This window comes from Chryseobacterium sp. DZ-32, assembly GCF_059587025.1.
Genome location: NZ_JCAIOM010000009.1, coordinates 150,042 through 207,075 on the forward strand (window position 1 = coordinate 150,042; position 57,034 = coordinate 207,075).

Genomic DNA, 57,034 nt, shown 5'->3' on the forward strand with positions numbered 1-57,034 from the left:
AAGCCTTCGAAACACCAAATCACAAAATATTAATATGAAAAATTAATTTATAAAGCTGTTGCAGTATACGTTACTGTCTGCGTATAAGTTCCGGCCGGCTTACCTAAAATATCAGAAGATGATGATTTTGCCGCTGGAATAGTGTAATCCAGATTCAATGTTAAGGCACTTCCAAGAGGAGCGTTAGTAACTAAATTCTGATCCGTTGCAGATAAAACTACAGTATTTTTTGTTCCGCCCATGGTTCCGGCTGCTGTAGCGGCTTTGATTGTCAGAACATTGACAGGGATTAAATTCGTTCCGTTCATGAAATTAGCGCCTCCTGCTTTTACTTTAACATTAAAATTCTTTGTGGAAGTAACTTTTAAAGAGTTGGCTTTAGTAATTGTCTGATCAGAGTTATAGTCTGCTGCAGTAACATAGTTAAAATCTACCGTATTACCAATGGCTGTACTTCCTGCATCGATAGAGATCACATCGTTCAGGGTGATGTTTACGGTTGTAGTTGCGGTTGTATTTTGAGCTTGAACATTATTAGTTCCAAATAGGATTGCTCCAAAAGTTAAGGCTGTGATTGTAATTAGTTTTGTCATGGCAGTAATATTTTATTGTTATTTTTATTTAATTATTATCTTTTGTATACTGCAAATTTATAGTGGTGCTAAAATTTTCTTTGTAGTGGAAAAAGGAAGTTCGTGTAGTAAAATCACTACAAGGTTTATTCATATGATAAATGAAAAAGCCCTCAAAACTTAGAAAATGTTGAGGGCATATATAAATTACTGCTATTTCTATTATAAAGCTGTCGTAATATAAATTACCGGATTTTGAACTTTAGCTATCTCGGTTCAATACATACCAAATCAAAGGCCCCCTGAGGAAGCCTTCGAAACACCAAATCACAAAATATTAATATGAAAAATTAATTTATAAAGCTGTTGCAGTATACGTTACTGTTTGAGTATAAGTTCCGGCCGGCTTACCTAAAATATCAGAAGATGATGATTTTGCCGCTGGAATAGTATAGTCCAGGTTCAATGTTAAGGCACTTCCAAGAGGAGCGTTGGTAACTAAATTCTGATCCGTTGCAGATAAAACTACAGTATTTTTTGTTCCGCCCATGGTTCCGGCTGCTGTAGCTGCTTTGATTGTCAGAACATTGACAGGGATTAAATTCGTTCCATTCATAAAATTAGCCCCTCCTGCTTTTACTTTAACATTAAAATTCTTTGTGGAAGTAACTTTTAAAGAGTTGGCTTTAGTAATTGTCTGATCAGAGTTATAGTCTGCTGCAGTAACATAGTTAAAATCTACCGTATTACCAATGGCTGTACTTCCTGCGTCGATAGAGATCACATCATTCAGGGTGATGTTTACGGTTGTAGTTGCGGTTGTATTCTGAGCTTGAACATTATTAGTTCCCAGTATCATTGCTCCAAAAGTTAAGGCTGTGATTACGATTTGCTTTTTCATGATGGTAATATTTTATTGTTATTTTTTACTTAATTGTTATCTTTTGTATACTGCAAATTTATAGTGGTACTAAAAGTTTCTTTGTAGTGGAAAAAGGAAGTTCATGTAGTAAAATCACTACAAGGTTTATTCATATGATAAATGAGAAAGCCCTCGATACTTTTGTAGTATCGAGGGCTTTTCTATTTAAAATTGGTATTGACTTACAATGCAGTGGCAGTATAAGTTATTTTTTGTGTGTAAGTTCCCTGTGGTTTTCCTAAAAGTACCTTGGATGCATTTTCCGCAGAAATAGAGTAAGCAATATTTAAAGACTGTTTGGTACCTAAACCTGCATTACTCACCAGCACCTGATCATTTGGAGATAAAGTGACCTCATTCAGGGTTCCCACCATACTTCCGCCTGGTATTGCTTTTACCTGTAATATATCTACAGGAATGACATTTGCGCCACTTACAAAGTGTGCACCTTCAGATTTTACTTTTACATCAAAATTTTTAGAGGAAATAATGACTAAACTATTGGGAACGGTCACATTTTTTGATGAATTATAATCTTTTGTGTTCCCATAATTAAAATCTACAGCGCCTTCTGAAGCAGCAGAGCCAATATCCATTGCAATAACATCTGATAAAATAATATTGACTGATGTACTCACATGCTCTGAATGTTGTGCCATAACCCGGTGGGTTCCTAAGGCGGTTGTTCCCAGAGACAACGCAACGATAAAGATTTGCTTTTTCATGATTAATAAATTTAGTGAGGTGTAATAATATTGTCATTCGGAATTCATTATAAAGCTAATAACATTATATGACATTACCAAGACTTTTTTCATTGTTGAGTGTATTATATAAAGAATCTGCCATCTTAAAGCAGTATAAATAATTGATTATAAACTGCAAGTATACAAGACAAACATCAATTAATTTAATTAACAATAAGTGATTTTAAATTCGATTAAACACGTCAAAAAATAGAAAAGTCGGAAGATTTTTCTTCCGACCATCATTACCATAAAAGGACTCCTTATTTAATCTTTAGTACCTATTTGTTAACCAATCTGTTTGTTATAAAACATTTTATATTAAAAAACTCTTTTTCCATTTGGTTACTGTGTTTGGGCTTAATTTAAAGTGAATGGCGAGTTGAGTGTTATTAAGTTTATTTTTTTTCTGATAATCAAGCATTTTAAGTATATCCTTTTTCATAAATGAACGATGCTTCTGACTGGCAGCAAAAGTTTCCTTATCCGGAATCCCAAAAATTTTTTCATTAAGTTCCATAATATCCATAACGGATAAACTTTCTTTCTCTAATAATCGTTGACAGGAATCTCTTTTTTCCGGAAACTCTTTTACGATGATGTCATTATAAATTCTTTTATAATCGGGAACTATTTTTTCCATAAAATGTTGTATTTAATTTATTTCGCTTTTATACTTATATATCCATTTATACAAAGTTGTTTTAGGAATTTTATAATGCTCTATTACTGCAGCCTTTGACATTTCTCCTGATTCTATCTGTCTCAGAATAAAATCAATGATTTCCCTTGTGTAAATATTTTTACGAAACTGAGGTAAGCCTGGCTTTTTATTCTGTCTATTTTCTATGCTTTTACCTGCTATTGATGGGGCATACAATATCAAATGCTGAGAATACAGCCTGAAAAAATCATATTCTAATAATTTACTCCATTTCAACAGATTTTCTGTTTCTATACTTGAAGATTTGTACATTCCTTTTATTTCCTGTTCAGTACATTTCATAAAGCTACAGATACGGGATAGTTCTATCCCGCTTTCTGCAACTTCTTTTTCAATCAATGTCCCTATTGGAATCTCTTTAAAATTCATTAGTCCGTGTTTTTAGAATCTTATAATTGAAGGGTATTTATAAACCGACAGACGGAATTCATCTGCCGGATACAATGAATTTAAGGTGAGCTCATCCGTTCTATTTTATCATTTCATATCAATAGGATGACATTCTTTGTGCTGTCATAAAGACACGTCGGATATTATTGCTGGGATCAGTATCATTTAAATTATCTACAGAAACAAAAACGATTACTCTATACCAGATTCCGTCAACAATTACATCTACCGTTTCTATCTCCTGAGAATTATCACTGGAGTTTGTAGCTGTTACAGGAGTAGAACTGCTATTCATATTGTCTCCCCAGTTAAGATAAATTCCATTATCCGTTTCCATATAACCTCCAGGCGCTAATAAAACGTTCGAGCGGCGGAAGCGGTCTACGCTCGATAATGCCGAATACCATACTTTAATATTAGAACTGGAGGCATTTACCAAACGTGGATTGTAGGTAACGGCTCCTGAACCCTGATTGGAACTTGCATTAAAATCAAGATCCAATTTTAACTTTCCTCCTAAAATAGCATCATAAGTACCGCCAACCTGTGTGCTCAGCAATCCTATATACGTCGCCGGTAATGTATAAGTAAAGAACTGATACTCTCCAGGTGCAAGTACTTTCCCAACACCTACTGTTGCACTACAGCTCTGCCCTCCTATCGAAATGGGAAATGTTGTTGTATTGGGGCTGGATACTGTTGGTATTCCGGAAACAGTATAATTTAAAGTACCTGATCCTTGCGCAAAATTACCCTGAGGAAGTGTTGCGGTAAGACCATTGACAGGTCCTATTGTTTGTGGACCATATATTCCTGCATTGCCTCCTGAATAAGGAATCGACATGGTACCCTGATAAGGAGTTCCGGCGGTATAGGTAAGCGGGCTTAGTGTTACGTCAGTACATCTCAAACCGCTTATCGTTCCCGACTGTAACGAGCGCCCATCCAAAGGTCTCCATTGGGTTCCGTCCCAATAAACATATCCCTTAAAGGTAAAAGTAGACTGAGTTCCCAGATTGTAAACCAATAAGCCAACTGCAGGATTAGGTATTGTAGACGCATCATTATATACTGTTAAAGCTACTCGTGGACCTAAAAACCCTTTTTGGCTGCCCGATGCAAGCTGACTTACATTAAGCTCCAGAATAGCAGATGCGTCGGGAATTGCACCAATACCTGTAGATCCTGAATTGGTTACAATAAAATCATTGGCTAATTGTGCGGCCGTTGGAGTTCCTGTTACAGCATTATTTTTACCACCATCGATATTGAATATCCCTTGTGGATTTTGCGTATTGATGCCTACTTGAGCGAAAGCTAATGTGCCAAACGCTAAGGCAAGAATTGTATAAAATTTATTTTTCATTTTGTTTGATAATTTGGAAAACGGAAAAGAGTCTTATGAGTACTCTTTTCCATAGTACTATATTTTGAATTTGTGTTCCTGTTATTTTGCTATAAAATGATTTTGAAAGAGGGAGGAGACCGAATTTGTAGTCCTGCCAGAAAAGCCCTTTCGTACACATCGGTTTTAAGAGATTGCTCTGGACAAAACTGTTTTTCGTACAGGATAAATATCTTATGATTTCTATGTAATATTCCTTGTTTTTCTTTCAACGTGTTGGTTATAATAATAGCAATATCTTCTGATTTTCCATAAAAAATGATAGTAGACTTACCATTTTCAGCTCTGGAGATTTTCTGTTCAGAAATCAATTTTAAAACTCTTTTTTCTTCTTGCTTTTTTTTAGCTTTTTTTATAGTATTACTAAAAGAACTCTGCTGTGTTTTTGGTAAGTAAGAAGAAGAAGAAAGTACAACAATCTTGATATTGGACATTTGCTGCAGGTTATGCACTTTAGTATTGGCTTTAATATATAATGAAACCAGACTATCTTTTCTCTCTAACAAAGAAATAATAATACTGTCTTTAATATAGAGATCACAACTTTTTCCAATATATAATTGAGCATATATCTTACAAAAAGAGCAAAGCAAAAGAAGCATACCTGATGCCTTTGTCATATTGTAACTCTTATTCTTAAAATACATTTTCACCTCATTGGAATTGAGCTGTAAAATTGATCTTATTTTAAGCTTAAATAAAGAAATACCATACGCTACAGATACCTTATCAACACGGTAAAATATACGGCATAGATACCACCAAAAGAACAAAACACACTTAATTTTCTAATTTTCAATACATTACAATAAACAATAATAGATCATTTAATTAACAGCATTAAAAACCAGAAATTCCTGTGCTACGCAAATGGAAATCTGATAATATTCAATTACCATTAACCTTGTATGAAGTTCTGAGAACCAAAAAAACAACACAATGACAAACCATTTTCAAAACCTGATGCAGATAAAAAAACAGAAAACCAATAGTCTAAAAAATCCGTTGAGGATAAAATATAAATGAAATTGTGTGGGGTGTCTACAAAAATATGACTATGACTTTTATTATGGTATTAAAAATGGCAGATGATATAGTTTACCTTTTTGTAGTAAAAAACATTCAGAGCATTTAAAACTACAATTTCTGACCTACTAATTTCAGTATTATGTACAGGCCGCTATAAAGATTTAACATTACTTAATCACTTGGTATATTTTAGCTTACATTTTTATGGAAAATTAATTTTACAGAAATAATTTTCAACTACAAATAAGTAGTATCTTTTAACAAATATTTATGACCAATGTTACGTAAAATTTGGAATTATATACAGAATCTGCATATTGATCCCACTGCTGACAGATTTGAACGTCTAGATGCCCAAATATTAAATTTATTCGCATTTTCTATAGGAATAGTTTTACTTGTAAGCGGATTCAGAGATTTGCTGTTTGGGTTTGAGGGCTATTTTTTGTTATTGTTTGTGCTAGGCAGTATTTTTCTTATTCTGTTCTTTTTTACTAAGGCCCGGCAAAATATCATGATATGCTTTATTGTTATAGAGCTTGCTATGCTATTGGTTTTCTTCTTTTCATCCACTTCAGGTTTTGAAAATGGCTTGTCATTATATTATTTTTTGCTGCTCATGACTTCCTTATTTATTTTTAACACAAAGAAAAAATTAAAGTATATTATAGCTGTTTTTGCTACGGCGTTTGTTTTATTTCTCATAAGCCATTATTATGATTTTAGAATATTCAGGATTAAAAATGCCGGAAATTTAGAATTTTCAAGAAATCAGAGACTTTTTACTTTTTTACAAGTATTTATATGGTTTGCAATTTTCGGATATTTTATTCTGCTAAAACATTTTACTGTTTTGGAGCTGTACAGAAAAGTCCTTCGTAGCCAGAATATAATTGCTAATATACGTACGAGGCTGGATAAGAAAGACGATATAGATTTAGAAAATCTTGTAAAAATGGCTATGAATGACGACATCGCGTTCATACCAAAAATAAAACAATCATTTCCCGGATTATATGAAAACCTCATGCATGTAAATCCGGAAATTACATCAGAAGAGTTTAAACTATGTGCTCTTCTCAAGCTGAATTTCACTACAAAAGATATTGCGGAATACAATCATATTTCAATACGTACAGTTCAGTCAAGGAAAAGCAGGCTGAGGAAATCATTTGGAATCTCTTCTGATACAGATCTTTACAAATGGATAGATACTTTCTAATTTCCCTTATTTTAGCAGTAGTTATTTATTAGAAATCAATAAAAGCTCAAAAAGAATTTTCTACACTTTTGAAAAAATTGGAATATGATGGCTTTCTCATATTGAGAATGAGTTCACCCAACAAAGATCGATGGAGCCTGATAGCTTAGAAATGGAATTGCAAAATCAGAAGATGCCAAGAAAAGACCTGGAAATAAAACATTGGGTTGAAAAAGTTTTAGAAGTGATACCGAATCCATCAAAGCTATACTCAGAAGGAAATAAAGAAACAAAACAGTCGATTTTAGCGGAAAAACTTGAGTTTGAAGAAAATGCGTTTCGGACACCAAATTAAATTTTGCACTACCCTACATCTTACATATAACAATAGTTTGCAAACAAAAAAAGACGGACAAAACATTAAAAAAAATGTTTCGTCCGTCTTTGTGACCGCAGAAGGATTCGAACCCTCACTGTCGGAGCCGAAATCCGAAGTTCTATCCATTAAACTATGCAGCCGTATTCATAAGTAATGAATGATAAGTAATGAGTAATGCTTGATTACCTATCATTTATACTTTAGAAAGTAATTTTCACGCCTCCCAGAATCTGCGCACCCAGGACTTTATATCCCTTGTACGTCTGGTATTTTGAGCTCAGAAGATTATTTCCGAGTGCGAAAATACTGAAATTTTTGTGAATTTTATACTCTGCGGAAAGATTTAAATCAGCATACCCTCCAACTTTATCATTTGTATTCTCTGTAGACTGGTAAATTATGTTAGGATCACCTATACCTTCTATCGCATAAGAGTTTGTAGTTCTGTCACTTGCAAAGATTCCTTTGAATCCAAGTAATAACTTCTTGTCAAGCATCGTATATTTTGCCCCGATGCTCGCATTGAACAAAGGAACGTTATAAATGTTGTCGTAAGCCTTAAGATCGTACTTGGTAAACCTCAATTCTCCGTCTAAAATAAGGTTAGCCAATGGGAAATACTGCACACTACCCTTAATATCGCTTACATTTCCGTCATCATACACTGCAGAGAATGTATTGGCAAAATTGTAGGCAGAACGATTAACAGAGTTGTTATCGAAAAGATCATTGGCCTTAAAGAACATAATATCTCTCATTTTTCCATAACCCGCAGAGAAGTCGTATTTCAGCGTTTCGTCAATGTCCCCTCTCAATCCTACATAAAAACGATATTTAGTCTCTGTGGGCTTTAAAAACTGGTCAGAAAGGATAAATGGATTCGTCTGTAACATATCTCCGTATGTATTCAGTTTCAAACCACCGTCTACCCCTCCGTAGAATTTAAATTCATTAGCAGCGGCAAACTGAAACTCTGCCTGTGGGAACCAATAGGTTTTATTATTTTTTTGCTGCTCTAGCTGATCGTTGGAATTTTTAGCATTCAGGAAAGAGAATGAAGATCCTAACGTCAAATAAGAGTCTCCTTTTCTGAAAGTTACTTTCGGAGTCAGGCTGGTATTGAAGAAGTTAGCAGAGTTTTTATCCCTGATGGCAAAATCTGTCTTTACCGCATCCAATCCTACTCCAAGGTCAGCATTCAGGTTGATTCCTGATTTACCTAATTCAACAGCATGTTTGGAGAAATTGGCAAGAATAGACACCTGATTTTCCTGAGCATCAAAATGATCCTTCAGGAATGATGATTTTACCCTTACATCATTTAAGATTTCGTTGGAATAAAAATCGTAATACCCGTTTACTTTAAACTGATTTACTTTTTGTTTCAGATCAAGCTCTCCGGTAGGCTGCATAGCGTAGATCCCATAATAATTATAGCTATCTAAGCCATATTCAGCATTAAGGTTGAACTTTCCTTTTTCACCGTAAGAGTTGAGGAAAGCGGCGATATTCGCTGAAGTCTGCCCGGATTTCCAGTCGTAATCTTTTTTAAGACCATTGGTGGAAAGAACATGAACATCTGCACCTACTTCAAGCTTATTTTCAAGAGTTTTTGAAACGTTTCCATCTACCAGGATTTTCCCGTAGTTACCCATTCCGAACTGGAAATAATTATTCTGAGCAGTTCCGTCAAATTTAGGTGCTACGTCCTCCCCCTGAATCGTTGAAGTTTTGAAATCTGAAACAGCAGGAACATCTGTGATGGTATATTTCACAGGTGTCTGCGATTTCTCTTCCGGCGGATAATTTTTAATGGTTTCCACAGAAGTTTTCTTCTTCTCGATCTTCTTCACTTCCGGCTCTCTTTTTTTGTTAAGAACCAGCTTTTCCTCCTTGATCTGGGAAAACGCCACCGACGAAACCCCTAAAAATAATATGGATAATAATTGAATTTTCTTGTTCATATTTTCTTTATTTGAAAAAAATATATAACGGGCTTTTATTTATTGGAAGCAATATAACTGCCTAATAAAGCTTTCCCCGACTGTTTTGAAAAAGTTCTCCCCAGTCTGAATATATTAAACAGCCAAAGGCTTTGATAAACTTGTAATTTGTATTGATAATTTTTTGTTGCACTATTCTCAGCTACATCATAACTGTAAACAATATCATAAGGAAATGCTGAAGGCAGTAACCCGACTGTAATCATACTTCCAATCATTGGGTTTCCGCAAGGAGGAGTATAGGTTTTCATCGGATGCAGTGTTATCTTAGATACATTGGTACTGTCTTCTACAATTTCATAAATATCAGAATGTTTTAAAATCTCAAATTCTTTCTTAAGATCCTTATTCACTACAAAAGCTTTCTGTTTTTGAAAGTCAGCTTTTGCGTGGTTATACTCTTTTGGATAGGCACTGTATGAAGGAATACAGCTCCAGAGTGAAGCAGAAATTAAAAAAGAATATATGGTAATTTTAAAAACCTTCATGTACTATTTCTTAATCTGTTTTTTAACTTCTTTTGCTTCTGCAACAATTTCAGGGAAATCCTTATAGTTTGCAATGATCTGATCACAGGTATAACTTGCCTGGTAGTTATCTTTCAGGCCGATATAGTTTTTAGCCATCAATACCAAAGCTTTTGCTCCCCAGAATTCTTCTGATGCATAATTATTGGCAAGCTTAAAGATCGTCTCATTAGAAGACTTGAAAGCTTTTCCTTTGTTCTGATAATAGGCTTTTGCATATAAAGCTTCCGCAGCTACCGAAGTATTCGATGATTTTTCAAGAGAAGAATAGGCAGCCTGTGCATCTTTGTCTTTTCCTGAGTTCATCAGGCTTCTTGCTTTAATCACTTTCGCAGTTTCAATAACGGCTGCAGAGTTTTTAGAATTGGCGATTACTGCATTGGCTAATTTTTCAGCTTCTGAGAAATTGTTTTCTTCCGCATACAGTTTCATCAATTCCACATTTGCATAGTTTTTAATGCTGATGTTGGAAGAATTTTTGATGCCTTCAAGGTACTTTTTAGCTTCAGCAGTATTCCCCTGTGCAAGGAAGATCTGAGCTAAACGAGTTTGCGCATCATCCTGGTAATCATTCTGAATTCCAGCAACTTCCTGAAGCACAAGTAAAGCTTTGGTTGAATTGTTAGTCTGATAATAACTTTCTCCTAATTCGTACTTAGCCTGGTACAATCCTTCCCCTGTCGGGTTCTGTGTCAGATACTTTTCGTAGTAAGAAATTGCATTCTTATAATCTTTCTTCGCGAACAACTGCTTCCCTGTAGATAAGTTGATCTCATCAATTTCAGCAGCATCTACATTTACTCCAATATTTCTTGCGAAAGTTTCATATCCTGAAACATCTCCGTTTTTCGTAAAGATAGGTTTTGCAGCCTGAACTACTTTCTGAGCATAGGCCGTATTTTTATACTGCTCACCCAAAGATTTCAATTCGGAAAGTGCTTTATCATTCTGGTTTTGATCGATGTAATTCTGCGCTCTATAGATAGAAGCATTCGCAATCAGATCTTTGTCGGAAGAACCTTTAATTACTTTTCCGAAATAATCATTAGAGTTGGCAAAATCATCCTGAGCAGCGTAGGCTGTTCCTATTTCGTACTGAGCATCATCATAATATTCGGAATCCGGATATTTTGATAAAAGATTTTTAAGGTTGTTAATCTTCGCCTGTGTATCTCCTTTGAATCCCAGAGCCATTGCTTTTTGATACAAAGTATAATCCGTAGCATCTTCGTTTTTATCATAGATAGCAATGGCTTCGTTCAGATCATTGTTGGCATAATGGATATCTGCAAGACGAAGTTCTGCATCATTTTTAAATTCCGGTTTCGGATTGGTAAGATACTGCTTAAAGTAAGTAGCCGCCTGATCAAATTTCTTAGATTTAAAATAGGCATATCCCAAATCATAAGGCAGCTGCTGCTTTTCAGGGAAGTTTTCCGTAAGAAGCTTTTCATAACGAACAATGGCAGATGGATAATTTCCTTTCTGATAATATACCTGTGCCAGCCAGTATAAAGCTCTGCTGTTGAATTCTTTATTGATATTAAAACCAAGACTTCTTAAGAAATATTTCTCGGCCTCATCATAATTTCCTTTGTTGAATTCTTCAGTCCCTAACAAATAAGAAACCTCCTGGTCTACTTTGTTGATCTCAGGAGTCGAACTCTGTAATCTGTCGATTGCGTTCAGCGTTTCTTTATAGTTTCCGGAATACAGATAGGATTTCACCAGTAATGACCTCATTTCTGTGGCATTGGCACCATCCTGATTTTCGTTGATATAACTTTGGATCACCGCTGAAGGACTTTCAAACGGGTTACCGATATCGTAACTTAGTTTAGCGTACTGCTCATGGGCCAGCTTTTTCACTTTTGCATCATAATCCATCTGATAAGAAGAACGGAATGCGGAAAGAGCTTCCTGTTTTTTATCTACAGCCAGATAAGCATTTCCCAGCTGGTAGTAAGCATTCTGGGCCAAAGCAGAATTGCTGTTGAGAAGCTGGTTGTAATAAGAAACCGCTTCATCATATTTTTTAAGCTGTGCTGCTACAAATCCCATCTCATACAAATCGTTTTCAGATGGATTCTGCTGTACATTCAGATAATCTTTCAAATGTGGATACGCAGAGGTGTAATCATTCTTCATGAAGTAACTCTCCCCGATGATCTTATGAACTTCCGCTTTATAAGAATCTGAAATATTTTCGTTCAACAAAGCTGTTCCTTCTGTAATAGCCTGATCATAGTTCTTATCATTGTAATACATCTGTACATAATAAGGACGTACCAGCTTTGAGAATTTATCCTGATCTTTTATCGAATCAAAATACTGGAAAGCTTTATCATTCTGTCTGTTGCTGTAATACAAATGCCCAAGCATATAAGCAATATCTCCTTTTTGGGACTGATCTGCTGATTTATAAGCTTCTTCAAGGGCATCAGTAGCTCCCTTAGAATCACCCGTCATGAATTTTGCATATCCAAGCTTCAGAATATACTCGGTATTCTCCTCTTTCGAAAGCTGATACTGGTTTACTTTTTTCAAAGTCTCCAGCGCTTTATCGAAATCTTTTTTTGCTAAATAGTAATCTGCCAGTGGAAGATTAGCCTGAGCAAAATAAGCAGAATTAGGATATTCTTTCATGAAAGCCGTTAACCCTTCTTCAGCATGATTTTTCTGAAGAATCACACCGATCACATTATCAAAAAACTGGGCGCCTTCCTTTTTCGAACGGGACAAATTCTGATTGTAGAAATATTGTCTTGCATATTCGTACTGGGAAGCGTTGTATATTTTGGTCTGATAAAGATTTTCGGCTAGATTGAACCTGTAATTTTCTTTCTGGGTAAAATATTGGGACTGTTGAGCATCGGAGATTCCGAAATAGATGACCGCAGCCGCTAAAAGTATTTTTTTTGATTTCATTCTTCTTGATATAAGAAAATTAGTCTAAATAAGTTAACGAAAATATTAAAAACTTATTGTTTAAGCAAGTTTTAACAGTGTTAATGACAGTTAATTCTTATTTGATAACAATGTAAATTTTCTCACCATCCAATGATAAAATTTACTACTTTCGTTTGATAAAATATAAACAATTTTAATAAACAGTTATCAAAAACATATTTTAATTTGATACTTTTTCAACAGCAGCTAAAAACATACCATAAACACACCATCTCATGAAATTTAAGATTCTTTTAGCATTAATTTTTGTAAACCTTCTGCAGGCACAAAAGTTTTATTTTCCCAAGACAGCTGTAAATGACTCTGTTATATTGGAAAAACAGATTCCAGGACTTGCGCAACAAGTGATTCCCCTCCTTCAGTCTGCAAAGTATAAACCTGAAAATACGGTTGACCTTATGGATAATCTTTTCCGCTTGCAGCTGGTGGCTCATGATTATAAAAATTCATTGGCCTCCCTTTTCGAAAACCGTAAGCTCTTTGCGGATCACAATATGGGAGACTACAGATACATCGGATTTGAACTGTATGCCCTTGCAAAAATGGAGCAAGAAGAAAACAATACCTCATTTTCCAATGCCCTTCAAAAAGTATTTAATCAAAAATACGAAAGCCTTCCGGAAAAACTGATTCCAAGACTGGAACTCGCTCTTAACGGAGATGTGAACGCATCCAGAAAACTGTTGAAGAATTTCCTTGATAAACAAAAAGATAAGGACAGCATCGATTACAAAACGGCACTGGCTCTATGTAAAAATTATCTGAATTATAAAACCTACTCCAGCATCAAACCTCAGGTCATGCAGCTGCTGGCTTCAAAAGACAAGGAAAGATTCATTATTGAAACGAAAGATCTTAAGATCAATGGAAATACCTTATCAGTCACTATTGTTCGCAGAAAGGAAAACACATTGCCACTTCCTGTTATTTTAACCAATAATATCTATGCAGGTCCCATTGATGATTTCTTTGGAAAGAGAGCCGCTACATACAATTACGTAGGGGTTGTTGTGAATACGAGAGGCAAGAGAAACAGCAATGATGTGAACAATCCTTTTGAGCATGAATCGCAAGATATTTATGAAGTGATAGACTGGGTCAGCAAACAGCCCTGGTGCAACGGGAAAGTAGGAATGATCGGAGGAAGTTATTTAGGCTTCAGCCAGTGGGCAGCCGTAAAAAAAGTGCATCCGGCATTAAAGACGATTGTTCCTCAGGTTGCCGTGGGAATCGGGATTGATTATCCGGCTCAGAATAATATCTTTATGAGCTATATGCTTCAGTGGATACAATATGTGACCAATAACAAATTTACAGATGAAGCAGATTTTACCAATGCTGTAAAATGGGATTCTATTTTTACAAAATGGTACAAAAGCGGGAAATCATTCAGGTCGTTAGATAAAATAAGCGGGAAACCCAGCAAAATATTCCAGCGATGGCTGGATCATCCGGGATATGATGAGTACTGGCAGAAAATGATTCCTTACAAAGAAGATTTTTCTAAAATTAACATTCCTGTTCTTACCACGACAGGATATTATGATGATGATCAGATTGGCGCACTGTATTATTTTAAACAGCATCATCAATACAATAAAAACGCAGATCATTATCTGGTAATAGGCCCTTATAACCACGGCGGTGCACAAAGTTTCGGATTTACTTACGTGAATGGCAGTCCTATTGATCCGGTGGCCAGAATAAGCATCGATGATCTTGCTTTCTCATGGTTTGATTATATTCTTAAAGGAGGAAAAAAACCTGAACTACTGAAAGACAGAATTAATTTTCAGGTCATGAATACGAATACATGGAAACATGTTGCTGATCTTGACAAAATGCATAATTCTTCTTTGAAATTCTACCTTCAGGACAAAAAAAATACGTCTTCAGTCTTTAATAAACCTGAAACCAGAAATTTTACAACTCAAATTATTGATTTTAAAAACAGGGATCAGAAAGACATTTATTACAAGGTCAGCAAAAAAGACAGTATCAAAATGACTAATTCTGTCGCTTTTGAAAGTGAAATTCTTGACAAGGATATGATCATGAGTGGAAACCTGTCAGGAGTTTTCAATGTTTCGATCAATAAAAAAGATTTTGATACGGATACCTATCTGTACCAGATTTCTCCTGATGGAAAAACCTATTTACTATCCACTCATATCGTGAGAGCCAGCTATGCAAAAAACAATCAAAAACGACAGCTTCTTGAACCGGGCAAGACAGAACAGATTCCCATTAACAACTCGTATGTTATGAGTAAAAAGATAGAGAAAGGAAGCAAACTCCTTTTGTTGGTCGGAGTCAATAAAAATCCTAACTGGCAGATTAATTATGGATCTGGCAAAGACGTAAGTGAAGAAACGATAAAGGATTCAGGGGAACCGCTGGAAATAAAATGGTACAATGACAGTTATGTGGAAGTCCCTGTTTATAAAGATTAAAAACCTTTTTAAACAAGTTTCAGCAGACTTCATGTGATAAAACAACAATAAATCATTTCATTCTTTACTGATAAAAATTCTTAATTTAGCCCGCTAAAAAAATAACCAATTGAGCAATACGATGATTAAGAACATTTTTTGATGTGATACTTTTTCATCAGAAGCTCAAAATACATCATTAATGAAATTTAAGATACTTTTAGCATTATGTTTTGTCAATATAATGCAGGCTCAGAAATTTTACTTTCCGAGGACAGCGGCAACAGATTCTACAATGTTGGAAAAACAAATCCCGGAACTGGCTTTAAAGGTGATTACTGAACATCAATCTCCTAAAAACAAACCGAAGTATACGCTCACGTTTTTAGACAATCAGTTTCGTTTACAGCTCGCGGCAAAAGATTACAAAAGCTCAATTGCAAGTGTAACCGCTTACCGTAAGGAATATGCAGATCATAACATGGCAGGGAACAAACATCTTGCTCATGAAATCTACAGTATAGCCAGGCTGATTGAAAAAGATAAAAATATTCTGTTTCCAGATGCTCTTCAAGCCGCCTTTACTACAAAATATGAAAGTTTATCCGAACCGCTGACCACCAAAGTAGGACTCACCCTGGATATTGATTCAGATGTAAAGGACCATAAAAAGAGATTGAATGCAACACTTGACAAACAAAAAGATAAGGACAGCATAGACTATGCTTCCGCTCTGGCTTTATGTAAGAACTATGTCAATTATAAGACTTACTCAAGCATCAAACCTCAGATTATGCAGCTGTTCAAAGTAAAGGAGCAGGAAAAATTCATCATTGAAACCAAAATCCTTACTTTAAAAAAAGGAACAAAACTTACCATTACGATTGTACGAAAAAAAGAAAACACTTCTCCTCTTCCCGTTATACTTACCAATAATATTTATGCCGGGGAATTTTTAGATGCAGCGATAGGGAAAAGAGCAGCAGTTTACAATTACGTAGGAGCCGTGGTTAACACCCGTGGAAAAAGAGACAGCAATGACCCCAATCATCCATTTGAAGACGAAGCTCAGGATCTTTATGAAGTCATAGACTGGGTCAGCAAGCAACCGTGGAGCAATGGTAAAGTAGGAATGATAGGCGGAAGTTATTTAGGATTCAGCCAATGGGCAGCTGCCAAAAAACTGCACCCGGCTTTGAAAACCATTGTACCTCAGGTTTCGGTAGGGATCGGAATAGATTATCCTTCTCAGAATAATGTCTTCAAGGGTTATATGCTCCAGTGGATTCACTATGTCACCAATAATAAGCTGACTGATGAAGCAAGCTTTAATAATGATACAAAATGGGACTCTATCAATACAGCATGGTACAAAAGCGGCAGATCATTCAGAGCCCTTGATTCTTTAAGCGGGAAGCCCAATACAATATTCCAAAGATGGCTGGATCATCCCGGTTATGATAAATACTGGCAAAACATGGTCCCTTACAAAAAAGAATTTGCCAAAATAAACATTCCTGTTTTAACAACTACAGGTTATTATGATGCTGATCAGATCGGAGCATTGTATTATTATAAAGAACATCACAAATACAACAAAAACCCTAACCATTATTTAGTGATAGGACCTTATGATCATGCAGCAGCTCAAAGTTATGGATACAATTATGTTTATGTTTTCGGTTATGGAAATCTACTCATAGATCCTGTAGCCAGAATAAGTATTGATCAACTTGCTTTTTCATGGTTTGATTATATTCTGAAGGATGGCAAAAAACCGGAACTTCTGAAAGATAAAGTCAATTTTCAGATCATGAACAGTAATACATGGAAACATGTTCCTACTCTTGATAAAATGCACTCATCTTCTCTTAAATTTTATCTTCAGGACCGTAAAAACGGTTCTTCAGTTTTTGAGAAACCCGGAACTGAACAATTTACCCAACAGACCATTGACTTTAAAGACAGAAATCCGAAATATCTTTATCATACAGTAAGCAAACAGGATAGTGTGTATGTAACCAATTCTATTTATTTTGAAAGTGAAATTCTGGAAAAGGATATTACAATAAGCGGAAATTTATCCGGAATATTCAACGTTTCCATCAACAAAAAGGATTTTGATCCCAAAACCCTATTATATCAGGTACAGCCTGATGGTAAGATATTTTTACTATCTACACACCTTACCCGAGCCAGCTATGCAAAAAACAATTCCAAACGTCATCTGCTTAAACCTGGCAAAAAGGAGCAGATCCCAATCAAAAACTCATTTTTCATCAGCAAAAAAATAGAAAAAGGAAGTAAACTGGTCTTACTGGTAGGAGTTAATAAAAATAAGAACTGGCAGGTCAATTATGGCACAGGAAAAAATGTAAGTGATGAAACTATAAAAGATGCAGGTGAGCCTTTGGAAATAAAATGGTACAACGACAGTTATGTGGAAATTCCCATTTATAAAGAGTAAATTCTTTTGTTTGCGCATTTTTCCCCAAATGTTTTTAACAACTGTTAACATCAAAATAAAAAATCATTACATTTGCTTTTTTTCAAATCAAATATAGTTATTGAATGAGTCAACTTTTTAGAAGAAAAATCTATTCAGATACAGATACATCAACAGGGCTTTTAAGAGTGCTGGGTGTATGGGACATTGTATTTTTTGGTATTGCGGCTATTATAGGAGCTGGGAGTTTCAGCAGTTTGGGAGAAGCCGTTTTCAGAGGCGGTCCCGGTGTAATACTACTCTATTTGATTTGTGGTTTTGCCTGTGGGTTTACCGCTTTATGCTACGCTGAATTTGCCAGCAGAATTCCTACGGCAGGTTCTGCATACACATATGCTTATGCCAGTTTTGGGGAATTGATTGCATGGGTTATCGGCTGGGCTCTGATCATGGAATATTCTTTCGGGAATATTTACGTAGCCTTTTCCTGGTCAGATTATTTCACCAGTTTCTTAGGACGTCTCGGAATGCATATCCCTGATTATCTTACCTGCAGCTATACCGAAGCCAGAAAAGCCGTTCAATATGGTTCAGAAAACAAGGAACTCTTAAATGCATGGAAGACCGCTCCATTAATCGGAAGTTTGAAATTCATTGTAGATATTCCAGCATTGGTTATTAACGGTTTGATTACATGGCTTTGTTATGTAGGAGTAAAAGAAAGTAAAAACTTTAATAACTCCCTGGTTATCTTAAAGCTTGGAGTAATTTTACTCGTTATTCTTGTTGGTTTTGCGTATATCAATACTGAAAACTGGACCCCAGTAAGCCCGACAACCGGAACACCATCCTTTATGCCAAATGGCTTTGCAGGGGTAATGAGTGCCGTATCCGGAGTATTCTTTGCTTATATCGGATTTGATGCTTTAAGTGTTCTTTCTGAAGAGACTAAAGACCCACAAAAGACTTTACCAAAAGGAATGATCATCTCTCTTGTGCTGTGTACTGTGATCTATATTGCATTAACGCTTGTATTGACAGGTATGGTAGATTACAAGAAATTTGACGGTGTGGGAGATCCTCTTTCTTTTATATTTGAAAAAACAAATGCTAATGTAGCATGGATGGAACTTGTAGTTTCTTTCGTTGCAATTGTTGCCATTACCACTGTATTATTGGTTTTCCAGATGGGACAGCCAAGAATCTGGTATGCCATGAGCCGTGACGGACTGATGCCTGCAAGATTTCAAAAAGTACATCCTAAGTATAAAACACCATCATACGCAACCATCGTTACTGGGATTGTGGTAGGTATTCCTATCCTGTTTACAGATAAAACTTTTATTCTTGACTTTACCAGTATCGGAACTATTTTCGCTTTTGTACTGGTATGTGCCGGAGTACTAATGCTTCCAGCTAAAGAAAAAATTAAAGGCAGATTCCACCTTCCTTACGTGAATGGTAAAATCATTTTCCCTGTTATTTTCATTGGTGGTTTGCTGGCTTTCTACCAGTGGCAGCCTGAGTTTTTTGATAATCTGATGAACTGGTCAGATCCTAATGAAGGAGAATTCAGAGCTTCTATTTTCTTTTTTATTATCATCAACCTGATTCTATGTGTCGTAGCTTTTATCAAGAATTTATCATTAATTCCATTGATTGGTTTAAGTTCATGTCTGTATCTTCTTACAGGAATGAGCCATGAGAACTGGTTCTGGTTCGGAATGTGGTTCCTGATCGGTATGGTTATTTATTTCTGCTACGGATATAAAAACAGTAAGCTTGGAAAAGAGTTAAAAGACAGCTAAATAAGCATTTAATAAAATTGCGAAAAGGCAAAATAGCAAAGAGGTTAATCCCGTTGGAAATACTGATTCGCTGTTTTGCCTTTTTCTTTTTCAGGCTCGTTTAAAAATCGGCAGCATTATTGCTTTGACTTCAACAGAATCAACAAACTATATCGCCATGGCCGAAAGAATCAAAACATATAGAGAGTTTTACCAGTTTTATCTTACTGAGCATAGTAAAACAGGCACACGCATTTTCCATTTTATCGGAACATTTTTAGTGTTTTTCGTAATATGGTATGTCATCAGTTCCGGAAAGGAGCGATTTCTATGGTACATCCCGATTGTAGGCTATGGATTTGCCTGGTTCAGTCATGCTGTGATCGAGAGAAATAAGCCGGCTACTTTTAAATATCCTTTATGGTCTTTAATCTCGGACTTCAGACTGTTTTTTGAGCTGCTGATCGGTAAGCAGAAATTCTTTACGTCCAATAACCAGCCTCAAAAGCAGGAATAGCCTTTAGTTTCTTTTCCTTTTTTAGTTTTGAAGACGTAAGAGCATTTCGACTTAGCACAATGTGAGATTTTCAGCAAATGATGATATTATTTTTCTCGCAGATTGTGGAAATTTCGCAGATTTTTTTTAATAATATCTGCCTGGTTTCCAAGAGCTGTAGAGGATATTAAAGTTTAGATTCCTTGCTTTGCCCGGAATGACAAAACAGAGTTTTGAAATTTTATCGGAGATAAAATCTTTGCGCCTTAAAAGCATTCCTTCTAATAATACTTGCGCCTTTGCGTTTTCCGACCTTTACTTTTAGATTGAGATTGCTTCACCTTCGGTTCGCAATGACTATATGTTGGTAGAATTCTGTTTATTCTGATGGAGTTTCTTCCCAATCAGATAACCCAATGAAGGCAGAATACATGACAATACAACCGGAACTATCAAAGCCAGACCTGATCCGTCAAGGATAATCGTTAAAGGAAAAAGATATCCGTTATAAACAAGTAGTGCCAATGTAAAAAGAAAACTGTCACTATTACCTGTAGAAAGAATATTAAAATCGCTTCCAAACTGATCAAACAAACCGGAGCAAACGAATAAGAAAACATTCACAAAAAACATCCATAGGACAGTTCTGTAGATCATCCCTTTTTTTGCATTCAGATATCCGGCGAAGATCAGAAATAAAGATAAAATTCCGGAAACGGTATAATCCAGTCCTGAAACATCAACTTCACTACCCATTCTTCCAAAGAAATACATCGCATACAATACCAGATTTCCGAGATAGATGACCGTTACATAATTCATACGTTAAAAATTTTGTGTTTACGGTTAGTATTGTTTTTCAAGTATATCGTAATGAACCGTGTTTACTATCTTCTCTGCAAGGATGTCACCATCTACTTTTTTCGGTTCAGGAATATAGCTTGAAAAGGTTATCGTATGATCTTTATTGATTGTTACTTCCACTTCTTCAAGGATATTTTTATCATCTACATAAAACTGGATCCTGTTTTCTACAACTCTCCAGAAAGAAAGTCTTGGTTCAGATGGACTGCAGTCACCCGACTTCCCTTCTACATAATTATAAATGGCAAAACCATCTTCCCTGATGGCATAATTTCTCATCAGGCGGCAGTTATCGAACTCTTTTATCACTTTCTTTTTACCTTCATAAAATCCTGCTTCCTTCAGTTTCCAGAATCCTGTAACGTTTTCTTTGGTTAATTTTTGGGCACTGACCAGAGAAACGGTCAGAAAAGAGGCAAGAAAAAATATCTTAGACATAATGAATTTGTGTTTTTTTGATTGTAAACGAATATAATAGTGAGTAAAGAATTACGGCGGGCGGCTTCGCCGCCCGCCGTAATTCTAAACCTTAAGCTTTGAACCTTTAACTTTGAACCTAAAGGATTCTATTTAAACTTCTTCTTAAAACTGAATTTAAGCATATTCATGAGTCCCGGTTCAATGATATCAATTCCCAGTCCGAAATTACTGTCAGCAACAGTATGATGATCTGTTCGGAACTTTTCAAACTCACTTTGCGGAATTTCAATATTGATCAGAGGATTGTATTCAATATAAACACTTGCCCCATTTTTGTTCACTTTTTTTCGACTTTTATAATCAAAATATGGGTTGGATATCGTACTTTCCTGAACTGTATATTTTTCTTCAACATCAATTTTCTGATCCGTCTGCAAATTGATTTCATATTTCTCACTATCGAAATTATGCCAGAAAGGTAAATCTTTGTGGATGAAATCTCTTGCACTCGCCTTCACTACATTTCTGTCAAAGTACATCAGAAAACGGTTTTTCTGCGGATCCACAAAATAAGGATTTTCAATGGTTGCGGTATACTGGATCTTAACTTCATTCAGTCTTTTGTCATCACTTACTACATCAATAGCAGCATCTTTGAATACGTTTCGGACATCTGTACCATTACGGTCACCTGAATAATTAAGCGCATAGAAAAGAAAGCTGTTCCAGCTGTCTATGATTTCTCTTTTATTGGTACTTTTAAAATACCTTCTCATAGCATTGGCTCTGTTTCCTTTATAAGTTGTTGATAAAGTAAGCTTTCCGATATTACCCTGTGCATTTAAATCTACTCTTTCATCAATGCAGAAATAAGGGAATTTATAAGATTTTCTTACCTGAAGCTCCTGATCTTTCTTCACTTCCAGATAATGCATAAAATAGATAAAGCCTCTGTTTTCAATCAGTCCGAATTCATCACGGATGGTTGCATCAATGAAATATTCTTCACCTTTATAATTCACTTTTACGACAACATGATTGAAACTTAACAGGGACGGTAGATAATATTTAATATAATAATCCGTATTAAAATTAACCAGCACTACAGAGGCGTCTACTCCTATATAATCAAGGATTACTTTCAATAAAACCGATTTTGCCTTACAATCGCCCTGTTTATTTTCATACGTTACTGATGGTTCCTGTGGCTTATGACCATTCATTTCATCTGCATTGAAAACATAATAGATATGATTTTGTACATATTCTATGGCAAACTGCAGTTTTTCGTCCTGATCAGCAATGGCATCGAGTTTTTCAACCAGATTGGGAGCAAAATCCTTTAACGAAGACTTGTTAAAAATCTCCTCATAGAACGGTACAATATAGTTGGAAAGATCTTTCCAGTTGCTTTCTGTAGCAAAATCTACATAAGGAAAAATTTCACGGCCTGAATCTACAGGGTTGATATAATTCTCTTCTTCAATGACAAATCTATCTCCTTTTTTCAGATAACTGATTTCCGGCTCAAGAACATTTCCCTGCTCATCTCTGAAGAATGTTTTTTTATAGGCAACAGTCTGTTCACGTTCGTTGATGAATGTAAATTTAAAACTTCCATAAGCCCAATAGTTATCAGGACTTACCCAGACATATTTAGAGAATTCCTTTCTTAAAAAATCACGGTCTGTAAATTCTTTGATCCTTGAATCTTCTAAGATCAGAACATCATAAAGCCTAAGATCTTTGATGGTAATATTGATTTTTTTATTACTGCTCAGAACTCCTCCACTGCTTTGGTTTTCACTGTCAAGAACCTTAATTTTTGTATCCGGAATTTTATCGATCAGCACTCCATCCCTCAACACACTGATTCTGTGAATCTGGTAGACTTCATTTTCCTCCACAATCACATCAGAAACAGAAGCTCTTTCCAGGTTTCCAGGTTCGTTCAGAGTATACGCCATGCAGACGTACTCACTGTTTTCCGTATTGCTTGTATAGTATTTTTTGTCTAAAAAATAGCAGTAATCACGACCTTCATCAATTTGTCTTCTGGCAAATTCGGAGTCTTTGATTCGGTTTTTTATTTCCTCATCCCCGATATTTCCTGCCCACATTTCAGGTTTTTGAATCCTGTAATTTTCAACTTGCATTTGATTATCCATATTTATTATAAGAATTATATTTTGGTTAGTGTTTAAGAAATTCAAATTAAACAATTAAAAAAGTAAAAAACAATAGCAGAAGTACTACAAATTCAGTATTTTTTTTCGGCACAGTAATTGCGAGGTATGGGGAAAATCAAGTTTATGAAAAGTATAGCAACAATTCTAAAAGGGGCAGCACCCGCATTAGCATTATTCGCAATGACGCAATGTACAACCACAGCCAATGCATCCGCAGGTGATGAAAAAACATTCATCGTAGGACCACAAACAGCAGATTGTACAGGAGTAGCTCCTATGAAATGTCTGCAGGTAAAAGAAAACGCTTCCGGAAACTGGACAAATTTCTACAGCAATATCGAAGGATTTACTTATGAACCGGGATATGAATATGTTTTAAAAGTAAAAACAGAAAAAATTGAAAATCCGCCAGCTGACGGATCTTCCATAAAATACACTTTGGTAAAGCAGGTTTCTAAAACGAAAAAAGCAGAACTGGCAGCCAATGAAAAAACAATTATCGTAGGGCCACAAACCGTAGAGTGTTCTGCCGGAGCTGGCCGTATGCAATGCATGCAGGTAAAAGAAAGTGCTTCTGCAGACTGGACGAATTTCTACAGCCCTATTGAAGGTTTCACTTATGAGCCGGGTTACGAATATGTTTTAAAAGTAAAAACAGAAAAAATCGCTAATCCTCCGGCAGATGCTTCTTCAATCAAATATACATTGGTAGAACAGGTTTCTAAAACGAAAAAATAATCAATAAAAAACCGCTTCTGAAAATTCAGAAGCGGTTTTTTATTGCTGGAAGCTGGAAGAACGAAGTCAGAAGTTGCTTTTGGACGATCCGAAAAAGTCAGCAAATAATCCATTTTTAAGTGTTTTATTTCTGTCTTTCTTTTTACTTCCTTTTTATCTTAAAACCCAGTCTCTTTTTGTGGTGGATCAGGATATTTTCCTTTCGTAGCCTCTCCCACTGTGTTGGCTGTTGTCATCGCCACTACAAGATCATTCAGCATTCCGCTGGCTGCAGTGGGTGAATTGGGAAGGAGTACAAGGTTACTTCTGTTGCTGGCGCCCACAGAATGTAAAGTATCATAATGTTGTGTTACTACAATCAGCGCTGAAGCCTCATGAGAATTGATATCCACATTATTCAGCATTCTTACAGATTCTTCCAGTCCTTTTGCAATTTCTCTTCTCTGGTCGGCAATTCCCTGCCCTTGTAATTTCTTGGATTCTGCTTCTGCTTTTGCCACCGCAACAATTCTGATTCTTTGTGCTTCAGATTCGTATTCAGCAGCCGTTTTTTCTCTTTCTGCTGCATTGATCCTGTTCATGGCATGTTTTACCTGCTCATCCGGATCAATATCTGTTACCAAAGCTTTGATAATATCATAACCATAACTGTTCATGGCATCCTGAAGCTCGCTTTTCACTGCAATGGCCACATCATCTTTTCTTACAAAAACATCATCAAGCTTCAACTTGGGAACTTCTGCTCTTACCACATCAAAAACAAAAGAAGTAATTTGATTTTCAGGATTTTCCAAACGATAGTAGGCATCTCCCACCTGACTTCTGATGACCTGATACTGAACAGAAATTTTCATTTTAATAAAAACATTGTCTAATGTTTTTGTATCAATCAGTACATCCAACTGCTGAATTCTCAGATTAAGTCTTTTGGCAATCTGATCTATGATGGGCAGCTTAAGGTGAAGACCTGAATGCTTTACCGCACGGAATTTCCCGAAACGCTCTATAATTGCTGCTGTTTCCTGCTTAACGACAAAAAACGAAGCGAATAAAATGATAAGCCCGAAGAAAATAACGGGTGCAAAATATATACTCATAGTTTTAATTTTTATTAATATGTCGTTACACCACCTGTTTTTGTTAAAAACATTTTTTGTAAGTAGCTGCTTAAATATAAGAAAAATAAATGTAAGATCCGGAATATAATCCCCGGGAAATCAGACTTTATGATATCATATTTTTTTAAAAACCAAAACTATTCTGAAAAAGACTTACTTTTGAATATTCATTACATCATGGTCAATTCAAAAGAAATATTAAAAGATCACATCTCTAAATTCACTTCAATTACTGAAGAACAATTGGATTATGTTTTCGGACATTTTAACCTGATCTCTTTAAAAAAAGGGCAAAGTCTTATTTCGGAAGGCGATTTTGTGAATCATGAATATTTTGTTCTGGAAGGCTGTCTGAAAGCATTTTATCTTAATGACAGCATGAAAATGTTTATCCTTCAGTTTGCCATGCCTACGTGGTGGGTGACAGATTTTGATGCACTTTACAATAAAACAAGAGCAACCATCAATGTAGACTGTATCACCAATGCCAGCATCCTTTCTATTTCCAACGAGGACAGGGAAAAGATCTGTAATGAAATTCATGAAGTTGAACATTTTTTCAGATGGAGAACCAATAAAGGGTATGTAGCCGCCCAGAAACGTTTGTTATCTTTTATGAATAATGATGCCAGATTCCGGTATGAAGAACTTCTATCCATGTATCCTCAATTGTACAATCTGGTTCCGAAACATCTGATTGCTTCTTATCTGGGAGTAACCAGAGAAACTTTGAGCAGGCTGCACCAGTAATCAACCTCTTTAAAACAATTAATCTCTTCCTCTATTTTGTGAGGTACATCACGTAATTTTTTCCTTCAGTCGGCTGAACTTTGTGTCAATATTTAAACCCAATAAAAATGGACACAAAAAATTTTAAAGTCAATACAGAAAACAGTACTATCGACTGGATCGGAAGAAAAGTAACCGGCGCTCACAATGGAACTATCGGTATAAAAGATGGAAACTTCACATTTGGAGAAGGAAGTTCTATGTCAGGAAAGTTTGTCATAGATACCCGTTCCATCAAAATCCTGGACATTGAAGATGCTGAAACCAATGCACAGTTTGCCAATCATCTGGCTTCTGATGATTTCTTTAATTCTGAGCATTTTCCTGAAGCTCATTTCGAAATCACGCATGCTGAACCGGGTGATGAAAATCTTTATTATGCAAAAGGAGATCTTACCATAAAAGGAATTACACATCCTATAGACACAAGCCTGCAGATTGTAAAAACAGATAATATGGCCGTTCTAAAAACCAAGATCATAGTAGACAGAACGAAATTCAACATCAGATTCAGATCTTCCAATTTCTTCACCAACCTTGGTGATACGCTGATCTACAACAATTTTGACTTAAACATCCATCTTGTAGCGGAAGCTTATTAATTCTATAACCTTAAAATTGACCATCATGCCATTCATCAAAGTAGATGTACTTCGCGAAGATCTTAACCGCGAAACAAAACAGCAATTAATCAGAAAAATAAGTGAAGCTGTCACCTCAGTTTTGAATAAGGATCCTCACTTAACCCATATTGTCATTAACGAGATTGAGGATGATAACTGGGGATATGCCGGAGAACAGGTTTCAGTATTAAAAGAACAGGGGTTTTCAACAGGAAAAAAATAATTCAGCAATGAAAAAACAAACCGTAATTATAACAGGAGCTTCTTCAGGAATAGGATTGGAAACGGCCCGTTATTTCCTGGACAGAGGTGATAATGTCATCATCAACTCACAAACGGCATCCAAATTAGAGGAAGTTTATCATGAATTGGGAGCAGGGGAAAATCTGGCAATGGTTGCCGGAAGTGTTTCTGACAAATCAACAGGGGAAGCATTGGTAAAAACAGCAGTTCAAAGATTCGGATCAATCGACGTTCTCGTCAATAATGCCGGAATTTACGAGAACAAGCCTTTCCTTGAAGTTACCGAAGATTATCTGGACCGTTTTTTAACAACGAATTTAAAAGGAACATTCTTCACTACACAGGCTGTTATTCCTCAGATGATCAGACAAAAAGACGGTGTGGTAATTAATGTAGGAACACCATTGGTATATCATGCCATTGCAGAGTCTCCTTCCACAGCACCTATTTCAAGTAAAGGAGCTATTCATGCACTGACTTTGCAGCTGGCGGCAGAGTTTGGGAAAGATAATATCAGAGTCAATACGGTGGCTCCCGGATTGATCAGAACTCCAATGCATGGTGCAGACCTTGACAATAATACAGGAATTCACCTCATTAATCGTATCGGAGAGCCGGAAGAAGTTGCTCAGATGATTCATGCGATTGCAAAGAACACATTAATTTCCGGGGCCATCATCAATGTTGATGGCGGAATGGGTGCCGGGCATCATTTATCATGAAACTATCATTAATTATAGCATGGCTGCTCAGCTTTCCGCTGAGTAACCTTGCACAAAATCTAAAGGATATGAAAACCAATCAGACCTCAGAAACTGAAATAAGAAATGTCATAGAGAATTATTATTTCAAAGGGATTTATGAAGGAAATACCGATATTCTTGCCAAAGCTTTTTATAAAGATGCTTTGCTTTTCGGAGACGTTAACGGAGTTCCCTATTTCAAAACTGCAGAGCAATATATTGAAGGCGTTGGAAATCGTATAAGTCCGCAGAAATCAGGAAAAGGTTTTAAAGCGAAAATTATTTCAATCGACATTATGAATTCAATTGCTGTTGCAAAATTAAATGTAAGGATGTATGATTTTAATTACTATAATTTCATAACTTTCAATTATATAGACGAGCAATGGATGATCGTTAACAAGACTTTGACCAATGTACAGCCTTAATTCAGATTTTTAATGAAAACCAATACAATCATGTGGAATAAAAATAGAATTACGGAATTACTGGGAATAGAATATCCTATTCTGCAGGGACCTTTCGGCGGAGGCCTTTCCACCGTTGAACTGACAACAACAGTGAGTAATCTCGGCGGATTGGGAGGTTTCGGAGTTTATACTTTGTCACCGCAGGAAATCTATGACGTTCACAGAGCCATACAATCCAAAACGGACAAACCTTATAATCTCAATCTCTGGGTAAGCGATCACGATATTATTGACGAAAAACACACAAAAGAACAATACCAAAAGGCTGTTGAGACTTTCCAACCTTATTTTGATCTTCTGCAGACGGATATTCCTTTACCACCACTCTCTTTTGAATCAAGATTTCAAAATCAGCTGGAGGTAGTTTTGGATATAAAGCCTAAAGTTTTCAGCTTTATGTTTGGACTGCTTGGTGAAAACCTCATCGAAGATCTTCATCGTCAGGGAACCGTTGTTTTGGGAAATGCAACAACACTTGATGAAGCGATTGCTTTGGAAAAAACAGGCGTGGATGTTATTGTGGCTTCCGGTTTTGAAAGCGGTGGTCACAGACCTTCATTTCTGGATAGTGCTGAGTTTTCTGTAACGGGCACTTTTGCTTTGATTCAATTGATTAAAGATAAGGTAAAAATTCCTGTGGTGGCTGCAGGAGGTATTGCCAACGGCCGTGGAATTGCGGGTGCTTTTAAGCTGGGAGCTGATGCTGTACAGATCGGAACGGCATTTCTGGCTACTGAAGAATCCGGAGCGTTACCGATACACAGAGAGTTTTTATTTTCCGAAGCTGCGAAATCCACTACTTTAACCAGAGCTTATACCGGAAGATTAGGACGTGGGATTACTACAAAAATCACAAGAGATGTATTGGCTGCAACAGAAAAAACATTACCGTTCCCATTGCAGACGCATTTTATGGGAGCATTGAGAAAAGCGGCTTTGGAACAGCAAAAAAATGATCTGGTTTTCTTCTGGTCCGGTCAGATTGCGCCGCTTTTAAAGCATAAAAAAGCCTCTGCTTTAATGAGATCACTAATTGAAGAGGCTTCTGAATTATTACAGTAAATAGAATTTATACGGTCATTCCGATGTCTATTCCTTTAATTTTTCTATATAAATCGGTAGCGTAATTATCTGTCATTCCGGAAACGAAATCAATAACCCCAAGAACTTTCTGATAATCGGTGCCGTCATTGTAAATGAATTGCTTTGGAATTAATTTCAAAGCTTTTTCATCATATGATTTTCTGTTATCTTTAGACTTCAGAATGGAAGGAATAAAGTGATCCAGCAATTCATACATTACATTGTAACCGGCATTTTCAATTTCAACAACAGCTTTATGATTGTAAATTTTTTCTACCGAGAAACTTTCGATATCCTGCAGTGCTTTATTTTCTTTTTTATAAATATCAAGTAATCCATTACTAAGATTTCCTTCAAGAATCGTTTCAAAGTTATGCTTATACATCTCAATCGATTTGTTGATTAATGCATTGATTACTTTTGCTCTTAAATAAGAAATCTGTTCATTTTCATTGGATATAGAACGTAACTTTGTTTCAATTCTCTGAACATCATCCGTCTCCGATTTTACCAGCTCGAAAAACAGGTTTTTGCAGTCTGCTGTGGAAACAATTCCCAATCTGTGGGCATCTTCCATATCAATGATGTTGTAACAGATATCGTCAGCCGCTTCTACCAGCCACACAAAAGGATGTCTTTTGAAAATATGAGGTTCCTCACTTTCAGAAATAAGCTGTGTTTCTTTAGCAATTTCCAGGAATATATCTTTCTCATTCTGGAAAAAACCGAATTTCTTTCTGTGAATGACTCCTTTTTTCTTTGCAACAGCCTCACATGGATATTTTGCAATACTTGCCAGTGTAGAAAATGTCAGCTGGATACCTCCTGCATCTTTTCCTTGTTGCTGCTGTGCCAATACTCTGATGGCGTTTGCATTTCCTTCAAAATTAACCAGATCTGCCCACTCCTTTTCATTGAATTTTGATTTCAGATCCTTTTCATTTCGTTCAAAATAGCTTGCAATGGCATCTTCCCCGGAATGTCCGAATGCAGGATTTCCCACATCATGGCATAAACATGCTGCGGCAATTACATTTCCTAAATTATAGAGATAAAAATTCTTTGAGTCTTCAGTGAGTTCATTTTTAAAATCTTCAGCAATAAATTCACCGATAATACTTCCTAAACTTCTTCCTACGGATGATACTTCCAGAGAATGCGTAAGTCTGTTATGCACAAAAACACTTCCCGGAAGAGGAAAAACCTGCGTTTTATTCTGCAGTCTTCTAAAGGCAGAAGAGAAGATAATTCTGTCGAAATCCCTTTGAAAATCAGTTCGTGAAGCTTTGGTCTGTGGATTGTTTCCTGTACGTTGATTGGTGAAAATCTGGTTTAAATTCATCATTTTTCAAAATTACTCCAAATTTTAATTGTACGGAATAGTATTTATATTTTTATTAGTGAGATCTTCCATTCAAAAAATCTATGATAGTAAACGTTTTTTAGGAATCGGAAAGCTTGAATAAATATTTTACATTTGATACAACCAATACAGTTGAAGAATCCCTATAATTCTTCTTTCAAATTTTAAATTATAACTATGACAGACAACACATGGCTCAACAGATGGGACGAAAGGTACAGCAGCGAAGAATTTGCGTATGGAACAGAACCCAACAATTATCTAAGAGAACAATTATCACAATTAACTCCAGGTAAAATACTTTTCCCCGCAGAAGGAGAAGGAAGAAATGCTGTTTTTGCAGCCACACAAGGATGGCTGGTTTCTGCTTTCGATATCAGTGCAAACGGAAGAGATAAAGCGTTACAATTGGCCGGGCAACAGCAGGTTATTATTGATTATCAGGTGGGAGAACTTTCCACTTTGGATTATCAGAAAGAGCAGTTTGATGCCATTGCGCTTATCTACGCTCATTTTCCGGGTGCGATCAAATCTTCTATTCATCAGATGTTAAATCAATATCTCCGTAAAGGTGGTTTTATTATTTTCGAAGCTTTCAGCAAAAATCATCTTGAATATATTGCAAAAAACGAAAAAGTAGGTGGTCCAAAAGATCTTGAGTCTTTATTCTCTATTGAAGAAATCAAAGCCGATTTTCCGGATTATGATATTATTGAATTAGCTGAAACAGAAATAGAGCTCAATGAGGGACTATTCCATAACGGGACAGGTTCCGTCATTCGTTTTGTAGGACAAAAACTGGCCTAAAAATATTTTAAACAGGTTTGTTTTGGGATAAAAATCAGGTTGTATGCAGCTATGGAATATTATTTGAATCTTTATCTCAAAACAAACGTATGCCTGAAGGTCCATCCATTATATTAATGAAAGAAACCTTGCAACCATTTGCAGGGCAGCAAGTGACAGAAGTTTCAGGGAATGCCCAATTTGAGAAAGATTCTTTCATTGGCCAGACTCTTCTCGAAATCCGTACTTTTGGAAAACAGACTTACCTAGTTTTTGAAAAGGCAGCTATCAGAATTCACTTATTAATGTTCGGTTCTTACAGTGTTGATGAGCAGACCAAACCGGATAAAAGTTTGCGTTTGGCCTTGTTTTTCTCTACCGGAAACATTTATTTTTACACCTGTTCCGTAAAATCCGTACCTATTGAATATCTTTCAACAATTGATTGGGAAGCTGATGTAATGAGCGACCAATGGAACCCCAAAAAAGCCGAAGAAAAATTAAAATCCAATCCAAAAATGATGGTTTGTGATGCATTGATGAATCAGGATATTTTTTCAGGTGTAGGCAATATTATTAAGAATGAGGTTCTTTTCAGAATTGGTGTGCAGCCTGAAAGTTTACTGGGTAATCTTCCTGCTAAAAAAAGAAAAGAGCTCATTGCTGAAGCCAGGAATTACAGTTTTGATTTTTTGAAATTGAAAAGAGAATTTGTTTTGAAAAAGCATTGGCTGGTTCATACAAAATCGGTATGTCCGGTTTGTGGACAAAAATTGGTTAAGAAACAAACCGGCGTAGGAAAAAGGAGAAGTTTTTATTGTGAAAAGGATCAGAAGCTTTATTGAATAAACCGCTATTCTTATGTTTTGGTTGAAGCCGTTGATTGTTTTTATTTATCTAATGGACTAAAGCCCGTTGCTATTGAATCATAATATTCTATTTTTCCCCACTGATTACACAAATTTTCTAATCATATGACCGATATTTATTATTGCTCATTACTCATTACTTATATATCAGTCTGAATTGAGAAGACCTCCTGCAAATCTTGTAAAAAACTCGGAGCGGTATACTTCTCCAAGAGGAATTTCGGAGTCTTCAATGTATATATTATGATTGTCGAATGAATCTATAAAATTCATATTCACCACGTAGGATTTGCTTACTCTGATAAAGGTTTCCCCGGAAATCTTCTGATGAATGGTTTTTAAATTCATTGCTGTGATCAGCTTTTGCTGCTTTGTATGAATAACTACATAATCTTTGAGCCCTTCAATAAATTTAATATCTGAAAAACTGATTTTATAGAATCTTCGTTCTGCTTTGATGAATAAAAAGTCTGCCGTATTGGATTCCACGGTATTTTTAACGGTATCTTTAGATAAAAGCTCTGTATAAAGTACCGCTTTATCAATTGCTTTTTCCAGTCTTTGCGGATCAACAGGCTTCAAAAGATAGTCTACGGCTTCCAGTTCATAGCTTTTCAATGCATATTGAGAATAGGCGGTAGTAAAAATAATCAGTGATTTTTTCGGAAGCATTTCTACAAATTCAAGACCTGTTACCATGGGCATTTCTATATCGAGGAAAATAAGATCTACCTCATTATCTTTAAGAAATTCGAGGGCAGACGGCGCATTGGAAAATTCCCCAAGGATATCAATACCGGAAATTTCAGTGATCAGCGATCTCATTTCGGATCTTGCCAGAGGTTCATCATCAATAATAATACAATTCATCACACGGGAATTTTTAAATTTACTATATATTCTTTCTTTCCGGGATCTGTCTTCAGATCAAAAGTATCACTATAAAGAAGTTCCAGTCTTCTTGTGATATTGGCGAGCCCAAGTCCACTGCTCTTTTTGTCCGAAGGAAGATAACCGGTACTTATTGAATTTACACATTTAAAATAAAGCTGCCTGTTATTGATATTGATTTCTATTTTCACATAGGATTCTCTTCCACTGAGATCTACACTATGTTTCACAGCATTTTCTACAAAAGTGGTAAACAGATTCGGAGGAATAAAGGTACTGCTTATTACTCTTTGATCAATATTGACCTGAATGTCAAAAGAAAAATTGTCCCGTCTTATTTTTTCAAGATTTAAAAAGTTAGACAGGAAATCAATCTCTGAAGTCAGCAACGTTTTTTCTTCGCTGTTTTCATACAGCTGATATCTGAGAAACTCGGAAAGTTTTACAATGACTACAGATGCTTTGGCCGGATCTGTTCTGATCAATGCTTTTACATTATTCAGCATGTTGAACAGAAAATGCGGATTGATCTGGTTTCTCAATTCATTCAGCTCCATATTCAGGGTAAGATTGCTCAGTTCATTGATTCTTTTATTATCACTGATCCATTTCTGCAGAAGTTTGATGGTTGTCGTCGTCAGGATGATCGGAATACACATCAGAACGCCCTCATAAATGCCTCCTCTTTCATTATCTTTCGGAATGTATTGTGTTCTGAAATCCTGAAAAAGATGTCTGAAACTGTACCCGATGAAATTAAGTCCCATCACACCCATAAGGACGAGCAGAACAAGATAAGTGACATATTTTGTTTTAAAGAAAAACCGAGGAACCAATACATATATATTAATGTAGACCATTGCGATCAGAATCACATACACAAAGAATAAAACATAGTACTGATATATTCCGGAATACCAATGCCAGAATCTTGCGCTGTACAGTAAAAAGAAAAAGAAGATCAGGAACAGGAGATGCCTTCGGAATCCATACTTCGCTTCCACCAGAAAATCCATCACAAAGGTTTCTTCAAATTTCCAGGGACTATATTTCATACGACAGACTCATTTTATCATTAACAAAAATAGACAATAACGGAAATTATATCAATTTTATTATACAAAACCGGTATTTTATTATACCAATGATCATGCTTCAGGATTTCGTATAAAATACCAGCCATTTTGTATAAAAACAAATTTGTATCCTTCTTTTCTCTATTCCTTTGTGCTGATAAATGAACACATATGGAATTAACAGCTTTTCAAGAACTCACTCAGGAAATATCAATAGAATGTTTTTTTATGACCGAATCTCAGCAGGAAGAAAAAGTAATACAGCTTATTGACCTTCACCATTTTGTAGAATGTTTCGATGCAAAAATGAAAATTGTTAGTTACCTGCATCATTCCATTAATATTGTAGTCCATGAAGGGGAGAAAAAAGGAATCCTGTTTTGTGATCTTAAACATTCTGCCGTTCCCGACAGCAATGCGTCTGAAGAGTTTAGAAGAAGACATAGACTTTCAGAACTCTGGTTTGTTTTTGTAGAGGAAACATTTGTTCCTGATACAGCCTGCTACACGGATGCAATTATTGAAAACAGCCTGGATATATTCTACGACAGGATTTTCACCTTCAATTTTTTCCAATCTATCATTCAACCCTTAAAAAAATAAAACTGATTGTACAATATCTGAACTTATTTTTAAAATTCACAAGCTGGAAGATTAAAAAAAAATTAAAATTTTCTTCTTCCGGCTTTTAACCATTTCTTCAAAATACAATCAAAAAACAAAGCCGGCATAAGCTGTTTCAAATTTCAGGGATTCCCTTCTCCTTATGAAAACTCTTATTACTGCATGCACATTACTGACGAAAAAGGATTTAAGAATTTGTATAAGAATTTATTAAAAACAGGACATGGCAGTACCCAAACAAATATTTCAGACTTTTAAAACCAAAAAACTCCCTTTTATTACACGATATCACATCTGGAATATGAAAAGAAAGAATCCGGAATACAGCTACTTCTTTTATGATGACAATGATATTGAAAAATTTCTCACAGAAGAATTTCCTCCCAGCTATATCGAAACGTACCATAAACTGACAATTGGTGCTGCAAAAGCTGACTTTTTCAGGTACGCTATTTTATATAAAAAAGGAGGCATTTATCTGGATATTGACAGCAGTATCGTAAAGCCGTTCCGGGAACTTATCAAAGAAAGTGACGAAGCGGTGATCAGTGCGGAAAGACATGCCAATTTATATGTGCAATGGGGACTTATTTTTAATAAAAACCATCCTTTTCTTAAGAAAACATTAGAACTGATGCTTGATAATATCAATAATCACCGGTATCCGAATGATGTACACGCTACTACTGGTCCTACTGTCTTCAGTAAGGGTATAAAACAGTCTCTGGCAGAAAATCCTTCTATTCCTTTTACTTTATTTGACGGCATTGAGTTCAGAGGTTTTTTAAAGTTCAAATATAAACTGGGTAAGTTCTTTTTATACAAAAAAAGGTCTGAACACTGGAAGCAGCAGCAAATGCAGCAGGATATTATTGTTTAATGGGTTCCCATTTTTGAGAATACATTGATAATAATCACTCCGGTTACAATCAGGGCAATACCAATGATAGCCGGCAGATCCGGGATCTGTTTGAAGGCTATCACTCCGATCATCGTTATAAATACAATCCCTACGCCGGACCAGATAGCGTAGGTAATTCCTACAGGAATCTGACGAAGGGTAAGGCTTAAAAAATAAAAAGCGCAGGCATATCCGGCAACTGTTACTACAGATGGCCATAGTTTGGAAAATTCCTCAGATTTTTTTAGAAAAGTAGTAGCAATAATTTCAAATATGATTGCTAAGGCAAGAAAAATATAACTGCGTCCCATAAATTCATTCTTTATACAAAAGTAGTAAAAGCCTCCGGGTAATTCAAAAACAAGGCATCCAAGCCACCGGTCAGCAGACAGTCTTATTTTCAGTTGTGACACAAACTCCTATTTCTCTCTGACATGAAATATGACAGCTGACAAAAATTCCAACATAGAAATCAGTGTTAAAAATAAATTTTATTAACATAAAGATCTGTATGAAGTGAAAAATTAACGTTCAAAAAATACGCTTTAAAACAATATTATGCTAAGCATTATTTATTATTTGTTTTATCAAGTCCAATATAGAAGTCAATAAACGATTAACACATTCACATAATTTTACAGATAGAACAATAAAAGTATTAATAAATTCCAAATAATACATTAATTTATTGTAAACAAAAATTCACCAATACATGAACCTGAAACACGCTAATACACTGATAAACATCATAGTATTTTACTTTGGCACATGATTTGAAAGTAGTAATATTGCAATTGAAAGATTGATAAAAAAAAGTCAAATAATTAAAAATAATACAAAATGATAACTTATATCGGTATCGCAACAGGTTTAGTCGTAATTACTTCATATTTCATGACCGTAAGAAGAGAAAGAAACTAATCTTAAAACAAAACAAGCCTATAGAAAATCTATACTAATTATATTGTTTTATGTTTTTAGTCTGAGAGATCAGATCGCTCTTTTACCCATCGGGTAAAAGGGTCCAAAAACATAAGCAGAAAGATCTTAGTTTCATAACAAATTTTAATATCCAATGAATAAAGCCGGTCGCAAGTCTGGCTTTATTTTTTATTGAGTCTTTTTCCCACAAATCTCACAGATTTTCACAAATTGTTGCTAACACCAACATCAGTTCAATTATCATTTACAATCCATTTTACGCTGGACCAGCTGTTTATTATTTTTCAGGATTCTTTTTGACATCCAATAAAGCTTTATCTTTGTTTACTCAATATTTTTAATTGTCATTATGAATCTGTACAACCTTATTATTCAAGACAAAGAACAGGTAAATCTTAACGAAGTATTCCTCAATGCCGGCAACAGAGAACAGCTTGTACAGCTTATCAAAGAGCATACTTACGCTAAAGAATTGCAGGAATACGGCCTTCCGGTTAACCATAAGATTTTACTTGAAGGAAGTTCCGGATGTGGAAAAACAATGACAGCCAAGGCCGTTGCCAATGCTCTGGGAAAAAATATTATTATTTTAAACCTTAGCAATATTGTGTCTTCGAGAATCGGGGAAACGTCCCAGAACATCAAAATGATTTTTGACAAAGCTGCCAGAGAAAGGTCGGTACTTTTTCTTGACGAACTGGATCAGATCGGAAAAGCAAGAGGCAGCGATGATAAAGATGTAGGCGAAATGAGAAGATTAGTTAATACCCTGATTCAGCTGATTGATTATTATCCTGAAAATGCGCTTTTAATCTGTGCCACCAATCATCCTGAGATTATTGATACTGCCCTTTTAAGACGTTTCCAGCTAAAAATTAATTATGAAATGCCTTCCGCTGAAATTCTGGATTCGTACTACAATCAATTATTAGCACAGTTTCCGGAAGATTTGAGAACGATTGAAAGAAAATACTCTGTTTCTTTTGCTGAAGCTAAAGACCATGCTTTAACCGCCGTCAAAGCTGCTCTAATAAAAAAACTGGAGGCTAAAGAAATTATCCCATCATGAAAGAAGATATTCTCCACAACCTCACTTTGATCAATGAAAGAATAAGAAAGGCCTGTGAGCAATCCGGAAGGAATATTGATGATGTCAGGTTATTACTCGCTACTAAAACTGTTTCTGCAGGCCGTATCAAAATTGCTTTGGAAAACGGACAGGAATTAATTGCAGAAAACAAAGTACAGGAATTGAAGGAGAAATATGAAGACCTGAAAGACATTCCTCATGAAAATCATTTTATAGGCTATCTTCAGACCAATAAAATCAAAGATATCCTGAAATATGATGTTACCTGCATTCAGTCTCTGGATCGTCTGGAACTTGCTGAAAAACTTCATCAAAGACTTTTGGCTGAAAACAGAACAATGGATGTTTTAATTCAGGTGAATACATCCAATGAAGAAAGCAAATTTGGCGTTAATCCTGATCAGGCGATTGAACTTACCCGAAAGGTCTCTCACTACTCTACTTTAAAGATAAAGGGATTGATGACCATCGGTCTGTTCAGTGCCGAGACCGATAAAGTAAGAGCATGTTTTAAAATCCTGAAAAAACTTCAACAAGATATCATCACAGAAAATATCCCCAACGTAGAAATGAAAGAGCTTTCCATGGGAATGAGCAGCGATCTGGAAACGGCCATTGAAGAAGGCGCCACGATTGTACGGGTGGGGACTGCTGTTTTTGGAGCGAGAATCTACCCGGACACTTATTATTGGGATGAAGGAAAAACAAATAATAAAGACTAAAATTATATGTTCCCGTTTACTTATACTTTTGAGAGAGAAATAAAAGATAGCAAAACGTTTAAAAATGTCACTGATGCAGTATGTCATTCAATCACAGAAAGGGGTTTAACTGATATTGTTCTTGCTGACGGCACCATCATAGGTGAAAACAAAATGTTTAAACTTGATTTTGCCAACAAATCCCCATTAGTTTTCTCACCTGGTAAAGAATACTTCTACTACAACGAAAATACAAGAATTCTTACCTACAAAACAAAAGCATTTTATTCCATACTATTTTCCCTGATCTATTCCGCTGTACTTTTCCTGATCCTGCATTTTATCCTACATCACCTGACTACTGAGATAATAATAGCTTCTCTCCTTTTCATTGCTGGTACTATTTTTCATTATTGTCATTATATTTTGGTAATAGATAACGTTTCCAAAAATTTAACCGAAAATTAAGCAGTAAAAACCTATCACTTTAGTAATACCGGCTTCGACAGGCTCAGCCTGACAACGCTTAAAAATTCCGGTTGGTATTCGGTTGTCACCCTGAGTCCGTCGAAGGGCTATTAATAGGAAAACCTTTGTTACTCATTAATCTCAGGTATTAACTAAAAGGACAAGTCAATAAACCCATTCCTTAGTCTACAAATCCGGTATACTTTTTGCTGTAAATATTTCGTAACCAAACAAATACATTTATGGATAAAAAATTACTATCGGTATGTCTGTTCATGACATTATTATTCTTTTTTTCATGTGAAAAAGAAAACACACAGATGAAAAGTGGAATTTCCATTGAAACCATTTCAATTATAACCTGCGTTACTATGGGCTTTGCTATTTTGCTGGCGTATAGTTTTAAACGAAGATAACAAACCGGAATTTAAATACTAAGCACCTCTCAGTTTTTGGGAGGTGATTTTGTTTAAAAATTTTAATTAAATGACTGGCATTTCATTAAAATATAATAAATTTCAAAAAATTTCTCTTTCGTAACTAATAACCCTAATGAAAAAAACATTCCTGTCAGCACTTTTATCTTTGCTCATTTTGAATTGTACTCACAAAAAAGAAAATGTTCAACAGACAGACAAAGAGAATCCCAACCTTACAATGTCTATCCCGCTTGAATATCTTGCGGATTACCCTTTAATTAAAGACTCTTCAAAATTTATCGAAAATCTTCAGCAAGCTTTTGATCTCCATGTCCATGAAAGTCCTGTTCAGCAAAAAGGTGAAAAAATAACGGTATTCAAAAAGGTAAAAATCAATGGTTCAGATCAGGAGTATTACTTTGTTGAATACGACTGGAAAACAGGACCAAATTCTGGATATCCCTGGAAAAATCAACTCTTATTAACACAAGAAGGGAAGCTTGTTAAAATTTTATCAGCAGAACGGTCTCAATTTGTTTCTATTTTCCCAAAACAAAATCCGTACTTACTGGCAACCTCGGTCACAGCACATGGAAACGGAGGTCATGAAATTTACAAAATAACAGCAGACTCTTTAGAAGATGTCTATGGGGGTAACGTCAGAACATATGATGCTCATGAAGACAACAAAATTTATGAACCGTATGAGCTGCAATTAAAAATTAAAGACTACAATAATGACGGATTTAATGATATTGCTTTCACAGGAAAACTTGTATTGATCCAGAGGCGTACACCGGATGGATTCTGGTATGACAACACAACAATCAATGGCAGGAAAGTCAGTTATTCTGTTGATAACCCATACAAAAAAATTCCTGTAGAATATATTTTTCTTTACGATCAAAAAACGGGGCATTTTAAGCCAAAAGGAGACTATAGAGAGAAGTACAAACTATTCGAATAAAGACTCCATCATTTGTAATACTCAATCCCGATCATCCAGACTGTTTTCTCCAATATTTCAATAGAATTGTTTACTTTTATCACAGAACGCGAACATTTCACAATAAATATTCTACATTTAAATTTCATCCTTTTTATTATATGATCCAAACCAATAACCAAAACTATCTACTGCTAATCATCTTACTGATTCCCAATTTTCTTTTAGCTAATGCAGGTTCTCCCATGATTTGGTTTAGCTTTTTACATCTGATCTGGATCAACTTCATCATCGGAACCTTTGAAAGTAAACTTCTTGTAGAAAAATTCAATCTCCAAAACAGAAAGTGGCTGATCATTGCAGCCAACTATGTTTCTATGTTTGTAGGTTACTATTTCATTGCACCTCATTTTTCTTTGGTAAACGGATATCCAGACTTTTGGGGTATGAAATCAAGGGTAGGCGAATATGAACTGGGAGGATTTTTTATTGGTTTCTTGTACAGTTTTGGAGCAACTCTGGTTATTGAATTTCCATTTTACTGGCTTTCATTGAAAACAAAACAGAAGGGCTGGAAATTATTATTACCATTCTTCTTAGTCAATCTTTTTACAAATATTATGATGCTTGCTATTTATTTTGCAATTGTTGCTTTTGCTGCAAAATGGAATTAATTAGTAAAGTTTAGATTGCTTCCCTACGCTCGCAATGACAATGGTCGTACAAGGCTCGTAATTTGTCGGAAAAACACATCGTTTAACCTTTGCTGAGTGGAACGCCTCTGCGAACATTGAAACAATTAGTTCTCGAAAAATCCTCGCGACATTTGCGTTAAAGAGATTGCTTCGCTACGCCCGCAATGACGATTACTGCACAGAAAATACTCAATAAAAACAAAAATCCCTCTCATTAATGAAAGGGATTTTTTATCGTTAAAAAACTGAGATTACATATAAGCTTCAATCGGCTCACAAGTACATACCAGGTTTCTGTCTCCGTAAGCTTCATCTACTCTTGATACAGAAGCGAAGAATTTGTGGTCTCTTACCCACTCTAACGGATAAGCTGCCTTTTCTCTGCTGTATGGTTTATCCCATGAATCAGAGATTACCAGCTGTTCTGTATGAGGAGCATTTTTCAATACGTTGTTGGTAGCATCTGCTTCACCGTTGGCAATTTCATCGATTTCTTTTTTGATAGAGATCAACGCTTCAGCAAAACGATCAATTTCAGCCTTGCTTTCAGATTCTGTAGGCTCAATCATCAAAGTACCTGCAACCGGGAAAGAAACGGTAGGAGCATGGAAACCATAATCCATCAATCTCTTCGCCACATCAGCCACTTCAATTCCTAAAGACTTGAACTGACGGAAGTCTACGATACATTCGTGAGCTACTCTTCCGTTTTCGTTTGAATATAAAATCGGGAAATGCTCTGCTAATACTTCTTTCAGATAGTTAGCGTTAAGAATAGCATGGCCTGTAGCCTTTTTAAGACCTTCTGTTCCTAACATCTTGATGTAAGCGTAAGAAATATTAAGGATTAATCCTGAACCGTAAGGTGCAGCAGAAATACCTTCAATTGCTTCTTTAGAACCAATTCTGATGTTCGCGTTAGACGGAAGGAAAGGTACTAAGTGTTTAGCAACACAGATTGGACCTACCCCAGGACCTCCGCCTCCGTGAGGAATTGCGAAAGTTTTGTGAAGGTTAAGGTGGCAAACGTCTGCTCCGATGTTTCCAGGACTTGTAAATCCTACCTGAGCGTTCATATTCGCACCATCCATATATACTTGTCCTCCGTGCTCGTGGATAAGGTTGGTAATTTCTTTAATGTTGGCATCAAAGAATCCGTAAGTAGAAGGATAAGTGATCATTACAGCTGATAAGTTGGCTGAATGAAGTTCTGTTTTAGCTTTAAGATCATCGAAGTCGATTTCACCGTTTTCAAGGTTTTTCACCACTACGATTTTCATTCCTGCCATAGCAGCAGAAGCCGGGTTTGTTCCGTGTGCAGACTGAGGAATCAACACTACATTTCTGTGGTGATCACCTCTTGAGATATGATATTGTCTGATCACCATTAATCCTGCATATTCTCCTTGAGCTCCGGAGTTTGGCTGAAGAGAAGTTCCTGCAAAACCTGTAATTTCTGCCAAGTCTTTCTCTAACTCACGGATCATTTCCTGGTATCCTTCAGCCTGGTTTACAGGTACGAATGGGTGAACTGCTCCCCAGTTTTCCCATGAAAGCGGTAACATCTGAGTGGCTGCGTTCAGTTTCATGGTACAAGATCCTAAAGAAATCATTGAGTGGGTCAATGATAAGTCTTTTCTCTCAAGACGCTTGATGTAACGCATCAATTCTGTTTCCGTGTGGTATTTGTTGAATACAGATTCTGTAAGAATTTCGTCTTTTCTTAAGTTTTCTTCCGGAATACTGTATCCTTCTTTGATTTCTAATTTGAAAGTCTGCTTGTCTTTAAACTGAGCAAAAGAAGCCATCAGATAGTTTAATTTCTCTAATGTTGTACTTTCGTTGATCGCAATACTTACTACACCTTCTGTGAAATAGTTTAAGTTTAATCTGTGATCAAGCATTAGTCTTACCAATCTTGCTTTCTCATCTTCAGCCATAGTGATTTTCACAGTATCGAAGATTGGCTCTTCTACTACCTGATATCCTAATGCTTTAAGACCGTTTTTCAAAGCATTTGCTTTAAAGTGTATCTGATCAGCGATATAGTTTAATCCTTTTGGTCCGTGGTAAACAGCATACATACCTGCCATTACAGCCAAAAGAACCTGAGCTGTACAGATGTTTGAAGTAGCTTTCTCTCTTTTGATGTGCTGCTCTCTGGTCTGTAATGCCATTCTTAATGCACGTTTTCCGTACATATCCTGAGAAACCCCAATGATTCTTCCCGGAATATCTCTTTTATAATCTTCTCTACAAGCGAAGAAAGCTGCGTGAGGACCTCCGTACCCTAATGGAATACCAAATCTCTGCGTAGTTCCTACGGCACAGTCAGCACCCATTTCTGCAGGAGACTTTAGCTTAACCAAAGCCATCGGGTCACAAGCCACAGCTACCTGAAGATCAAGTTTTTTATATTCTACAATATCTTCTGTATAGTCTAAAACGATTCCGTTTTTACCAGGATATTGTAATAAAACACCATAATAAGAACCATCAAACTGGTGTGTTTTATGATCTCCTACTACAATCTCAATTTCTAACCCTTCAGCTTTTGTTTTTAATACAGAAATGGTTTGTGGAAGAACAAGGTCAGAAATGAAGAACTTGTTAGCTCCGGCTTTTTTCTGGTCTTTAGATCTGTTGTTGAAGAACATATGCATTGCTTCAGCAGCAGCAGTAGATTCATCCAATAAAGATGCATTTGCCAATGCAAAACCTGTAAGATCGCATACTACAGTCTGGAAATTAAGAAGAGCTTCAAGTCTTCCCTGTGCAATTTCTGCCTGATATGGAGTATACGCAGTATACCAGCTAGGGTTTTCAAAAATATTTCTCTGGATTGCTGAAGGCAAAAGGGTATTGTGGTATCCGAATCCGATATAACTTGTATAATCAGTATTTTTAGATGCCAATTCTTTTGAGTGGTTCAACATTTCGTATTCAGAAAGTGGTTCCGAGATCTCAAGATCTTTCTCTAAACGGATAGAAGAAGGGATGGTCTGAGAAATTAACTCTTCAATACTAGAAACGCCAAGTTTCTCCAACATCGCCTGTTTATCGGCTTCATTAAGGGAAATGTGACGGCTCACAAACTGTTCTGTATTCATTTTTATTTATTAGATTTTGTTTGTAAAAAGATGGGTAAAATTACAATTTTTTGAATGATTTCACAAGAGTACCAGAGAGGTGATAATTCACACATCTATTTGTGATTTTTATCACAATTTGCATTTCGTAAATTATGATAAGGTTAGCATTAATTTCATCAATAATAACCATTATTCTATACATAATACACAAGGAAAACTATCAATTTCTATATAATTAAGTTCTTTGCGTATTATTAAATTAGTGTATATCATCAATAAATTTCACCCTTATTATTGAATCTATTAAACGAATTTTTTTAAAAATATAATGTGTTCAACATCTATTTTTATTCTTATACTGAAAGCTTCTGTCATTCAAATTTACTTCCATTAAAACTCTTTTAAATTAATTTGAAACTGCTATTCATCAGGTTGTAAGAATTTTATGAAATTTTATTAATTATATTTATTCTAAATTAATATATTTGCAGCATGAATATGATTGTCCCATTTAAAGTTCCGCCATTGGCACCTTACTCATTCAATAACGAAGAGATGTTCTGTGAAAAGAAATCATGCTGTAAAAAATTCAAGAAAGGAAAAAGATGTAAAAAATGCCCGGGAAGAAAGAAAATGGCATAAACGCAATTAGCTGAAGCTTTTTATCAGCAGATAGATCGCTATCGCTAAAATAATAATTCCCCAGATCAGCATCATAATTTTAGGCTGACCTGATTTGTTTATTCGGGTACTGGGCTGCGGCTTAAACATTTCTTCTACCGAGTTTTTGAACTTTTCAGAATCATTTTCAAAAACTTCTGTGATGGTGATTCCCTGAACAACCGTTTTGTGCAAAAGAGAATTGGTTGCATGCAGCAGAAGCTGGAATTTTCCATCTTTAAATTCTGTGATCTTAAAGATCCTCTCTCCATACGGCTTTTCTAATCCGAAAGGCAATACTTTCACCACATCGGCATTACTCGTCTGCCAGTTGATGATAATCTCCTCTCCTTTTTTCGCATGAATTTTATTCGCTGTAAAAGTTTTGATGGCTGGCGGAATATTATACCTGAAACTTCGCTGATGGTTTTCTAAATTCTGATCATAAGTACGTCTCAGCGCGCGATCAATTAAGGTTTCATAAGCCTCCTGAATCTCACGGAAACGGTCCGCAAAAAAGTCATCATTGTCATTTTTATCGGGATGATATTTTAAGGACAGTTTACGATAGGCTTTTTTGACGTCTTCTTCTGAAGCATCCTGTGATATACCGAGAAAATAATAGTAATCTTTCATTGAGCAATACAAAAATAAGGATTTATTTTTCTTTGCGTTTGATGTTTACGGTAAAATTTTGTTGGAAGTATAGATCAAAAAGTCATTGCGAACTGCATGTGAAGCAATCTCAACATAGCTTATAATCCGTTGGTTAGAAAAACGCAAGGGCGCAAAGTTTTTTATAGCTGTCTGCATATTTTTAAGGCGCAAAGATTTTATCTCCGATAAAACTGTACTTCTCAACAAATACATGAATTGAATGAGTTCAACAGCCCCTTTGTCATTCCGAGCAAAGCAAGGAATCTCTACTTCATATTAAAGGTGTTTCCCGCAGATCTCGCAGATTACGCAGATCATTTCGTAGTAAATTCAATCATAAGAACTGAACAGTAATAGACCGACCGTAATTACTTACGGGAAATCCAATCCTTAGTGGGAGCAATCCACTCATTAAGTGCTTTGAAAAGAAAGCCATGATTCAATCCCGTATTAAGCTCTATTTCTTTAAAGTCTTTTAGGTGGGATCTGACGAACCGCTGTTCATACGACATCGGCACATGTCCGTCATCTGATCTCTCCGTAATAGAAAGAATCCTTCCATACAATCTGAAATTTTTATCTTTTTCCAAAGAATCATCTTTAAAACTGGCTCCGATGAAGACAAACTTCAATTGCGGATTCTTTTCATAATAAGACACATATTGTGCAATATATCCTCCCTGCGAAGTTCCCACAACGGTAATCCTTCCGGCAGGAATTCCCTTTTTCATCAGGCTGTCAATCTGCTTTTTTACTTTTTCAGCATACGCTGACGGATCTGTGTCCGCTTTTCTTTTCTCAGAAATGACAATCGTATTTTTATCCTTTAGCTTATTGAGTATTGTCTCATATTCTGCAACACCATATTTCGGATGCTTTTCCTCAAAAGAATGATCTTCCAAAAATTTATTATGTAAAAAGAAAATATATTGTTTTTGTTGTGACTTTTGGCCAAACAATATGATCGAAAAAAATGAAAGTATGACAATAAAAACATTTGTAAACCTCATCATAACCGGAAATAGCTTTTAATTAGAAAGAAACAAATATAGTGTTAAAAAGCCTTTACTGGGACTATTTTATGTAAAAATTCCGGCTCGGGAAGCGAAGCTTCCCGAGCCGGAATGTAACAATTTCAATTTAGTTTTTACTTTTCTTATGCTTCGCAGGTATTATCCTTTTTGCAGCATTTTGAACGGAATTCTTTTTTGAATTTCCCTTTCAGTTCCTGATAGTCTTCCTCATTCATTTCTCTGATCTTATCTGCCAGTCCGAAAGGTGACTTTTCTTTGATTCCATACTCATCAAAAATACCTTTGATAAATCTTCTTCTTTGTATTGCTTTTTTAGCGATTAAGGCTACACCTGCAACAGCTAATGCTCCAAGAGCCCCTTTTAATGCTGAATTTTTCATTTTTTCAAAATTTTAAATTTTACTACTTCTTGTTTTTTATAGAGACGAATGAATGCTGATTTTTACTTTACTACTTCTTTAAAAATTTCAGATTATTCGTTATTTCTGTTGAAGAATCCACCGGAGCATTTATTTCTCCAGACTTCTTTAAATTTCTCTCTTTCTTCAGGAGATAAGCCTGCCATTTTTTCTCTCATCTTTCTTTCCTTGAAATCTCTCACCCCTTTGCCAAAGTGGAAACCTCCGAAAAGAATTTTGCTTAAGATCAGTATTCCCATGGCCTGCCAGAAAGTAATTGTTTTTGCTCCTAAAATCTCCGGAAGAAGGCAGTTCCAAAGCATCATGACAATCCATGTAACGGCAGCTAAAATTAATGGCGGGCATAGCAATAAAAAAATCCAACCCTTTTTGTGTTTATGATTCATAATTTCTTTTTCTAACTTTTTAAATCTTCGTATAATTTTCTCAATCTGTTTCTTAAGTGCTTCACAGCATAGTTTTTTCTGCTGATGATGGTTTTGATGTTTTCTCCCTGTTCATCGGCGATCTCCTGGAGGGTTTTGTCGTTCAGTTCATTTTCTACGTAGACCAGCCTTTGTTTTTCGGGAAGTTCATCAAGCGCCTCAAACAGTTTTTTCCAGATCTCATCCTGAAACATCTTCACTTCAGGACCGGCACTTTCATCCATCAAAAGGATATCCTTGATAGAAAAACTGCCGTCTTCATCTTCATATACGAAATCTTCAAGATTTTCTGTTTTCTTTTTCCGGTAACGGTCTGTGATCTTATTCGCCGTCACCCTGTACAGCCAGCCCCCAACGTTTACGATCTCAGAAAGATTCGTAAGGCTACTGAACTGATACCACACTTCCTGCAGAATATCTTCCGCATCCTCCGTGTTTTTCACTTTCGGACGAATATAAGACATCAGCTTCCCTCCGTAGTTCGAAACGGTTTGTGAGATGATGCTTTCTTTCTCCTTCTGTGGCATTGTTATTTTTTCGACAACCTCCATACTGATATGACGGTTAGCCTTTTGGTTTTACTTTAATAAATTTAAAATATTTTTCTTACAATTCAATTTTTCTTTTATTCATCATGTTTTTATCTTCTCAATTATTCCCGGATTACTCATTACTTATGTTTAAAGAAGCTTTTTCCCGCTATCCGCTCATACTCCTCACGCCAGACCATCCCACACCCTACCCTACGACTCTCCCACTCGTGTTCCGGGGTAACCGCTGCTATCGGGGCTAAGTTGGTGACTGATAATTGATGAATGATGAATGATAAAATTGTAAAATAATATTTTTGTTGGAAAACGCAAGGGCACAAAGTTTTTATCGTTATAATGTATAATTGTAAGGCGCAAGAAAATCAGAGATTTTCAGCAAGCGATCTGTCTTATTATTTTCTAATCATGGGACTTCTCAAATCTATTTAGTCAACATAATCAGCTAAAAAACTAAAATAGGCAGTCTTCAATTTTATCGGAGATAAAATCCTTGCGCCTTAAAAATATACAGATTGTTGTGAAAATTTTTAGCGTCTTTGCGTTTTCCAACTCTACTACTTCTGGTTTTAATAAGATTGCTTCGCTTTGCTCGCAATGACTTTATGGTAAAAAGAAACGGAAGACCAAGCCTTCCGTTCCAAACATTATAAAATTATAGTTTACTTATTAAAATTTTCAGCAAAGAATCCCAACATCGATTTATAAAGTTCTATTCTGTTCGGCTCTTTTCCAAATCCGTGTCCTTCATCGTATTTTACAAGATAAGGAACTTCAAAACCTTTGGCACGCATTGCTTTTACAATCTGATCAGATTCATTGATGTTAACCCTTGGGTCATTAGCTCCCTGTACTACGAATAAAGGTTTCTTAATCTTATCAATCTGAAACACAGGAGATACCTCTTTAGCAATTTTAGCTTCTTCAGGGTTATCAAGATCATACCAGATCTGTTTTACCATTTCTTTGTAGGGTTTCCAATATTCCGGGAAAGAATCAAAGAAAGTAAAGATATTGGATACACCTACATAATCCACTCCACAAGCATATAAATCCGGAGTTTTGATCAATCCCATCAATGTTGCATATCCACCGTGGCTTCCTCCGTAAATGGCCACTTTATCTTTATCTATCCATCCCTGTTCAATGGCGTATTTTACTCCGTCTTCCACATCATCCATTGCTTTTCTTCCAATTTGCTTGTAACCCGCTTTCTGGAATGATTTTCCATATCCGCCGGAGATTCTGAAGTTAACCTGAAGCGTAGCATATCCACGGCTTGCAAACAACTGTGTTTCCGGATTGAATCCCCAGCTGTCCCTGATTCCCTGAGGGCCGCCGTGAGGATTTACGATCAAAGGAACTTTTTTACCTTCCAATGCCGCTTTAGGTAGGGTAATATACCCATGGATTGTCAATCCGTCTCTGCTTTTAAATTCGATAGGTCTCATTTCAGCCATGTCTTCTTCCTTCAGCTGTGGCATCAGGTTGTACAGAAGCTTGGTCTGCTTGGTTTTGGTGTCGTATTCATAATAAGTCCCATAGAGCTTATCACTTCCTACAACAACCAGAAGTTTATCATTATTATCATCAGAAGAAGCAATTCCAAATTCCTTGTCTCCAAACTGAGATTTTAATTTGTCATGTATTTCTTTATAGAATTTGCTTACCGGAACTGTTTCTCCTTTTGTGCCTTCATAGCTGATATAGTCAAGCTCATAGTTTCTGTTTTTACCCGCCGTGCTTATTGAGCTTACATCATAGACAGGATTGGAATAAACCTCTTTAATCACTGCATTCTTCTTCAGATCATACAGTACAATTCTCGCTTTATCGCTATCCAGATTGGTTACTACATACGCTTCATCTTTATTTTTAGAATTTTCATTAAACTCTATAATACTGAAGGTATCAGACCAGTCTGCAGATTTGATCAGATTGAATTTTCCGGTCTGCAGATCTTTATAATAGGTTTTTGTGGTTAATCCGTTTTCAAGGACGCTATAACCTCTCAGATTTCCGTCTTTATCAAAAAGATAATCGTCAATAGGGCTGTTGACATCTTTATTTTCATACAGCTGGGTCATTTCCCCGGTAATGAAATTGATTTTAAAAGGCTCAAAGATCTGCTTGTTGTTTTTATTCATGGTAACCACAACGAAATCAGTATCTTTTATAGGAATAATGGCCTGCACTTTTACTCCGTCAAATGGTGTTAAATCCTTTTGATTTCCTCCGTCTGTATCGGTAGCATACAGGTGGATATTTTCATTTCCGCCTCTATCTTGTGTATAGAAAAGGCGTTTTTTGTTCAGCCAGCCATAGTTTCTTATCAGATCATCTTTTTCTACAATAGCTTTGGTAATTTTTCCGGTGCCAAGATCTTTTACATAAACATGATTTTTTTTCTCCTGATCTTTTTCTTTATAGGAAAGATATTTCCCGTCCGGAGAAATTTTAAAGGCTGAAGCTTTTGGTCTTGCAAAATAATCTTCAACTTTGTATTTAAAATCTCCTTTGTCGTAGGAAATAAGTTTTTCAAGATTAGCCCTGGAAGATGGTAAAGTAGGATCTCCCGGCAGTTTGGCAGTAGAACTCTGTGCGTTGGTCATAATGGTGGATAGTACAATAAGGGCTGTACCGAAAATGTTGTGATTTAGATTCATAACTTCTGTTTTAAAGGTTAAAGTTATATAGGCATTTCATTTTTAGATTAGTAAAAACTCATGCTTTTCTATAATAAGACTCGTTACACCTATAAAATGTTACATTTTTATCTCATTTAGTTAAAAAAAATCCCGATTATAAAAAAAAACAGCCTATACAGACTGTCTTTTTTAGTGTAAATAAATTCCGAAATACCAGGTCCAGACTATTAAAATAATCTGCATGGGAATCCTTTGAGTATAAAGATACTTCATTCCCGGCCCTGTGTAATCGGCTTTAAAAATATTAATCTTATTTCTGGAAGAATTGATATTGGCTATAAAAACCAATACGTAAAAAATAATGAGTAAAATTGCTGTTATCTCACGGATGGCAGGAATCATAAGCCCGATTCCTGCCGCAATCTCCAAAACTCCTGTACAATATACCCAAAACATCCTGGCAGGGATAAAATCAGGGATCATCATCGCCATTCCTTTTTGAAATTTAAAATGGGAAAAACCTGTAAATAGGATGAAAACAACCATTCCCAGATTCCCTGAAAATATAAAATCCGGCTTTCCCTGAAACAAAAAAGTCCCCAGCAAAGCCAGAATAAATGTTGCGAAAAGTATTACGAGTAATTTCATTTATAGGTGGTAGATATTAGGTGGCAGGTAGCAGATATTAGTATTCAGGGTAAGAAACCAACTCTAAACCTTAAACATTAAACATTGAATTTCATCACACTGAACCAAGGCTCACTCCTTCCGCAAGACTTTTCACAACCATTAATCCTTTTGTAAAGCCTGTATTCATATGATCCTGCCACTGTTTTTCTACCTGAACCTCGGCGTGAAGTTTCGTTTTTCCGTCAAAGTCTATCAGAAAGTATTTTTCAAAACTCCCGTTCCACTCCATGACTTCTTTGCTTTGGGTATCTTCATGCCCATCTTTATCTACCATTCCCAGATGTTTAAACACAATATGATTGGGCTCGTCCATGCTGTCTATGGTTGAAACCATTCCTTCTCCCTGTGCATTCAGGAAATAGGTTTTTCCTCCTACTTTCCAGTCGGATTTCATAACAGATCCTGCTCCGAAATACTTAGTCCATTCACTATATGTTTCAGGATTCCATAGGATGTCCCACACTTTCTGCATAGGCGCATCAATTACTGTTTCGTATGATAAGGTTTCCATTTTTTATTTTTTTAGGGTGGTCATTGCGAGCAAAGCGAAGCAATCTCAGAGCTCGCAGATTTTTCTTTAATTCTAACTCAATTATTTACAGCTGATTTTCTGAAAGATGTTTAACGAGTGACATCGCTTTTGGAAACTTCTCTTCAAAAAATTCTTTAAATTCTGCCGGTGTCTGAATTTCTGTTTTCAGTAAAGTGCCTTCTTCATTCTCCTCAAGAAAGTAAGCCTCTGTAGCTTCACCCCAGTCCTGAGGAACTTCAATGCCTTCATAAATTTCTCCAAGGTGCAAAAATTTTATTTCCTCGTTGGGGATCATTTTTTCCACCCTGCTGTACATTCCGTTGTTTTTCGGATCAAGAAACTTGACAATATTATTTTTTTCAAGCGTTCCTTCATAAAAAGAACCTTCTGTAAATGCTGTTGTCCATTGTCTGTAGGTAATATCACCCCAAAGGACACTCCATACTTTTTCAGGTTCAGCATTGATCTCTATTTCATATGATAATTTTTCCATATATTTTTTAAGGGATTAGGTGATGGATAATAGGTTGCAGGTGACTGCGTTGGTGGGTGAGTTTGAGAGTAAGAGAGTAAGAGTGTTATTGTGACCACTTCTAGCTTCTCATTCTATCCTCCGACAAAATCACCTCCATTGATATGAATAATTTCTCCTGCAATATAACTTGCATCCTTTGAGGCAAGAAAAACATAAGCTGGTGCTACTTCAGAAGGTTGTCCCGCACGTTTCAGCAGAGTGTCTTTTCCAAAGGTGGAAAGGTCATCAAAAGCTTCTTTCACCAATGGAGTCCATATAGGTCCTGGTGCAATTCCGTTTACCAGAATTTCTTTTTCGGCAAGATTATCGGCAAGAGACCGGATAAAAGACAAAACAGCACCTTTTGTTGCCGCATAATCTATTAAGTGGTCACTTCCGCGGTACGCTGTAACAGAGGTTGTACAAATGATTCGTCCTCCTTTTGGTATCATAGGAAGAAAATTTCTGGTGAATGAAATCATGGAAATAATATTGGTATCAAACGTTTCCTGAATCTGTTCATCAGAGATTTTTTCCAGACTGCTTTTTGAAGTATGAATTCCTGCATTATTAACAAGAATATCAATATTCTTCCACTCTGTTTTAATCTTGTCTGCGCATTTGGTTCTGAATGCTTTCCGGGTAAGATCTCCTTTGATCAGAAGACATTTCTGCCCTTCTTTTTCCACCAGTCTTTTGGTTTCGTTAGCATCATCGTCACTTTCTTTATAGATAATGGCGACATCTGCTCCTTCTCTGGCAAAATGAACGGCCACCGCCTGTCCTATGCCGCTGTCTCCTCCGGAAATAACAGCTTTTTTACCCTGCAGCTTCCGGCTTCCCTGATAATCGTTCCTGATAATTTCCGGAAACACCCCGTCTTTAGGGACTTTTGACTTAGAGTCTGATTTGTTCTGTGTTTTCATATGCAAATCTTTTTTCTAAATCACATCAAACAATACGCCGAAAATATTTAAGAATTATAAGCGTCTTCCAGATCCTGAATAATAATTTTCTGCATTTTCATCATCGCCTGAACAACTTTATAGGCTTTTTCCTGGTTAGAATCATTCATCAGCTGGATGAGTCTCTTAGGAACAATCTGCCAGCTTAATCCGTATTTATCTTTCAGCCAGCCGCACATACTTTCTCTGCCACCGCCAGCAGTGAGTGTATTCCAATATTTGTCGGTTTGTTCCTGGTCATCTGTCATTACCACTAATGATATTCCTTCATTGAAGTCAAACTGGTGATCATAGGAATTATCCATACAGAATACGCTGTAATTATCGATTGTAAAATGAGCATGCTGAACATTTTCTGCCGGTTCCGGAATGTTATGTCCTTCGCTCCCTGCTCCGTAGGTCAATATATTTCCGATGCTTGAATTGGGAAAAGTTTTCGTGTAAAGTTCCATTGCTTCTTTGGCTTTTCCGTTATTTCCATGGATAAACATCAAGGTAGGAATTATTTTCTGATCGCTTGCTTTTTCTCCCAGAAACAACTGCCATGTTACGCCATATTTATCCTGAACCCATCCGTATTTCGGGCTCCATGAGTAAGATCCCAGTTCCATCAAAGCTATTCCGCCATCCAGTAACTGATCCCAGTATTTTTGAACTTCATCTTCTGTTTCACAGATTACCATAAAAGAGATGGAAGCATTTTTTTGAATTGAGGGCCTCCATTCAGAAGCATAATTCTCTGTCCAAACAAATCAATATTCATGACAACAGGAGTATCTGCAGTGATTTCGCCTCCGAAAACCTTACAATAAAATTCGGCTGACTGCTTGGCGTCTCCATCATACCAGAGACATGGGAAAATATCGTTATTCATAATTTTAATTTTTAAAAAGGGTGATGTATTTTTAACTTTCTATACAGCAAAAACAGATCTTATGCCTTTGCTTTTAAACGATACCAATCCGTTTTACTGCAATGACACTGCAAAATTTTTCAGTTGTATATATATTATGCTTCTTTAAAGCAGACCTGATTTTCTTTCATGTAATTCTTCAGTTTCATCATCGCATTTTTACCGAAACCATGCAGCTGCATGATTTCTTTTTCGGAATAATCTGAAAGTTTTTCCAAAGAATTTATTTTTTCCTTTTCTAAGGCTTTTCTTGCCGGTATTGCAATAACTCCGTGAAGGAATTGCTCTGCAGAGTCATAATTAAAAGCATACATAGAGTTTAAACTCTTTGACATGATAACTAGATTGATCATGGCTACAAAAAAATATTATTAATGATTCTCAACATATTTGTGGAAGTTGTTGAGAATAGCATACCAGCCATCCCGCTGCATTTCCACAGAATTTTGTTTTTCCGGATCGAAAATTTCAATCACTTTTGTTGTATTCTCATCTATTTTATCGAAAACAACTTCCACTTTTCGTCCGTCCTCCAGGTGATACTTAATGACCTCATGAGGAATAATTTCATCATATACGCCTTCAAAATCAAACCCGAAGCTTTTGTCTTTTGCTTCCATTCTGTTTTTGAATTTGCCTCCTACTATAAGGTTATTTTCAGAACTAGGACAGTGCCAGGTTTCATGGGCGAAATTCCATTTCGTAATGTGCTTGGGTTCATTGAAATAATTCCAAACCTTCTCCACCGGTGCTAAAATTGTGATGTCTATTTTAATTGGATCCATAGTTCTATATTTTTAAAAGTTTAAATAAAGAGCTGCCCAAAAATGAGCATCTCTTTATTATCATTAGTTAAATATAAGATTATTTTGCAGATTCTTCATTATAGTTCACCATCCAATGAACACCATACTTATCCTGAAAACATCCGAAGTAGTCTCCCCAGAACTGATCTTCAATTGGCATTTCCACGTTTCCGCCATCAGAAAGTTCTTTAAAAATCCTGTCTGCTTCGCTTTTTGAATCAGGGAAAATAGACACATAATTATTATTTCCTACGGTAAGAGTCTGCCCGAATGCCGGTACAATATCGGATGCCATTAACAGGTCTCCGCCTACAGGCAAAGCAATGTGCATTACCCTGTTTTTTTCTTCTTCTGACAAGTTTTCGGTACCGGGAGCATTGCCCATTTTATGAATTCCACCAACGAATTCACCACCGAAAACACTTTTGTAAAAATTGAACGCTTCTTCAGCTGTTCCATCAAAATTCAGATACGGATTTAATTTAGCCATGATTTTTAATTTTAAAGTTATTATTATAAAATATTGTTTCTACTGTTGATCCATTAAGGATTAATTAATTTACTATGAATAAAAAAACGCTTAATGGTTTAAAAATTTTTCTACTTCTCTGACGGTAAATTCTATTAAGTTGGTATCAATACTTCCATCAAAATCCGGCATCATATAAGTACCATGAGTTGCGGGAAGTATCAGTAACCGGGAGCCTTTCACCAACCGCCACATTTCGGCAGTATGTTCCGGCTTCATCACATCCTGATCACCACTGATAAATAATGCAGGTGATTTGATCGACCTCAGCACTTCATCATTCCAGTCCTGAAAAGTCTGCATCCTTGTACAATCTTTCTCAAAAAGGTTTTCAAGCTTTGAGAAATCAGGATTGAGGCTTAAAAAATTAATTTTAAAAGGTTCCGGCATTGAGTCAAAAGTTGCTTCCTGCATTCCTTCAAAAAAACCGTCTATCATTCCACTTCTTTTGTAGAAAGCTGAGGCAACAACCAGTTTTTCAACAATGCCCGGATGGCGGTGCCCAATCTGCATTACCGTGCTTCCTCCATTACTGAATCCCCAGAATGAAGCTTTTTCAATGTTGAGTTCTGCCAATAGTCCTGCGACATCGTCTGCATCCTGCTCAAAGGTTTCCGGAATATCGCGGTGCTCACTTCTGCCATGATTTTGTAAATCGATTCCTATCAGTTGGAATTTACCTTCAAGCCTTGCGATGACTTCTTTAAAATCATAAAGAATAGAAGAACCTCCGCCATGAATTAAAACCACAGGCTTTCCTGATCCGTAAATCTCATAGTATAATTGGATTCCGTTGACTTTTTTATAGCCTTTTTCTACTGGATTCATTATTAATATTTAAGATTTTCGTCCACATCATATTTCATTCCCGGATAATCCAAAATTCTGCGCATGAGACCTATCTGCCCGCAGAGGTAGTCTTCACGGCCGATACACATTCCGACAAAATTGAGTTTTGTTTCTTTAATGAAAGGGATGTTCATTCCTATTTCAAATATTTCATCCAGCTCTTCATCGGTTACTTCATGAAGTTTTTGAAAGACTTTAGCTGAAATTGTATGAAAGTTTTCTTTCAGTTCAGCCAAGGTTGGATATTTTAAACTTTCATTCAATGCTTTTCCCTGGAAAAACAAATCATTGTAAGGGTCTTCTCCCTGAAGTCCAAGTACTGAACCTAATCCGTAGCGCATGTTGACAAAGTTTCCTGCCATCCATACGATATGATTGGTTTTATTTTCAATTCTTTTCAATGCGTCTTCTTCCGAAATGCCGTCCAAAACGTTCATAAAGCTTTGGGAATGCATTCTGTAAGCCGGAATAACGAGCTCCATTTTTTTTGATTTTGGTGTGTTCATTTTTAATCAGAGATTAGAAGTTAGAAATTAGAGGTTAGTAGGTTGGAGAAACGTAAAGGCGCTAAGAGTTTTACAAACTATGCTTTTTTAAGTCGCAAGGATTTTGTCTGCGATAAAATTATACTCATCTGAAAAGGTAATACTCATATTTCAGCGATGCACCTGTC

General features: G+C 36.0%; 59 protein-coding genes and 1 tRNA gene. 23 read left to right on the plus strand and 37 right to left on the minus strand.

Annotation, left to right across the window (positions count from 1 at the left end; translation table 11 throughout):
• Positions 1 to 47: 47 nt before the first annotated feature.
• From AC59HC_RS12095 to AC59HC_RS12125, 7 genes are all read right to left on the minus strand, one after another.
• Positions 48 to 593 carry a peptidoglycan-binding protein LysM gene (locus AC59HC_RS12095; protein WP_202838707.1) on the minus strand — a complete coding sequence of 182 codons (546 nt, stop codon included), beginning with the start codon at positions 591 to 593 and terminating at the stop codon, positions 48 to 50.
• A gap of 334 nt (positions 594 to 927) precedes the next feature.
• Positions 928 to 1,473: a peptidoglycan-binding protein LysM gene (locus AC59HC_RS12100; protein ID WP_202838706.1), complete on the minus strand. Its 546-nt coding sequence runs from the start codon at positions 1,471 to 1,473 to the stop codon at positions 928 to 930.
• A gap of 203 nt (positions 1,474 to 1,676) precedes the next feature.
• Entirely contained in the window at positions 1,677 to 2,219 is a 543-nt protein-coding gene (locus AC59HC_RS12105; RefSeq protein ID WP_202838705.1) for a peptidoglycan-binding protein LysM, read from the minus strand.
• Between the two features lie 337 nt (positions 2,220 to 2,556).
• A complete protein-coding gene (locus AC59HC_RS12110; protein ID WP_202838704.1) occupies positions 2,557 to 2,883 on the minus strand; it encodes a helix-turn-helix domain-containing protein in 327 nt (108 codons plus the stop codon).
• 12 nt (positions 2,884 to 2,895) lie between these two features.
• Complete coding sequence (locus AC59HC_RS12115) at positions 2,896 to 3,333, minus strand: transposase (protein ID WP_202838703.1); 438 nt, start codon at positions 3,331 to 3,333, stop codon at positions 2,896 to 2,898.
• Between the two features lie 118 nt (positions 3,334 to 3,451).
• Positions 3,452 to 4,720 carry a phage tail-like protein gene (locus AC59HC_RS12120; protein ID WP_202838702.1) on the minus strand — a complete coding sequence of 423 codons (1,269 nt, stop codon included), beginning with the start codon at positions 4,718 to 4,720 and terminating at the stop codon, positions 3,452 to 3,454.
• An 89-nt stretch (positions 4,721 to 4,809) separates the two neighbouring features.
• Positions 4,810 to 5,379 carry a hypothetical protein gene (locus AC59HC_RS12125; RefSeq protein WP_496558670.1) on the minus strand — a complete coding sequence of 190 codons (570 nt, stop codon included), beginning with the start codon at positions 5,377 to 5,379 and terminating at the stop codon, positions 4,810 to 4,812.
• 1,370 nt (positions 5,380 to 6,749) lie between these two features.
• Between AC59HC_RS12125 and AC59HC_RS12130 the strand changes: the two genes are divergently transcribed.
• Complete coding sequence (locus tag AC59HC_RS12130) at positions 6,750 to 7,010, plus strand: helix-turn-helix transcriptional regulator (protein WP_202838700.1); 261 nt, start codon at positions 6,750 to 6,752, stop codon at positions 7,008 to 7,010.
• 130 nt (positions 7,011 to 7,140) lie between these two features.
• Positions 7,141 to 7,344, plus strand: coding sequence for a hypothetical protein (locus AC59HC_RS12135; protein ID WP_482399204.1), 204 nt, complete (start codon positions 7,141 to 7,143; stop codon positions 7,342 to 7,344).
• Between the two features lie 92 nt (positions 7,345 to 7,436).
• On the opposite strand, the gene AC59HC_RS12140 is transcribed toward AC59HC_RS12135, so the two are convergent.
• The 4 genes from AC59HC_RS12140 to AC59HC_RS12155 all read right to left on the minus strand — a co-directional run bounded on the left by AC59HC_RS12140 (position 7,437) and on the right by AC59HC_RS12155 (position 12,826).
• A tRNA-Arg gene (locus AC59HC_RS12140) sits at positions 7,437 to 7,508 on the minus strand.
• 60 nt (positions 7,509 to 7,568) lie between these two features.
• On the minus strand, positions 7,569 to 9,332 hold the full coding sequence (locus AC59HC_RS12145; RefSeq protein WP_202838621.1) for a porin family protein: 1,764 nt from the start codon (positions 9,330 to 9,332) through the stop codon (positions 7,569 to 7,571).
• Between the two features lie 35 nt (positions 9,333 to 9,367).
• Positions 9,368 to 9,859 carry a hypothetical protein gene (locus AC59HC_RS12150; protein ID WP_062675232.1) on the minus strand — a complete coding sequence of 164 codons (492 nt, stop codon included), beginning with the start codon at positions 9,857 to 9,859 and terminating at the stop codon, positions 9,368 to 9,370.
• 3 nt (positions 9,860 to 9,862) lie between these two features.
• Positions 9,863 to 12,826 (minus strand): tetratricopeptide repeat protein, encoded by a 2,964-nt coding sequence (locus AC59HC_RS12155; RefSeq protein WP_343638741.1) that lies wholly within the window; start codon positions 12,824 to 12,826, stop codon positions 9,863 to 9,865.
• A 257-nt stretch (positions 12,827 to 13,083) separates the two neighbouring features.
• On the opposite strand from AC59HC_RS12155, the gene AC59HC_RS12160 reads away from it, so the two are divergent.
• The 4 genes from AC59HC_RS12160 to AC59HC_RS12175 all read left to right on the plus strand — a co-directional run bounded on the left by AC59HC_RS12160 (position 13,084) and on the right by AC59HC_RS12175 (position 20,050).
• A complete protein-coding gene (locus AC59HC_RS12160; RefSeq protein WP_496558671.1) occupies positions 13,084 to 15,321 on the plus strand; it encodes a CocE/NonD family hydrolase in 2,238 nt (745 codons plus the stop codon).
• A gap of 181 nt (positions 15,322 to 15,502) precedes the next feature.
• Positions 15,503 to 17,767, plus strand: coding sequence for a CocE/NonD family hydrolase (locus AC59HC_RS12165; protein WP_496558672.1), 2,265 nt, complete (start codon positions 15,503 to 15,505; stop codon positions 17,765 to 17,767).
• A 104-nt stretch (positions 17,768 to 17,871) separates the two neighbouring features.
• On the plus strand, positions 17,872 to 19,554 hold the full coding sequence (locus AC59HC_RS12170; RefSeq protein ID WP_202838617.1) for an APC family permease: 1,683 nt from the start codon (positions 17,872 to 17,874) through the stop codon (positions 19,552 to 19,554).
• Positions 19,555 to 19,711: 157 nt separating this feature from the next.
• Entirely contained in the window at positions 19,712 to 20,050 is a 339-nt protein-coding gene (locus tag AC59HC_RS12175) for an Mpo1-like protein (RefSeq protein ID WP_121488170.1), read from the plus strand.
• Between the two features lie 336 nt (positions 20,051 to 20,386).
• Here AC59HC_RS12175 and AC59HC_RS12180 read toward each other — a convergent pair whose 3' ends face one another.
• From AC59HC_RS12180 to AC59HC_RS12190, 3 genes are all read right to left on the minus strand, one after another.
• Entirely contained in the window at positions 20,387 to 20,851 is a 465-nt protein-coding gene (locus AC59HC_RS12180) for a hypothetical protein (RefSeq protein WP_496558673.1), read from the minus strand.
• Between the two features lie 24 nt (positions 20,852 to 20,875).
• Positions 20,876 to 21,331, minus strand: coding sequence for a lipocalin-like domain-containing protein (locus AC59HC_RS12185; RefSeq protein ID WP_496558674.1), 456 nt, complete (start codon positions 21,329 to 21,331; stop codon positions 20,876 to 20,878).
• Between the two features lie 128 nt (positions 21,332 to 21,459).
• Positions 21,460 to 23,469: a hypothetical protein gene (locus tag AC59HC_RS12190; RefSeq protein ID WP_496558675.1), complete on the minus strand. Its 2,010-nt coding sequence runs from the start codon at positions 23,467 to 23,469 to the stop codon at positions 21,460 to 21,462.
• Between the two features lie 156 nt (positions 23,470 to 23,625).
• Here AC59HC_RS12190 and AC59HC_RS12195 point away from each other — a divergent pair, with 156 nt between their 5' ends.
• A complete protein-coding gene (locus AC59HC_RS12195; RefSeq protein WP_227942518.1) occupies positions 23,626 to 24,240 on the plus strand; it encodes a DUF4377 domain-containing protein in 615 nt (204 codons plus the stop codon).
• Between the two features lie 158 nt (positions 24,241 to 24,398).
• Here the strand turns inward: AC59HC_RS12195 and AC59HC_RS12200 are convergent, their stop codons facing one another.
• The gene (locus tag AC59HC_RS12200; protein ID WP_062675312.1) at positions 24,399 to 25,337 is read right to left on the minus strand and encodes an SPFH domain-containing protein; all 939 of its coding nucleotides are present in this window, start codon (positions 25,335 to 25,337) and stop codon (positions 24,399 to 24,401) included.
• 129 nt (positions 25,338 to 25,466) lie between these two features.
• Here AC59HC_RS12200 and AC59HC_RS12205 point away from each other — a divergent pair, with 129 nt between their 5' ends.
• From AC59HC_RS12205 to AC59HC_RS12230, 6 genes are all read left to right on the plus strand, one after another.
• Positions 25,467 to 26,108, plus strand: a complete 642-nt coding sequence (locus AC59HC_RS12205) for a Crp/Fnr family transcriptional regulator (RefSeq protein ID WP_496558676.1) — start codon at positions 25,467 to 25,469, stop codon at positions 26,106 to 26,108.
• 107 nt (positions 26,109 to 26,215) lie between these two features.
• Positions 26,216 to 26,749 carry a YceI family protein gene (locus AC59HC_RS12210; protein ID WP_202838612.1) on the plus strand — a complete coding sequence of 178 codons (534 nt, stop codon included), beginning with the start codon at positions 26,216 to 26,218 and terminating at the stop codon, positions 26,747 to 26,749.
• Between the two features lie 25 nt (positions 26,750 to 26,774).
• Positions 26,775 to 26,993, plus strand: a complete 219-nt coding sequence (locus AC59HC_RS12215; RefSeq protein ID WP_062675241.1) for a tautomerase family protein — start codon at positions 26,775 to 26,777, stop codon at positions 26,991 to 26,993.
• A 7-nt stretch (positions 26,994 to 27,000) separates the two neighbouring features.
• Positions 27,001 to 27,735, plus strand: coding sequence for an SDR family NAD(P)-dependent oxidoreductase (locus AC59HC_RS12220; protein WP_429813912.1), 735 nt, complete (start codon positions 27,001 to 27,003; stop codon positions 27,733 to 27,735).
• Entirely contained in the window at positions 27,732 to 28,184 is a 453-nt protein-coding gene (locus AC59HC_RS12225) for a nuclear transport factor 2 family protein (RefSeq protein ID WP_496558677.1), read from the plus strand. Before AC59HC_RS12220 ends, AC59HC_RS12225 begins: the two co-directional genes overlap by 4 nt.
• A gap of 12 nt (positions 28,185 to 28,196) precedes the next feature.
• The gene (locus AC59HC_RS12230) at positions 28,197 to 29,288 is read left to right on the plus strand and encodes an NAD(P)H-dependent flavin oxidoreductase (protein ID WP_429813907.1); all 1,092 of its coding nucleotides are present in this window, start codon (positions 28,197 to 28,199) and stop codon (positions 29,286 to 29,288) included.
• Between the two features lie 7 nt (positions 29,289 to 29,295).
• Here the strand turns inward: AC59HC_RS12230 and AC59HC_RS12235 are convergent, their stop codons facing one another.
• Positions 29,296 to 30,651 (minus strand): deoxyguanosinetriphosphate triphosphohydrolase, encoded by a 1,356-nt coding sequence (locus AC59HC_RS12235; protein ID WP_411413312.1) that lies wholly within the window; start codon positions 30,649 to 30,651, stop codon positions 29,296 to 29,298.
• A gap of 198 nt (positions 30,652 to 30,849) precedes the next feature.
• Between AC59HC_RS12235 and AC59HC_RS12240 the strand changes: the two genes are divergently transcribed.
• Together AC59HC_RS12240 and AC59HC_RS12245 are read left to right on the plus strand one after the other, a co-directional pair.
• On the plus strand, positions 30,850 to 31,479 hold the full coding sequence (locus tag AC59HC_RS12240) for a class I SAM-dependent methyltransferase (RefSeq protein WP_062675244.1): 630 nt from the start codon (positions 30,850 to 30,852) through the stop codon (positions 31,477 to 31,479).
• An 89-nt stretch (positions 31,480 to 31,568) separates the two neighbouring features.
• Positions 31,569 to 32,303, plus strand: coding sequence for a DNA-formamidopyrimidine glycosylase family protein (locus AC59HC_RS12245; RefSeq protein WP_496558678.1), 735 nt, complete (start codon positions 31,569 to 31,571; stop codon positions 32,301 to 32,303).
• A gap of 171 nt (positions 32,304 to 32,474) precedes the next feature.
• On the opposite strand, the gene AC59HC_RS12250 is transcribed toward AC59HC_RS12245, so the two are convergent.
• Positions 32,475 to 33,197 (minus strand): LytR/AlgR family response regulator transcription factor, encoded by a 723-nt coding sequence (locus AC59HC_RS12250; RefSeq protein WP_343638779.1) that lies wholly within the window; start codon positions 33,195 to 33,197, stop codon positions 32,475 to 32,477.
• Complete coding sequence (locus AC59HC_RS12255; protein ID WP_496558679.1) at positions 33,197 to 34,273, minus strand: sensor histidine kinase; 1,077 nt, start codon at positions 34,271 to 34,273, stop codon at positions 33,197 to 33,199. Before AC59HC_RS12255 ends, AC59HC_RS12250 begins: the two co-directional genes overlap by 1 nt.
• A 249-nt stretch (positions 34,274 to 34,522) precedes the next feature.
• Between AC59HC_RS12255 and AC59HC_RS12260 the strand changes: the two genes are divergently transcribed.
• Positions 34,523 to 34,897, plus strand: a complete 375-nt coding sequence (locus tag AC59HC_RS12260) for a hypothetical protein (protein WP_238349573.1) — start codon at positions 34,523 to 34,525, stop codon at positions 34,895 to 34,897.
• A 244-nt stretch (positions 34,898 to 35,141) separates the two neighbouring features.
• On the plus strand, positions 35,142 to 35,798 hold the full coding sequence (locus AC59HC_RS12265; RefSeq protein ID WP_496558680.1) for a glycosyltransferase family 32 protein: 657 nt from the start codon (positions 35,142 to 35,144) through the stop codon (positions 35,796 to 35,798).
• Here the strand turns inward: AC59HC_RS12265 and AC59HC_RS12270 are convergent.
• Entirely contained in the window at positions 35,795 to 36,130 is a 336-nt protein-coding gene (locus tag AC59HC_RS12270; protein ID WP_110010375.1) for a DMT family transporter, read from the minus strand. The two genes, AC59HC_RS12265 and AC59HC_RS12270, sit on opposite strands and share 4 nt — an antisense overlap.
• 980 nt (positions 36,131 to 37,110) lie before the next feature.
• Between AC59HC_RS12270 and AC59HC_RS12275 the strand changes: the two genes are divergently transcribed.
• From AC59HC_RS12275 to AC59HC_RS12295, 5 genes are all read left to right on the plus strand, one after another.
• A complete protein-coding gene (locus AC59HC_RS12275) occupies positions 37,111 to 37,830 on the plus strand; it encodes an AAA family ATPase (protein ID WP_343638785.1) in 720 nt (239 codons plus the stop codon).
• On the plus strand, positions 37,827 to 38,573 hold the full coding sequence (locus tag AC59HC_RS12280; RefSeq protein ID WP_482399219.1) for a YggS family pyridoxal phosphate-dependent enzyme: 747 nt from the start codon (positions 37,827 to 37,829) through the stop codon (positions 38,571 to 38,573). The genes AC59HC_RS12275 and AC59HC_RS12280 overlap by 4 nt, the downstream gene beginning before the upstream one ends.
• 6 nt (positions 38,574 to 38,579) lie before the next feature.
• Complete coding sequence (locus AC59HC_RS12285) at positions 38,580 to 39,020, plus strand: hypothetical protein (protein WP_411412920.1); 441 nt, start codon at positions 38,580 to 38,582, stop codon at positions 39,018 to 39,020.
• 552 nt (positions 39,021 to 39,572) lie between these two features.
• Positions 39,573 to 40,406, plus strand: a complete 834-nt coding sequence (locus AC59HC_RS12290) for a hypothetical protein (RefSeq protein ID WP_202838601.1) — start codon at positions 39,573 to 39,575, stop codon at positions 40,404 to 40,406.
• A 140-nt stretch (positions 40,407 to 40,546) separates the two neighbouring features.
• Entirely contained in the window at positions 40,547 to 41,059 is a 513-nt protein-coding gene (locus AC59HC_RS12295) for a hypothetical protein (RefSeq protein WP_202838600.1), read from the plus strand.
• Positions 41,060 to 41,331: 272 nt separating this feature from the next.
• On the opposite strand, the gene gcvP is transcribed toward AC59HC_RS12295, so the two are convergent.
• Positions 41,332 to 44,190, minus strand: coding sequence for an aminomethyl-transferring glycine dehydrogenase (gcvP, locus tag AC59HC_RS12300; protein WP_496558681.1), 2,859 nt, complete (start codon positions 44,188 to 44,190; stop codon positions 41,332 to 41,334).
• A gap of 474 nt (positions 44,191 to 44,664) precedes the next feature.
• On the opposite strand from gcvP, the gene AC59HC_RS12305 reads away from it, so the two are divergent.
• Entirely contained in the window at positions 44,665 to 44,814 is a 150-nt protein-coding gene (locus tag AC59HC_RS12305; protein ID WP_164723264.1) for a hypothetical protein, read from the plus strand.
• A 6-nt stretch (positions 44,815 to 44,820) separates the two neighbouring features.
• Here AC59HC_RS12305 and AC59HC_RS12310 read toward each other — a convergent pair whose 3' ends face one another.
• The 17 genes from AC59HC_RS12310 to AC59HC_RS12390 form a co-directional block, all read right to left on the minus strand.
• A complete protein-coding gene (locus AC59HC_RS12310; RefSeq protein ID WP_496558682.1) occupies positions 44,821 to 45,468 on the minus strand; it encodes a J domain-containing protein in 648 nt (215 codons plus the stop codon).
• 389 nt (positions 45,469 to 45,857) lie between these two features.
• A complete protein-coding gene (locus AC59HC_RS12315) occupies positions 45,858 to 46,391 on the minus strand; it encodes an alpha/beta hydrolase (protein ID WP_343638797.1) in 534 nt (177 codons plus the stop codon).
• A 254-nt stretch (positions 46,392 to 46,645) separates the two neighbouring features.
• Complete coding sequence (locus AC59HC_RS12320; RefSeq protein ID WP_110010383.1) at positions 46,646 to 46,903, minus strand: hypothetical protein; 258 nt, start codon at positions 46,901 to 46,903, stop codon at positions 46,646 to 46,648.
• A 92-nt stretch (positions 46,904 to 46,995) separates the two neighbouring features.
• The gene (locus AC59HC_RS12325; RefSeq protein ID WP_047433535.1) at positions 46,996 to 47,328 is read right to left on the minus strand and encodes a hypothetical protein; all 333 of its coding nucleotides are present in this window, start codon (positions 47,326 to 47,328) and stop codon (positions 46,996 to 46,998) included.
• A gap of 11 nt (positions 47,329 to 47,339) precedes the next feature.
• Positions 47,340 to 47,894 (minus strand): RNA polymerase sigma factor, encoded by a 555-nt coding sequence (locus tag AC59HC_RS12330; RefSeq protein ID WP_228406519.1) that lies wholly within the window; start codon positions 47,892 to 47,894, stop codon positions 47,340 to 47,342.
• 683 nt (positions 47,895 to 48,577) lie between these two features.
• On the minus strand, positions 48,578 to 50,581 hold the full coding sequence (locus AC59HC_RS12335; RefSeq protein WP_496558683.1) for a S9 family peptidase: 2,004 nt from the start codon (positions 50,579 to 50,581) through the stop codon (positions 48,578 to 48,580).
• A gap of 171 nt (positions 50,582 to 50,752) precedes the next feature.
• Positions 50,753 to 51,211 (minus strand): DoxX family protein, encoded by a 459-nt coding sequence (locus AC59HC_RS12340; protein ID WP_496558684.1) that lies wholly within the window; start codon positions 51,209 to 51,211, stop codon positions 50,753 to 50,755.
• Between the two features lie 94 nt (positions 51,212 to 51,305).
• Complete coding sequence (locus AC59HC_RS12345) at positions 51,306 to 51,764, minus strand: SRPBCC family protein (protein ID WP_343638812.1); 459 nt, start codon at positions 51,762 to 51,764, stop codon at positions 51,306 to 51,308.
• An 85-nt stretch (positions 51,765 to 51,849) separates the two neighbouring features.
• Positions 51,850 to 52,278 carry an SRPBCC domain-containing protein gene (locus AC59HC_RS12350; protein WP_343638814.1) on the minus strand — a complete coding sequence of 143 codons (429 nt, stop codon included), beginning with the start codon at positions 52,276 to 52,278 and terminating at the stop codon, positions 51,850 to 51,852.
• A gap of 113 nt (positions 52,279 to 52,391) precedes the next feature.
• Positions 52,392 to 53,225 carry an SDR family oxidoreductase gene (locus AC59HC_RS12355; RefSeq protein WP_202838592.1) on the minus strand — a complete coding sequence of 278 codons (834 nt, stop codon included), beginning with the start codon at positions 53,223 to 53,225 and terminating at the stop codon, positions 52,392 to 52,394.
• 47 nt (positions 53,226 to 53,272) lie between these two features.
• Entirely contained in the window at positions 53,273 to 53,947 is a 675-nt protein-coding gene (locus tag AC59HC_RS12360) for a VOC family protein (protein WP_496558685.1), read from the minus strand.
• Positions 53,941 to 54,138 carry a VOC family protein gene (locus AC59HC_RS12365; protein WP_496558686.1) on the minus strand — a complete coding sequence of 66 codons (198 nt, stop codon included), beginning with the start codon at positions 54,136 to 54,138 and terminating at the stop codon, positions 53,941 to 53,943. Before AC59HC_RS12365 ends, AC59HC_RS12360 begins: the two co-directional genes overlap by 7 nt.
• A 134-nt stretch (positions 54,139 to 54,272) precedes the next feature.
• A complete protein-coding gene (locus AC59HC_RS12370) occupies positions 54,273 to 54,512 on the minus strand; it encodes a helix-hairpin-helix domain-containing protein (RefSeq protein ID WP_228432187.1) in 240 nt (79 codons plus the stop codon).
• A 36-nt stretch (positions 54,513 to 54,548) separates the two neighbouring features.
• Positions 54,549 to 54,962 (minus strand): SRPBCC family protein, encoded by a 414-nt coding sequence (locus AC59HC_RS12375; protein ID WP_343638820.1) that lies wholly within the window; start codon positions 54,960 to 54,962, stop codon positions 54,549 to 54,551.
• A gap of 79 nt (positions 54,963 to 55,041) precedes the next feature.
• Positions 55,042 to 55,473 carry a VOC family protein gene (locus tag AC59HC_RS12380; RefSeq protein WP_062675266.1) on the minus strand — a complete coding sequence of 144 codons (432 nt, stop codon included), beginning with the start codon at positions 55,471 to 55,473 and terminating at the stop codon, positions 55,042 to 55,044.
• Between the two features lie 90 nt (positions 55,474 to 55,563).
• Entirely contained in the window at positions 55,564 to 56,340 is a 777-nt protein-coding gene (locus tag AC59HC_RS12385) for an alpha/beta fold hydrolase (RefSeq protein ID WP_496558687.1), read from the minus strand.
• A gap of 2 nt (positions 56,341 to 56,342) precedes the next feature.
• Positions 56,343 to 56,843, minus strand: a complete 501-nt coding sequence (locus AC59HC_RS12390; protein ID WP_343638825.1) for a DinB family protein — start codon at positions 56,841 to 56,843, stop codon at positions 56,343 to 56,345.
• Between the last annotated feature and the right edge of the window lie 191 nt (positions 56,844 to 57,034).

Excerpts from the sequence above, each read along its gene's own strand:
- AC59HC_RS12260 (WP_238349573.1), top strand. The coding sequence starts at position 34,523 with ATGACCGAATCTCAGCAGGAAGAAAAAGTAATACAGCTTATTGACCTT.
- AC59HC_RS12380 (WP_062675266.1), bottom strand. The coding sequence starts at position 55,473 with ATGGCTAAATTAAATCCGTATCTGAATTTTGATGGAACAGCTGAAGAA.
- AC59HC_RS12340 (WP_496558684.1), bottom strand. The coding sequence starts at position 51,211 with ATGAAATTACTCGTAATACTTTTCGCAACATTTATTCTGGCTTTGCTG.
- AC59HC_RS12310 (WP_496558682.1), bottom strand. The coding sequence starts at position 45,468 with ATGAAAGATTACTATTATTTTCTCGGTATATCACAGGATGCTTCAGAA.
- AC59HC_RS12170 (WP_202838617.1), top strand. The coding sequence starts at position 17,872 with ATGAGTCAACTTTTTAGAAGAAAAATCTATTCAGATACAGATACATCA.
- AC59HC_RS12215 (WP_062675241.1), top strand. The coding sequence starts at position 26,775 with ATGCCATTCATCAAAGTAGATGTACTTCGCGAAGATCTTAACCGCGAA.
- AC59HC_RS12185 (WP_496558674.1), bottom strand. The coding sequence starts at position 21,331 with ATGTCTAAGATATTTTTTCTTGCCTCTTTTCTGACCGTTTCTCTGGTC.
- AC59HC_RS12390 (WP_343638825.1), bottom strand. The coding sequence starts at position 56,843 with ATGGAGCTCGTTATTCCGGCTTACAGAATGCATTCCCAAAGCTTTATG.
- AC59HC_RS12210 (WP_202838612.1), top strand. The coding sequence starts at position 26,216 with ATGGACACAAAAAATTTTAAAGTCAATACAGAAAACAGTACTATCGAC.
- AC59HC_RS12365 (WP_496558686.1), bottom strand. The coding sequence starts at position 54,138 with ATGAATAACGATATTTTCCCATGTCTCTGGTATGATGGAGACGCCAAG.
- AC59HC_RS12115 (WP_202838703.1), bottom strand. The coding sequence starts at position 3,333 with ATGAATTTTAAAGAGATTCCAATAGGGACATTGATTGAAAAAGAAGTT.
- AC59HC_RS12360 (WP_496558685.1), bottom strand. The coding sequence starts at position 53,947 with ATGGTAATCTGTGAAACAGAAGATGAAGTTCAAAAATACTGGGATCAG.
- AC59HC_RS12290 (WP_202838601.1), top strand. The coding sequence starts at position 39,573 with ATGAAAAAAACATTCCTGTCAGCACTTTTATCTTTGCTCATTTTGAAT.
- AC59HC_RS12375 (WP_343638820.1), bottom strand. The coding sequence starts at position 54,962 with ATGGATCCAATTAAAATAGACATCACAATTTTAGCACCGGTGGAGAAG.
- AC59HC_RS12280 (WP_482399219.1), top strand. The coding sequence starts at position 37,827 with ATGAAAGAAGATATTCTCCACAACCTCACTTTGATCAATGAAAGAATA.
- AC59HC_RS12105 (WP_202838705.1), bottom strand. The coding sequence starts at position 2,219 with ATGAAAAAGCAAATCTTTATCGTTGCGTTGTCTCTGGGAACAACCGCC.
- AC59HC_RS12195 (WP_227942518.1), top strand. The coding sequence starts at position 23,626 with ATGAAAAGTATAGCAACAATTCTAAAAGGGGCAGCACCCGCATTAGCA.
- AC59HC_RS12120 (WP_202838702.1), bottom strand. The coding sequence starts at position 4,720 with ATGAAAAATAAATTTTATACAATTCTTGCCTTAGCGTTTGGCACATTA.
- AC59HC_RS12200 (WP_062675312.1), bottom strand. The coding sequence starts at position 25,337 with ATGAGTATATATTTTGCACCCGTTATTTTCTTCGGGCTTATCATTTTA.
- AC59HC_RS12155 (WP_343638741.1), bottom strand. The coding sequence starts at position 12,826 with ATGAAATCAAAAAAAATACTTTTAGCGGCTGCGGTCATCTATTTCGGA.
- AC59HC_RS12255 (WP_496558679.1), bottom strand. The coding sequence starts at position 34,273 with ATGAAATATAGTCCCTGGAAATTTGAAGAAACCTTTGTGATGGATTTT.
- AC59HC_RS12385 (WP_496558687.1), bottom strand. The coding sequence starts at position 56,340 with ATGAATCCAGTAGAAAAAGGCTATAAAAAAGTCAACGGAATCCAATTA.
- AC59HC_RS12275 (WP_343638785.1), top strand. The coding sequence starts at position 37,111 with ATGAATCTGTACAACCTTATTATTCAAGACAAAGAACAGGTAAATCTT.
- AC59HC_RS12160 (WP_496558671.1), top strand. The coding sequence starts at position 13,084 with ATGAAATTTAAGATTCTTTTAGCATTAATTTTTGTAAACCTTCTGCAG.
- AC59HC_RS12225 (WP_496558677.1), top strand. The coding sequence starts at position 27,732 with ATGAAACTATCATTAATTATAGCATGGCTGCTCAGCTTTCCGCTGAGT.
- AC59HC_RS12190 (WP_496558675.1), bottom strand. The coding sequence starts at position 23,469 with ATGCAAGTTGAAAATTACAGGATTCAAAAACCTGAAATGTGGGCAGGA.
- AC59HC_RS12240 (WP_062675244.1), top strand. The coding sequence starts at position 30,850 with ATGACAGACAACACATGGCTCAACAGATGGGACGAAAGGTACAGCAGC.
- AC59HC_RS12245 (WP_496558678.1), top strand. The coding sequence starts at position 31,569 with ATGCCTGAAGGTCCATCCATTATATTAATGAAAGAAACCTTGCAACCA.
- AC59HC_RS12345 (WP_343638812.1), bottom strand. The coding sequence starts at position 51,764 with ATGGAAACCTTATCATACGAAACAGTAATTGATGCGCCTATGCAGAAA.
- AC59HC_RS12130 (WP_202838700.1), top strand. The coding sequence starts at position 6,750 with ATGAATGACGACATCGCGTTCATACCAAAAATAAAACAATCATTTCCC.
- AC59HC_RS12325 (WP_047433535.1), bottom strand. The coding sequence starts at position 47,328 with ATGAATCATAAACACAAAAAGGGTTGGATTTTTTTATTGCTATGCCCG.
- AC59HC_RS12250 (WP_343638779.1), bottom strand. The coding sequence starts at position 33,197 with ATGAATTGTATTATTATTGATGATGAACCTCTGGCAAGATCCGAAATG.
- AC59HC_RS12150 (WP_062675232.1), bottom strand. The coding sequence starts at position 9,859 with ATGAAGGTTTTTAAAATTACCATATATTCTTTTTTAATTTCTGCTTCA.
- AC59HC_RS12295 (WP_202838600.1), top strand. The coding sequence starts at position 40,547 with ATGATCCAAACCAATAACCAAAACTATCTACTGCTAATCATCTTACTG.
- AC59HC_RS12095 (WP_202838707.1), bottom strand. The coding sequence starts at position 593 with ATGACAAAACTAATTACAATCACAGCCTTAACTTTTGGAGCAATCCTA.
- AC59HC_RS12110 (WP_202838704.1), bottom strand. The coding sequence starts at position 2,883 with ATGGAAAAAATAGTTCCCGATTATAAAAGAATTTATAATGACATCATC.
- AC59HC_RS12205 (WP_496558676.1), top strand. The coding sequence starts at position 25,467 with ATGATATCATATTTTTTTAAAAACCAAAACTATTCTGAAAAAGACTTA.
- AC59HC_RS12370 (WP_228432187.1), bottom strand. The coding sequence starts at position 54,512 with ATGTCAAAGAGTTTAAACTCTATGTATGCTTTTAATTATGACTCTGCA.
- AC59HC_RS12125 (WP_496558670.1), bottom strand. The coding sequence starts at position 5,379 with ATGACAAAGGCATCAGGTATGCTTCTTTTGCTTTGCTCTTTTTGTAAG.
- AC59HC_RS12350 (WP_343638814.1), bottom strand. The coding sequence starts at position 52,278 with ATGGAAAAATTATCATATGAAATAGAGATCAATGCTGAACCTGAAAAA.
- AC59HC_RS12135 (WP_482399204.1), top strand. The coding sequence starts at position 7,141 with ATGGAGCCTGATAGCTTAGAAATGGAATTGCAAAATCAGAAGATGCCA.
- AC59HC_RS12270 (WP_110010375.1), bottom strand. The coding sequence starts at position 36,130 with ATGGGACGCAGTTATATTTTTCTTGCCTTAGCAATCATATTTGAAATT.
- AC59HC_RS12100 (WP_202838706.1), bottom strand. The coding sequence starts at position 1,473 with ATGAAAAAGCAAATCGTAATCACAGCCTTAACTTTTGGAGCAATGATA.
- AC59HC_RS12175 (WP_121488170.1), top strand. The coding sequence starts at position 19,712 with ATGGCCGAAAGAATCAAAACATATAGAGAGTTTTACCAGTTTTATCTT.
- AC59HC_RS12320 (WP_110010383.1), bottom strand. The coding sequence starts at position 46,903 with ATGAAAAATTCAGCATTAAAAGGGGCTCTTGGAGCATTAGCTGTTGCA.
- AC59HC_RS12265 (WP_496558680.1), top strand. The coding sequence starts at position 35,142 with ATGGCAGTACCCAAACAAATATTTCAGACTTTTAAAACCAAAAAACTC.
- AC59HC_RS12230 (WP_429813907.1), top strand. The coding sequence starts at position 28,197 with ATGAAAACCAATACAATCATGTGGAATAAAAATAGAATTACGGAATTA.
- AC59HC_RS12180 (WP_496558673.1), bottom strand. The coding sequence starts at position 20,851 with ATGAATTATGTAACGGTCATCTATCTCGGAAATCTGGTATTGTATGCG.
- AC59HC_RS12145 (WP_202838621.1), bottom strand. The coding sequence starts at position 9,332 with ATGAACAAGAAAATTCAATTATTATCCATATTATTTTTAGGGGTTTCG.
- AC59HC_RS12305 (WP_164723264.1), top strand. The coding sequence starts at position 44,665 with ATGAATATGATTGTCCCATTTAAAGTTCCGCCATTGGCACCTTACTCA.
- gcvP (WP_496558681.1), bottom strand. The coding sequence starts at position 44,190 with ATGAATACAGAACAGTTTGTGAGCCGTCACATTTCCCTTAATGAAGCC.
- AC59HC_RS12165 (WP_496558672.1), top strand. The coding sequence starts at position 15,503 with ATGAAATTTAAGATACTTTTAGCATTATGTTTTGTCAATATAATGCAG.
- AC59HC_RS12285 (WP_411412920.1), top strand. The coding sequence starts at position 38,580 with ATGTTCCCGTTTACTTATACTTTTGAGAGAGAAATAAAAGATAGCAAA.
- AC59HC_RS12355 (WP_202838592.1), bottom strand. The coding sequence starts at position 53,225 with ATGAAAACACAGAACAAATCAGACTCTAAGTCAAAAGTCCCTAAAGAC.
- AC59HC_RS12330 (WP_228406519.1), bottom strand. The coding sequence starts at position 47,894 with ATGCCACAGAAGGAGAAAGAAAGCATCATCTCACAAACCGTTTCGAAC.
- AC59HC_RS12235 (WP_411413312.1), bottom strand. The coding sequence starts at position 30,651 with ATGAATTTAAACCAGATTTTCACCAATCAACGTACAGGAAACAATCCA.
- AC59HC_RS12220 (WP_429813912.1), top strand. The coding sequence starts at position 27,001 with ATGAAAAAACAAACCGTAATTATAACAGGAGCTTCTTCAGGAATAGGA.
- AC59HC_RS12335 (WP_496558683.1), bottom strand. The coding sequence starts at position 50,581 with ATGAATCTAAATCACAACATTTTCGGTACAGCCCTTATTGTACTATCC.